At 64.2% G+C, this 55,534-nt stretch carries 57 protein-coding genes and 1 riboswitch (2 of these 58 running past the window's edge); of the genes, 41 read left to right on the top strand and 16 right to left on the bottom strand.

Annotated features, from left to right (window positions below):
* On the bottom strand, positions 1–950 hold the 5' portion of the coding sequence (pcaF, locus tag AKG11_RS09450) for a 3-oxoadipyl-CoA thiolase (RefSeq protein ID WP_050743703.1). 256 nt of this gene lie to the left of the window's left edge; only the first 950 of its 1,206 coding nucleotides appear in the window; the start codon lies at positions 948–950; its stop codon lies beyond the left edge, outside the window.
* A gap of 168 nt (positions 951–1,118) precedes the next feature.
* Positions 1,119–2,027 carry a phenylacetic acid degradation operon negative regulatory protein PaaX gene (gene paaX / locus AKG11_RS09445; protein ID WP_371260048.1) on the bottom strand — a complete coding sequence of 303 codons (909 nt, stop codon included), beginning with the start codon at positions 2,025–2,027 and terminating at the stop codon, positions 1,119–1,121.
* A 208-nt stretch (positions 2,028–2,235) separates the two neighbouring features.
* On the opposite strand from paaX, the gene AKG11_RS09440 reads away from it, so the two are divergent.
* Positions 2,236–4,911 (top strand): bifunctional diguanylate cyclase/phosphodiesterase, encoded by a 2,676-nt coding sequence (locus AKG11_RS09440; protein ID WP_050743702.1) that lies wholly within the window; start codon positions 2,236–2,238, stop codon positions 4,909–4,911.
* On the opposite strand, the gene AKG11_RS09435 is transcribed toward AKG11_RS09440, so the two are convergent.
* The 5 genes from AKG11_RS09435 to AKG11_RS09415 all read right to left on the bottom strand — a co-directional run bounded on the left by AKG11_RS09435 (position 4,889) and on the right by AKG11_RS09415 (position 11,423).
* Positions 4,889–6,031, bottom strand: a complete 1,143-nt coding sequence (locus AKG11_RS09435) for a gluconeogenesis factor YvcK family protein (protein WP_050743701.1) — start codon at positions 6,029–6,031, stop codon at positions 4,889–4,891. The two genes, AKG11_RS09440 and AKG11_RS09435, sit on opposite strands and share 23 nt — an antisense overlap.
* 71 nt (positions 6,032–6,102) lie before the next feature.
* Positions 6,103–7,746, bottom strand: coding sequence for an ABC transporter ATP-binding protein (locus AKG11_RS09430; protein ID WP_050743700.1), 1,644 nt, complete (start codon positions 7,744–7,746; stop codon positions 6,103–6,105).
* Positions 7,721–8,851 (bottom strand): ABC transporter permease, encoded by a 1,131-nt coding sequence (locus AKG11_RS09425; protein ID WP_050743699.1) that lies wholly within the window; start codon positions 8,849–8,851, stop codon positions 7,721–7,723. Before AKG11_RS09425 ends, AKG11_RS09430 begins: the two co-directional genes overlap by 26 nt.
* Positions 8,844–9,767, bottom strand: coding sequence for an oligopeptide ABC transporter permease OppB (gene oppB, locus AKG11_RS09420; RefSeq protein ID WP_023515826.1), 924 nt, complete (start codon positions 9,765–9,767; stop codon positions 8,844–8,846). Before oppB ends, AKG11_RS09425 begins: the two co-directional genes overlap by 8 nt.
* 60 nt (positions 9,768–9,827) lie before the next feature.
* A complete protein-coding gene (locus AKG11_RS09415) occupies positions 9,828–11,423 on the bottom strand; it encodes a peptide ABC transporter substrate-binding protein (protein WP_050743698.1) in 1,596 nt (531 codons plus the stop codon).
* Between the two features lie 279 nt (positions 11,424–11,702).
* Between AKG11_RS09415 and AKG11_RS09410 the strand changes: the two genes are divergently transcribed.
* The 25 genes from AKG11_RS09410 (at position 11,703) to AKG11_RS09290 (ending at position 32,233) form a co-directional block, all read left to right on the top strand.
* Entirely contained in the window at positions 11,703–12,476 is a 774-nt protein-coding gene (locus tag AKG11_RS09410) for an amino acid ABC transporter substrate-binding protein (RefSeq protein WP_050743697.1), read from the top strand.
* Positions 12,477–12,582: 106 nt separating this feature from the next.
* Positions 12,583–13,263 (top strand): amino acid ABC transporter permease, encoded by a 681-nt coding sequence (locus AKG11_RS09405; RefSeq protein WP_023517057.1) that lies wholly within the window; start codon positions 12,583–12,585, stop codon positions 13,261–13,263.
* On the top strand, positions 13,260–14,021 hold the full coding sequence (locus AKG11_RS09400) for an amino acid ABC transporter ATP-binding protein (protein ID WP_023517058.1): 762 nt from the start codon (positions 13,260–13,262) through the stop codon (positions 14,019–14,021). The genes AKG11_RS09405 and AKG11_RS09400 overlap by 4 nt, the downstream gene beginning before the upstream one ends.
* Positions 14,022–14,156: 135 nt before the next feature.
* Complete coding sequence (locus tag AKG11_RS09395; protein WP_023517059.1) at positions 14,157–14,600, top strand: helix-turn-helix domain-containing protein; 444 nt, start codon at positions 14,157–14,159, stop codon at positions 14,598–14,600.
* Positions 14,601–14,720: 120 nt separating this feature from the next.
* A complete protein-coding gene (locus AKG11_RS09390; RefSeq protein WP_156334076.1) occupies positions 14,721–16,418 on the top strand; it encodes a tetratricopeptide repeat protein in 1,698 nt (565 codons plus the stop codon).
* 25 nt (positions 16,419–16,443) lie between these two features.
* Positions 16,444–16,674, top strand: coding sequence for a hypothetical protein (locus tag AKG11_RS09385; protein WP_024271324.1), 231 nt, complete (start codon positions 16,444–16,446; stop codon positions 16,672–16,674).
* 215 nt (positions 16,675–16,889) lie between these two features.
* On the top strand, positions 16,890–17,087 hold the full coding sequence (locus AKG11_RS09380) for a hypothetical protein (RefSeq protein ID WP_050743695.1): 198 nt from the start codon (positions 16,890–16,892) through the stop codon (positions 17,085–17,087).
* Positions 17,084–18,289, top strand: a complete 1,206-nt coding sequence (locus tag AKG11_RS09375) for a YcaO-like family protein (protein WP_023514292.1) — start codon at positions 17,084–17,086, stop codon at positions 18,287–18,289. Before AKG11_RS09380 ends, AKG11_RS09375 begins: the two co-directional genes overlap by 4 nt.
* Positions 18,286–18,999 (top strand): TfuA-like protein, encoded by a 714-nt coding sequence (locus AKG11_RS09370; RefSeq protein ID WP_050743694.1) that lies wholly within the window; start codon positions 18,286–18,288, stop codon positions 18,997–18,999. The genes AKG11_RS09375 and AKG11_RS09370 overlap by 4 nt, the downstream gene beginning before the upstream one ends.
* Before the next feature lie 120 nt (positions 19,000–19,119).
* Positions 19,120–19,344, top strand: a complete 225-nt coding sequence (locus AKG11_RS09365) for a hypothetical protein (RefSeq protein WP_024271321.1) — start codon at positions 19,120–19,122, stop codon at positions 19,342–19,344.
* A 220-nt stretch (positions 19,345–19,564) separates the two neighbouring features.
* Positions 19,565–20,701, top strand: a complete 1,137-nt coding sequence (locus AKG11_RS09360; protein ID WP_050743693.1) for an ABC transporter substrate-binding protein — start codon at positions 19,565–19,567, stop codon at positions 20,699–20,701.
* 61 nt (positions 20,702–20,762) lie between these two features.
* Positions 20,763–21,683 carry a branched-chain amino acid ABC transporter permease gene (locus tag AKG11_RS09355; protein ID WP_023514842.1) on the top strand — a complete coding sequence of 307 codons (921 nt, stop codon included), beginning with the start codon at positions 20,763–20,765 and terminating at the stop codon, positions 21,681–21,683.
* A 6-nt stretch (positions 21,684–21,689) separates the two neighbouring features.
* Positions 21,690–22,661: a branched-chain amino acid ABC transporter permease gene (locus AKG11_RS09350; RefSeq protein WP_050743817.1), complete on the top strand. Its 972-nt coding sequence runs from the start codon at positions 21,690–21,692 to the stop codon at positions 22,659–22,661.
* Positions 22,654–23,403 carry an ABC transporter ATP-binding protein gene (locus AKG11_RS09345; protein ID WP_050743692.1) on the top strand — a complete coding sequence of 250 codons (750 nt, stop codon included), beginning with the start codon at positions 22,654–22,656 and terminating at the stop codon, positions 23,401–23,403. Before AKG11_RS09350 ends, AKG11_RS09345 begins: the two co-directional genes overlap by 8 nt.
* Positions 23,400–24,086, top strand: a complete 687-nt coding sequence (locus tag AKG11_RS09340; protein ID WP_050743691.1) for an ABC transporter ATP-binding protein — start codon at positions 23,400–23,402, stop codon at positions 24,084–24,086. The genes AKG11_RS09345 and AKG11_RS09340 overlap by 4 nt, the downstream gene beginning before the upstream one ends.
* Before the next feature lie 14 nt (positions 24,087–24,100).
* Positions 24,101–24,931, top strand: coding sequence for an alpha/beta hydrolase (locus tag AKG11_RS09335; protein WP_050743690.1), 831 nt, complete (start codon positions 24,101–24,103; stop codon positions 24,929–24,931).
* A gap of 4 nt (positions 24,932–24,935) precedes the next feature.
* A complete protein-coding gene (locus AKG11_RS09330; protein ID WP_050743689.1) occupies positions 24,936–25,373 on the top strand; it encodes a YqaA family protein in 438 nt (145 codons plus the stop codon).
* Positions 25,374–25,426: 53 nt separating this feature from the next.
* Positions 25,427–25,972: a sigma-70 family RNA polymerase sigma factor gene (locus tag AKG11_RS09325; RefSeq protein WP_023514836.1), complete on the top strand. Its 546-nt coding sequence runs from the start codon at positions 25,427–25,429 to the stop codon at positions 25,970–25,972.
* A complete protein-coding gene (locus AKG11_RS09320; RefSeq protein ID WP_023514835.1) occupies positions 25,959–26,732 on the top strand; it encodes an anti-sigma factor family protein in 774 nt (257 codons plus the stop codon). Before AKG11_RS09325 ends, AKG11_RS09320 begins: the two co-directional genes overlap by 14 nt.
* Before the next feature lie 31 nt (positions 26,733–26,763).
* Positions 26,764–27,480, top strand: a complete 717-nt coding sequence (locus AKG11_RS09315) for a Bax inhibitor-1/YccA family protein (RefSeq protein WP_023514834.1) — start codon at positions 26,764–26,766, stop codon at positions 27,478–27,480.
* Between the two features lie 135 nt (positions 27,481–27,615).
* A riboswitch (TPP riboswitch) is annotated at positions 27,616–27,732 on the top strand.
* Between the two features lie 93 nt (positions 27,733–27,825).
* Positions 27,826–29,649, top strand: a complete 1,824-nt coding sequence (gene thiC, locus AKG11_RS09310) for a phosphomethylpyrimidine synthase ThiC (RefSeq protein WP_050743688.1) — start codon at positions 27,826–27,828, stop codon at positions 29,647–29,649.
* Positions 29,650–29,651: 2 nt separating this feature from the next.
* The gene (thiO, locus tag AKG11_RS09305; protein WP_197283967.1) at positions 29,652–30,632 is read left to right on the top strand and encodes a glycine oxidase ThiO; all 981 of its coding nucleotides are present in this window, start codon (positions 29,652–29,654) and stop codon (positions 30,630–30,632) included.
* On the top strand, positions 30,629–30,826 hold the full coding sequence (gene thiS, locus AKG11_RS09300) for a sulfur carrier protein ThiS (RefSeq protein ID WP_023512878.1): 198 nt from the start codon (positions 30,629–30,631) through the stop codon (positions 30,824–30,826). Before thiO ends, thiS begins: the two co-directional genes overlap by 4 nt.
* Before the next feature lies 1 nt (position 30,827).
* Positions 30,828–31,601, top strand: coding sequence for a thiazole synthase (locus AKG11_RS09295; RefSeq protein WP_023512877.1), 774 nt, complete (start codon positions 30,828–30,830; stop codon positions 31,599–31,601).
* On the top strand, positions 31,598–32,233 hold the full coding sequence (locus tag AKG11_RS09290) for a thiamine phosphate synthase (RefSeq protein ID WP_050743686.1): 636 nt from the start codon (positions 31,598–31,600) through the stop codon (positions 32,231–32,233). Before AKG11_RS09295 ends, AKG11_RS09290 begins: the two co-directional genes overlap by 4 nt.
* Positions 32,234–32,235: 2 nt before the next feature.
* Here AKG11_RS09290 and AKG11_RS09285 read toward each other — a convergent pair whose 3' ends face one another.
* Complete coding sequence (locus tag AKG11_RS09285) at positions 32,236–33,081, bottom strand: amidohydrolase family protein (protein WP_050743685.1); 846 nt, start codon at positions 33,079–33,081, stop codon at positions 32,236–32,238.
* A 164-nt stretch (positions 33,082–33,245) separates the two neighbouring features.
* Between AKG11_RS09285 and AKG11_RS09280 the strand changes: the two genes are divergently transcribed.
* The gene (locus tag AKG11_RS09280; protein ID WP_024271318.1) at positions 33,246–33,455 is read left to right on the top strand and encodes a TOBE domain-containing protein; all 210 of its coding nucleotides are present in this window, start codon (positions 33,246–33,248) and stop codon (positions 33,453–33,455) included.
* An 88-nt stretch (positions 33,456–33,543) separates the two neighbouring features.
* Here the strand turns inward: AKG11_RS09280 and tsaA are convergent, their stop codons facing one another.
* Positions 33,544–34,032 (bottom strand): tRNA (N6-threonylcarbamoyladenosine(37)-N6)-methyltransferase TrmO, encoded by a 489-nt coding sequence (gene tsaA / locus AKG11_RS09275; protein WP_050743684.1) that lies wholly within the window; start codon positions 34,030–34,032, stop codon positions 33,544–33,546.
* A gap of 114 nt (positions 34,033–34,146) precedes the next feature.
* Positions 34,147–35,028, bottom strand: a complete 882-nt coding sequence (locus AKG11_RS09270) for a helix-turn-helix domain-containing protein (RefSeq protein ID WP_082342389.1) — start codon at positions 35,026–35,028, stop codon at positions 34,147–34,149.
* A gap of 95 nt (positions 35,029–35,123) precedes the next feature.
* On the opposite strand from AKG11_RS09270, the gene AKG11_RS09265 reads away from it, so the two are divergent.
* The 8 genes from AKG11_RS09265 (at position 35,124) to hpaI (ending at position 42,775) form a co-directional block, all read left to right on the top strand.
* Complete coding sequence (locus AKG11_RS09265) at positions 35,124–36,683, top strand: 4-hydroxyphenylacetate 3-hydroxylase N-terminal domain-containing protein (protein WP_050743683.1); 1,560 nt, start codon at positions 35,124–35,126, stop codon at positions 36,681–36,683.
* Positions 36,684–36,693: 10 nt separating this feature from the next.
* Positions 36,694–37,206: a flavin reductase gene (locus AKG11_RS09260; RefSeq protein WP_023514705.1), complete on the top strand. Its 513-nt coding sequence runs from the start codon at positions 36,694–36,696 to the stop codon at positions 37,204–37,206.
* A gap of 74 nt (positions 37,207–37,280) precedes the next feature.
* Positions 37,281–37,667, top strand: coding sequence for a 5-carboxymethyl-2-hydroxymuconate Delta-isomerase (locus AKG11_RS09255; RefSeq protein WP_023514704.1), 387 nt, complete (start codon positions 37,281–37,283; stop codon positions 37,665–37,667).
* Positions 37,668–37,689: 22 nt separating this feature from the next.
* Positions 37,690–39,207 carry a 5-carboxymethyl-2-hydroxymuconate semialdehyde dehydrogenase gene (gene hpaE / locus AKG11_RS09250; protein WP_050743682.1) on the top strand — a complete coding sequence of 506 codons (1,518 nt, stop codon included), beginning with the start codon at positions 37,690–37,692 and terminating at the stop codon, positions 39,205–39,207.
* A 60-nt stretch (positions 39,208–39,267) separates the two neighbouring features.
* Complete coding sequence (gene hpaD, locus AKG11_RS09245) at positions 39,268–40,248, top strand: 3,4-dihydroxyphenylacetate 2,3-dioxygenase (RefSeq protein WP_023514702.1); 981 nt, start codon at positions 39,268–39,270, stop codon at positions 40,246–40,248.
* A gap of 35 nt (positions 40,249–40,283) precedes the next feature.
* A complete protein-coding gene (locus tag AKG11_RS09240; RefSeq protein WP_050743681.1) occupies positions 40,284–41,159 on the top strand; it encodes a fumarylacetoacetate hydrolase family protein in 876 nt (291 codons plus the stop codon).
* On the top strand, positions 41,156–41,959 hold the full coding sequence (hpaH, locus tag AKG11_RS09235) for a 2-oxo-hept-4-ene-1,7-dioate hydratase (RefSeq protein WP_023514700.1): 804 nt from the start codon (positions 41,156–41,158) through the stop codon (positions 41,957–41,959). Before AKG11_RS09240 ends, hpaH begins: the two co-directional genes overlap by 4 nt.
* A 9-nt stretch (positions 41,960–41,968) precedes the next feature.
* The gene (gene hpaI, locus AKG11_RS09230; protein WP_050743680.1) at positions 41,969–42,775 is read left to right on the top strand and encodes a 4-hydroxy-2-oxoheptanedioate aldolase; all 807 of its coding nucleotides are present in this window, start codon (positions 41,969–41,971) and stop codon (positions 42,773–42,775) included.
* A 12-nt stretch (positions 42,776–42,787) separates the two neighbouring features.
* Here the strand turns inward: hpaI and hpaR are convergent, their stop codons facing one another.
* Entirely contained in the window at positions 42,788–43,267 is a 480-nt protein-coding gene (gene hpaR / locus AKG11_RS09225; protein ID WP_023514698.1) for a homoprotocatechuate degradation operon regulator HpaR, read from the bottom strand.
* Between the two features lie 176 nt (positions 43,268–43,443).
* Here hpaR and AKG11_RS09220 point away from each other — a divergent pair, with 176 nt between their 5' ends.
* Positions 43,444–44,139, top strand: coding sequence for a fumarylacetoacetate hydrolase family protein (locus AKG11_RS09220; RefSeq protein WP_050743679.1), 696 nt, complete (start codon positions 43,444–43,446; stop codon positions 44,137–44,139).
* Positions 44,140–44,326: 187 nt separating this feature from the next.
* On the top strand, positions 44,327–44,764 hold the full coding sequence (locus tag AKG11_RS09215; protein WP_088016417.1) for a pseudoazurin: 438 nt from the start codon (positions 44,327–44,329) through the stop codon (positions 44,762–44,764).
* 70 nt (positions 44,765–44,834) lie between these two features.
* Here AKG11_RS09215 and AKG11_RS09210 read toward each other — a convergent pair whose 3' ends face one another.
* Entirely contained in the window at positions 44,835–45,761 is a 927-nt protein-coding gene (locus tag AKG11_RS09210; RefSeq protein WP_023514695.1) for a cation diffusion facilitator family transporter, read from the bottom strand.
* 229 nt (positions 45,762–45,990) lie between these two features.
* Here AKG11_RS09210 and AKG11_RS09205 point away from each other — a divergent pair, with 229 nt between their 5' ends.
* Entirely contained in the window at positions 45,991–46,584 is a 594-nt protein-coding gene (locus tag AKG11_RS09205; RefSeq protein ID WP_088016426.1) for an ankyrin repeat domain-containing protein, read from the top strand.
* A 57-nt stretch (positions 46,585–46,641) separates the two neighbouring features.
* Complete coding sequence (locus AKG11_RS09200; protein WP_050743677.1) at positions 46,642–47,478, top strand: bifunctional allantoicase/(S)-ureidoglycine aminohydrolase; 837 nt, start codon at positions 46,642–46,644, stop codon at positions 47,476–47,478.
* A 54-nt stretch (positions 47,479–47,532) separates the two neighbouring features.
* Here AKG11_RS09200 and AKG11_RS09195 read toward each other — a convergent pair whose 3' ends face one another.
* The gene (locus AKG11_RS09195) at positions 47,533–48,720 is read right to left on the bottom strand and encodes a cyanate transporter (protein ID WP_050743676.1); all 1,188 of its coding nucleotides are present in this window, start codon (positions 48,718–48,720) and stop codon (positions 47,533–47,535) included.
* Between the two features lie 131 nt (positions 48,721–48,851).
* Here AKG11_RS09195 and AKG11_RS09190 point away from each other — a divergent pair, with 131 nt between their 5' ends.
* Complete coding sequence (locus AKG11_RS09190) at positions 48,852–49,715, top strand: LysR family transcriptional regulator (protein ID WP_050743675.1); 864 nt, start codon at positions 48,852–48,854, stop codon at positions 49,713–49,715.
* A 140-nt stretch (positions 49,716–49,855) separates the two neighbouring features.
* Positions 49,856–52,414, top strand: coding sequence for a malto-oligosyltrehalose synthase (gene treY / locus AKG11_RS09185; RefSeq protein WP_050743674.1), 2,559 nt, complete (start codon positions 49,856–49,858; stop codon positions 52,412–52,414).
* Between the two features lie 138 nt (positions 52,415–52,552).
* Here treY and AKG11_RS09180 read toward each other — a convergent pair whose 3' ends face one another.
* From AKG11_RS09180 to AKG11_RS09170, 3 genes are all read right to left on the bottom strand, one after another.
* Entirely contained in the window at positions 52,553–54,184 is a 1,632-nt protein-coding gene (locus tag AKG11_RS09180) for an FGGY-family carbohydrate kinase (RefSeq protein ID WP_050743673.1), read from the bottom strand.
* A gap of 65 nt (positions 54,185–54,249) precedes the next feature.
* Complete coding sequence (locus AKG11_RS09175) at positions 54,250–54,978, bottom strand: SDR family oxidoreductase (protein WP_050743672.1); 729 nt, start codon at positions 54,976–54,978, stop codon at positions 54,250–54,252.
* Positions 54,979–54,999: 21 nt separating this feature from the next.
* Positions 55,000–55,534: the 3' portion of a sugar ABC transporter permease gene (locus AKG11_RS09170; RefSeq protein WP_023512743.1), read on the bottom strand. The gene runs 710 nt beyond the window's last position; only the last 535 of its 1,245 coding nucleotides appear in the window; its start codon lies off the right edge, out of view; its stop codon occupies positions 55,000–55,002.

Below are 55,534 nucleotides of genomic sequence, written 5' to 3'. Positions count from 1 at the left end.
ATCTGGCCGAGCGTCAGGCCGGCGCGTTCCAGCACCCGGCGCGCCGCCGGCGCGGGGCCGAACCCCATGATGCGCGGCTCAAGCCCCGCCGCCGCCATGGCGACGACGCGCGCCTTCGGCGTCAGGCCCTGCGCCTTGGCGGTCGCCTCATTGGCGATGAGCAAGGCGGCCGCGCCGTCATTGACACCCGAGGCGTTACCCGCGGTGACAGAGAGGTCCGGGCCGTTGACGCCCTTCAGCTTGGCAAGCTGCTCGGCCGTCGTGCCGGGACGGGGATGTTCGTCGGTGTCGACAACCAGCGGATCGCCCTTCTTCTGCGGCACGGAAACGGACACGATCTCATCGGCAAAAAGGCCGGCCTCATGCGCGGCCGCCCAACGGGCCTGGCTCAGCGCAGCAAAAGCATCCTGGTCTTCGCGGCTGACGGCAAAGTCGGCGGCGACATTGTCGGCCGTCTGCGGCATGGAATCGACGCCGAAGGCCTTCTTCATCTTCGGATTGACGAAGCGCCAGCCGATGGTCGTGTCATAGACGGCATTGGCACGCGAAAAGGCGCTGTCGGCCTTCGGCATGACGAAGGGCGCGCGGCTCATGCTCTCGACGCCGCCGGCGATGACGAAATCGCAGTCGCCGGCGCGGATGGCGCGGGCGGCCATGCCGACGGCGTCCATGCCGGAGCCGCAGAGGCGGTTGACGGTGGTGCCGGGAATGGAGACGGGAAGGCCGGAGAGCAGCACGGCCATGCGGCCGACATTGCGGTTGTCCTCGCCGGCCTGGTTGGCGCAGCCGTAGATGAGATCGTCCACCTTCGACCAGTCGACTTGCGGGTTGCGCGCCATCAGCCCGGAGAGCGGCACGGCCGCCAGATCGTCGGCGCGGACCGACGACAGCAGCCCGCCATAACGGCCGATGGGCGTACGAACGGCGTCGCAGATAAAGGCTTCGGACACGCGGCTTCCTCCCTGATATCCAAGGGTCGATCCGTTCCTCCAGAAACATTAACCGACCGATCGGTTATCTATTTAGCACTCGACACATCACAAATCAATGGGATTTTCCCTAAATTCTGTGATGTCTCATCGCAGCAGCAAGCATCATACCACAAACCATGCTTTTCCCTATGAAAAGTCGACCCGGCGTGCCTCGCGCAACAGGGAAAGACGACGCAGCGTTGCCTCGCTCGCTTCCGGCAAGGCACCGGCCGCCGTGACGAAATGGCGGGCGACATGCAGATCCGCCTCGGGGGAGAGGCCGAGGTAAAGGTCGGCAAAGAGCGCCCTGGCCGCCTCTCCCGGCCAGTCCATGGGCAGGGCCGTCTGCGGCAGGCGCGGATCGCGCAGTACGACGAGACGGAACTGGTGCACGAGCACCAGCCGGGCGACGAGGCTTTCCGCTGCGCCGAGCCGCACCCCGCCGGCAAGGAGATCGGCGAGGCGCCCGAAGCGCCGGAGGAAGCCGTCATAGGCCTCGGCATGCAGCGCAAGGTCCCAATGGTCGGCCGCAAAGGCGCCAAGGTCCCCCTCGCCGCTAACCACGTCACCCCGGAACACGACGGCCGGTTGCTTGAGAAGCGGGAGGGCGCGCGCACCCACCGCTAACCGCGGCCCAAGCCGGGCATGGCCTGCCCGCTCAAGGGTCTGCATCGCCTCGTCTGGCGCCGTTCCGGTCAACTGCACAAAATGCCACTCGGCCGCTTCCGGTGGACCGAAGAGCAGGCGGGCAGCGGCGGCAAACTCCGCCCGAGCGGGCGCGGCGAGGCGGTAGAAGCTTCGCCGCCCTTCCCGCTCTCCGGACAATTGCCCGGCCGCGACAAGGCGCGAGACGGCGGTGCGCACCAACGTCTCGCTGATGCCGATGGCAGCACAGGTCTCGATGAGGTTGCCGGTCCACACCACGCCGCCCCGCGGCTCCACGACATCGCCATAGATGGTGACGATGAAGCTGGCGGCCTTCAGCGGGCTCTCCTCGATGATGGTCCTGAGCATCGCGCCAAACATGCTCTCCATCCTGTCCTTGTCCGCCGGCAAACCAGCCCCCTGCCCTCGTTCCATTTCGATAGTGGCCGAGGACTAGCCCAGAATAGGCCGTGGCGGGAAGCCCCGCCCGGAAATCCGCAGATAAAGGCATATTCTCGTCAGCAAATATTAAGTTGCATCTGCCATCGTCCGTCGATCGTCGGAGGCCGGGCAGAACCCTTCCCGAGCAGACAGGGCGCGTGGGGACAGACGAACCGCGATGAACGACCGGAATACGCAGCTCTCCCTTCACGGGCTGGGATGTTACATCCCCGCCATCGTCGTCGCATTTGCCGCGCTGATCGCCATTTTCCTTGCCGATTCCCAGAAGCAGCGGCTGGAAGAGGAGTACCTGCGCTCCTTCACCACGGAACAGCTCGGCGTGCTGCGCTCGCGCCTCGAAGGCAATATCCAGGGTGACATCAATCTCGTACAGGGCCTCGTCGCGGCGCTCTCGACAGAGCCCGACATGTCACCGAGCCGCTTTGCCGACCTTGCCGGTCGCATCTTCCGCAAGGACACGCAGCTGCGCAATCTTGCCATCGCGCCGGACTTCGTCGTCTCGCTCGTCTATCCGGTCAAGGGGAACGAGCGCAGCATCGGCCTTGACTACCGCAAGAACGAGCGCCAGCGCGCCGCGGCCATGCAGGTGAAGGCGCTCGACCGGCTCATCGTCACCGGCCCGGTCGATCTGGTGCAGGGCGGGCGCGGCGTGATCGCGCGCTACCCGATCCATGCCGGGCGGAACAACGCCTTCATCGGCATCGCCTCCGCCGTGATCGACCTCGACAGGCTCCTGGACAACAGCGGCTTCGGAAAAGACCTCAAGGTCGCCGTTTCGCTTTCCAGCCGGCCGCATGTCGGCGGCGAGGCACGAACCTTCTTCAGCACGGCCACCCCCGTCGACGCCGACCCCGTCGTCATGACGATCGACATCGGCCACGAAGCCTGGACCATGTCTGCAGCGCCATTGGGTGGCTGGCGCCAGCCGTCCGCCGATCTCACCCTGTTTCGCACCGGCCTCGCGCTGCTGGCCATCATCATCGTCGCCCCCATGTTCTGGGTCGGTTACCTGATGAAGGACCGCCATCGGCATATCCTGGCGCTTCAGGACCGGGAGGATCAGCTGGAAACCGTCTCGCAACGCCTGCAGCTCGCGCTCGACGCCTCGCGCGTCGGCGTTTGGGAATTCGACACGGAATTGGCGACACTCACCTGGGACGCCCGCATGCGCGCCCTCTACAACGTGCCGCCCGACCAGCCAATCTGCCGCTACGAGGACTGGCGCACCGCGCTTCATCCCGACGATCTGGAAGAAGCCGAACGCGTTTTTTCGGACGCCATCGAGGCCGAGAGGCCCTATCTCACGGAATTCCGCGTCCTGACCGTCGGCGGCGACATCCGCCATATCCGCGCGCACGGCATGACCTATCGCGCCTCGTCAGGCGCAAAGCGTATCGTCGGCGCGAACTGGGATGTGACGGAGGACATCCGCCTCCAGGCCGAACTGCTTGAGGCCAAGCTGACGGCGGAGGCGCAGAACCGCGCCCTGGAAGACGCTCGCCTCGTTCTGGAGCACAATTCACTGCACGATGCCCTCACCCGGCTTCCCAACCGGCGTTTCCTCGACCAGCAGCTCGCGCTGGCCGGTATCGGCGAGGACACCCGTCCCCTCACCCTGTTGCATATCGACCTCGACCGCTTCAAGGACATCAACGACACGCTCGGCCACGCCGCCGGCGACGAGGTGCTGAAACAGGCGGCCGGTGTACTGCGCGCCCATATTCCGGCAGCGGACTTTATCGCCCGCATCGGCGGGGACGAATTCGTGCTCCTGTCGCGCCGTGAGCCTGTAGAGGCCGATTTCGGCACCCTCTCCGCCCGCCTCATCGAGGCGATCAGCGAGCCGATGGCGATCGAAGGCCATGACTGTCGTATCGGTGCGAGCATCGGCATTGCAACGCGCAACGATGCGGAAGAATCCGCCGAGCAGTTGCTCGTCAATGCCGATATCGCGCTCTACGAAGCCAAGCGCCGTGGGCGCAACCGCGTGGAAGCCTTCAACGACGAGCTCCGCCTGCGCACCGTGGAGGTCAAGCGGCTCGGCGACGACATTCTGCGCGGTCTCGAACGCGGAGAATTCCACCCCTACTTCCAACCGCAATTCGATGCCGAAACGCTGGAGATCGTCGGCGTCGAGGCGCTGGCACGCTGGCAGCACCCAACACGCGGCATCATCATGCCCGATGTGTTCCTGCCCGTGGCCGAGACCCTCAATGTTGTCGCCCGGATCGACGAGGCCATCCTCGAACAGGCCCTGTTCCAATCCATGCGCTGGGAGGGACAGGATCTCGGCATCGCCCGCGTCTCCGTCAATGTCTCCTGTCAGCGCCTGCGCGACGACAACCTTCTCGAAAAGCTGCGCGCGATGAACATTCGCCCGGGTTCACTGACCTTCGAACTGCTGGAATCGATATCCTTCGATACGCTCGACGACGGGCTGAAGCAGGCCATCGACGGCATAAAATCCCTCGGCATCGAAATCGAGATCGACGATTTCGGCACCGGCCACGCCTCCATCGTGAGCCTCCTGGAGCTGTCTCCGGCGCGGCTGAAGATCGACCGCCGGCTGGTGCAGCCGCTGCTCGAATCCACGGCACAGCAGAGCCTCGTCCGCTCGATCATCGATATCGGCAAGGTGCGCGATATTGAGACGGTTGCGGAGGGTGTCGAAACATTGGCCCATGCCGAGCTGCTGCGCGGCCTCGGCTGCCATATCCTGCAGGGCTATGCCTTTGCCCGGCCCATGGGCGCGGATGATTTCCTCGCCTTCGCCAAGGCTCGCAGCTGGATGCTGGCGGCGAAGACCGCCCTTACGACGGCAAGAGCGAGCTGAGCGTATCCGCAACCGCCCGGCCGTCATGCTGGCCGCGCTGCCAGGGATCCTCGAACTCACCGATCACCCGCTCGATGCCGAGCCGCATGCCCACCTCTTCCAGCGCGCCATTGCCGAGATAGGCAAAGCGGCCGACGGTCTTTTCGAAGGGCAGCAGCTGGTGGTTTGCCAGGACGTGGGTGAAGGGACGCCCATCCGCCCCCGCCTGCCGCCGCCAGAGCGCGGTGGCAATCTCCAGCATGCGCGCCACATCCAGCCCGCGGGTCTCCCGGCATTGCAGCATGTTGCCGATGAAGATGCGCCGGGCATGCGCATTGCGCGCTATGGCCGGAACGATGCCCTCGACCAGAAAATGCGGCAGGACGCTGGTGAAGAAGCTGCCCGGCCCGAACACGATGGCATCGGCGCTTTCGAGACTTTCCAGCACGGCCTCGTTGGCCGGCACAGCCGCGCCGCCCCGGCCGGACAGCGCAATGTCGCGGATGCCCGTCGCACTCGCCGCATCGTCGAGCGCCGTCACCCTGTGCTGCCCCTCAACCCGGGTGCCATCATTCAAAACGGCGGAGAGGTCAACACCATCAGCGGCCGTGGACGGCCAGACATGGCCGGCAATGTCGCAGAGCTTGCGGAAGACGAAGATGGCGGTGTTGATGTCGCTGTTGTGGGCGAGATGCGCGCCCGTCAAAATGAAGTTGCCGATGCTGCCATTGCGGAAATCGAAATCCGCCCCGATCGCCGCGCGAAAGGTGCGCAGGTAGTTGAGGATAGCGCCGCGCAGGCCCGGCTCCATGCGCTCCAGCAGCGGGTGCACGCCCTCCGCGTAGAGCGCGAATTCCGTGCGGGCATCATCTTGCGTGCCGCTGGTCATGCGCGCATTGCAGACCTTGACGACATCGCCCGCCCGGCCTTCGCCATGCGCCATGGTCATCAGCGCCTGGCGGATGTCACCGACGGCGAGCACGCCGAGGTTCTCGCGGATGATCTTGGAACTGCCGCCGCTGTCCCAGGCCGGCACGATGCGCGTCAGTCGCACCGGCTTGGAAAGCAGCGCCAGATTGGTCGTGCGGCACGCAGTGCCGCCCGAAAAGAGCACGATATGCGGCAAACGGCTTTCAGCCATCCGATCTCCTCTTGGTTTCACGCAATTTCGGGCGCAAAACCGCTGCACACCTTTGCTGGAATTGCTCCAGCTTACGGCCCGATATTATACGCAGCCCCGATGAGGGTCTTTGTATAATCCTCCCGCGGGGCGCTGAAAATGGCGTCCGTGGGACCTTCCTCCACGATCTTGCCGTCCTTCATGACCACCACATAATCGCTCATCGCACGCACCACCGACAGGTCGTGGCTGATGAAGACATAGGAAAGGCCGTAGCGGGACTGGAGATCACGCAAGAGCTCGATTACCTGCCCCTGCACCGAACGATCGAGTGCCGAGGTCGGCTCGTCGAGGATCACCGCCTGAGGTTTGAGGATCATCGCCCGCGCGATCGCGATACGCTGCCGCTGGCCGCCCGAAAACTCGTGCGGATAGCGGTTGCGCGCCGCGGGGTCGAGCCCCACCTCCTTCAGCGCCGCGATTGCCCGCTGGTCGCGGTCGGCTCGCGAAAGCTGCGGCTCGTGCACATAAAGCCCCTCGGTGATGATCTCACCGACCGTCTGGCGCGGCGAAAGCGAACCGTAGGGATCCTGGAAGACGACCTGCATGCTGCGCCGGAGCGGCCGCATGCCGGTCCGGTCGAGGCCGGAAATATCCGTCTTGCCGAAGCGATAGGCGCCCTTGCTGGAGATGAGCCGCAACAGCGCCCGCCCGAGCGTCGATTTTCCCGAACCGGATTCGCCGACCACGCCGATCGTCTGCCCTTCGTGCAGGCTGATGCTGACATTATCGACAGCCCGGAAGGTGTTGGCGCGTTTCTTCAGGAAGCCGCCGTCGATCTTGTAGTCGACGATGACATTGCGTCCCTCGAGGATGATCGGCGCGTCATCCGCCGGGGCCGCCTTGCGGCCATGCGGCTCGGCCTCGATCAGCATACGGGTGTAGTCGGCCTGCGGATTGTCGAAGATGTCGGCCGTCCTGCCCTGTTCGACAATCTCGCCGCGCCGCATGACGACGACGCGTTCGGCAAAATGCCGGACGATGCCGAGGTCGTGCGTGATCAGCACGATCGCCATGTCGAAGCGCTTTTGCAGATCGCGCAGCAGTTTCAGGATCTGTGCCTGGATCGTCACGTCGAGCGCCGTCGTCGGTTCGTCGGCGATCAGGATGTCCGGCTCGTTGGCAAGCGCCATGGCGATCATCACGCGCTGGCGCTGGCCGCCGGACATTTCATGCGGATAGCTGTCGATGCGGCGCTCCGGCTCCGGAATGCCGACCAGCTTCAGGAGCTCCAACACACGCGGCCGGGCTTCCTTCCGCGTGCCGCCGCGGTGATGCACGATCACCTCGGCGATCTGCTTGCCGACGGGATAGAGCGGATCGAGCGAGGTCATCGGCTCCTGGAAGATCATGGTGATTTTTGCACCACGGATCTCGTTGAGCGCCTTCGGCGGCAACCCGACCATCTCCTGCCCGCGATATTTCGCGGAGCCCGCGACCCGGCCGTTGCTCGCGAGCAGTCCCATGATGCCCATCATGGTCTGGCTCTTGCCTGAGCCGCTTTCGCCGACCACCGCCAGGGTCTCGCCGGGGCGGACATCGAGGTTGATGCCCTTCACCGCATTGACGTCCCCGTCCGGCGTCGTGAAGGACACCTTCAGGTCGCGCACGGCAAGGATCGGCTCCATGGTTTTCTGTGTCTCTGCCATGTCAGCGATCCTTCGGGTCGAATGCATCGCGCAGCCCGTCGCCGACGAAATTCAGCGAGAAGAGCGTGACGACGAAGAAGATGGCGGGAAAGATGAGCAGCCAGGGCGCGGACTGGATGTTGTTGGCGCCTTCGGCGATCAGCGAACCCCAGCTCGTCAGCGGCGCCTGAACGCCGAGACCGAGGAAGGAGAGGAAGCTTTCGAGCAGGATCACCTTGGGCACGATGACCGTGACGAAGATGACGACCGGGCCGATCGTGTTGGGGATGACGTGCCGGCGGATGATCTGCCAGTCCGTCAAGCCCAGAGCCTCCGCCGCGCCGATGAATTCCCGTCGCTTCAAAGACAGCGTCTGGCCGCGCACGATGCGGGCCATGTCGAGCCACTCCACCGCGCCGATGACGATGAAGATCAAGACGAAGCTGCGGCCGAAGAAGACGACGAGCACAACAACCAGGAAGACGAAGGGCAGCGAGTACAAAATTTCGACGAAACGCATCATCACGTTGTCGACGCGCCCGCCCATGTAACCCGAGATCGCGCCGTAGACGACGCCGATACCGAGCGAGACGAGGCTGGCGAGAAGGCCGACCGCGATGGAGATCTGCCCGCCGAGCATGACGCGCGCCATCAGGTCGCGCCCGTTTGTGTCGGTGCCGAACAGGAAGTATTCCCGGTCGACTACACCCTTCAGCGTGAGCTTACGCCCCTCGTCCTCGGTCGCCGTGACCTCGGTCTTGTCGAACTCGTTGGCCCGGTCGAAGTAGCGCGTGGCGCGTGGATCGATCGGGTCCTTGGCGGTGATGACCGCCGTGAAGACCTCGCCCTCGACGGAAAAGGACTGCAGCTCGACGCGGGCGCGGGTGGCGACGCCCTTCATCGCCTCTTCCAGTGAATCCTCGCCCGGCCGCGGCTCGAGGCTCGGCGGGATGGTGACATAGGAAGAGAAGACCTGGTCGTAGCTGTGGCTGATGAAGAACGGACCGAAGAAGGCGAAGCACGCGATCAGCACCAGCATCACCGAACCGGCCATGGCCGGGCGGTTGCGGCGGAAGCGCATGACGGCGAGCTGGAAGAGGCTACGCCCCTTCACCTCGCTCCCGGGTACGGGGGAAACGACGGCGTCAGTCATGGCGAACCCTCGGATCGAGCAGGCCATAGAGAATGTCGACCAGCAGATTGAAGACGATGACGAAGATGGCGATCAGGACGACCGTGCCCATGACGAGCGTATAGTCGCGGTTGATCGCCCCGAGCACGAAATAGCGCCCGACGCCGGGGATGGTGAAGATGGTCTCGACCACGGCGGAGCCGGTCAAAAGAGCGGCAGCGCAGGGCGCGAGATAGGACACGATGGGCAGCATGGCGCCGCGCATGGCGTGCACCACGACCACCGATTTTGCCGGCAGGCCATAGGCCCGCGCGGTGCGGATGTGGTCGGTGCGCAAGGCCTCGATCATCGAGCCGCGGGTCAGGCGCGCGAAAACCGCAAGCTGCGGCAGGGCGAGCGCGATCATCGGCAGGATGAGGAAGCGCAGCGAACCGTCGCCCCAGCCACCCGCCGGAAGCCAGGCGAGCACGATGGCAAAGATCAGCGTCAGGACCGGCCCGACGACGAAGTTCGGCACCGTGACGCCGACCGTCGCGACCGACATGACCGCGAAATCCAGCGCACTGTTCTGACGCAAGGCCGCAATCGTACCGACGATGACGCCGCCGATAAGCGCCAGGAGCAGCGCATAGAAACCAAGTTCCATCGAGTAGGGCAGACCCTTGCCGATGAGTTCGGCAACGGTGTTGTCCTTGTAGATGTAGCTCGGTCCGAAATCGCCGCTGACGGCATTGCCCATGTAGGTGAGGTATTGGCGCCAGAGGGGCTGATCGAGCTGGTAGGCTCGCATCAGATTTTCCATCGTGGCAGGCGGTAGAGGGCGTTCGAGGTTGAACGGGCCGCCGGGCGCAAAGCGCATGAGAAAGAACGAGATTGTGACGACGATGAATAGCGTCGGCACGGCGCTTGCTAGGCGCCGCAGAACGAATGCAAACATGACTAGGTCTCCCCAGATACGAAAGTGCGCGGCCTCAGGAGGCCGCGCACTTTCGTCGGATCATTCCGAAACGCTGAGGAAGCGGCTCAGGTGCTGGTTGGCGGCATTGTCCTGCCAACCCTGAACCTTGCTGGAGACGAGCCACAGGTCGGCCTGCGTCAGGAGCGGGGCGATCGGCTGTTCGCGCATCAGCACGGCTTCTGCGTCATGCAGGACCTTGGCGCGCGCCGCCGGGTCACGCTCTTCGTACGACTTCTTCATGAGGTCATCGAACTCGGCATTCGTGAACTTGCCGTAGTTGAAGGTCTTGTTGGTGCTGACGCTGAGGGCCAGGAAGTTTTCCGCATCCGCATAGTCGGCGACCCAGCCGGCACGCGCCACGTTGAACGCGCCGCCTTCCTGGAGATAGGCGTAGTGCGAGGACACGTCGAGGTTCACCAGCGACACATCGGCGCCGAAGGTGTTCTTCCACATGTCGGCAACAGCCGTCGCCACGCGCTCGTGGTTCGGGTTGGTGTTGTAGCGCAGCTCGATCTTCAGCGGCTTGCCGCCTTCGCCGTAACCGGCTTCCTTCATCAGCTTGAGCGCCTCGTCCTCGCGGTCGAGCTGCGAGAGCGCGCCGAAATCGGCATAGGCCGGCTCATAGCCCTGCATGCCCGGGGGCACCATGGAATAGGCCGGAAGCTGCGAGCCGGAATAGATTTCCTTGGCCAGGAAGTCGCGGTCGATGGCCATGGAGAGCGCGCGGCGCACGCGAACGTCGCTATAGGGCTCGGTGCGGGTGTCGAAAGGGTAGTAGTAGGTTGCCAGCGTCGGCGAAACGTGGACCTGCTCGCCATAGCTCTTCTTCAGGCGCTCGATCTGGTCGGCAGAGAAGTTGTAGACGAGGTCCATTTCCTTCGCCTCGAAGCGACGGACCGAGGCGGCCTGATCGTCGATCGGGTAGAAGATCACCTTGTCGAGCTTGACGTTGGCAGCGTCCCAGTAGTTCGCGTTCTTCTCGACGACAAGATTGTCGTTCGGCACATGGCTGACGAGCTTGAAGGCACCGTTGGAAACCATCGTGCCGGGCTTCACGAAATCCGCGCCGTTCTTTTCGACGCTGGCCTTGGAGACCGGCAGCGCCGTCTGGTGCGCGAGCAATTCGAGGAAGAAGGGCGTCGGACGCTCCAGCGTCACTTCCAGCGTCGTGGCATCGACAGCCTTGACGCCAAGCTGGTCGAGGCCAAGCTCGCCCTTGTTGACCTTTTCCGCGTTCTTGATCGGATAGAGGATGTTCGCGTAGCCGGCCGCCGTCTTCGGATCCTCAACGCGGGTGAAGGAGAAGACAAAGTCTTCCGCCGTCACCGGCGAACCGTCCGACCACTTCGCGTTGCCGCGCAGCTTGAACGTGTAGACCGCGCCGTCGTCGGAGACGGTCCAGCTTTCCGCAGCGCCGGGAACGATCTTGCCCGAGGCGTCATAGATGGTCAGGCCTTCGTAAAGGTCCTTGAGGATGAATTCTTCGATGTTGATGGAGGTATGCGCCTGGTCGAGGGTCTGCGGTTCACCCGCATTGCCACGGTGAAGCACCGTTTCTGCCAATACAGGGCTGGCGCCCAGCAGGATTGCACCTGCAAGAAGAGCCGCACGAAAGCCAATCAGTCTGTTTGCCATTTTGTTTTCCTTCCCCGGTTGTTATTTTGGGTGCGACATCAATTGTCCCTGTTTGCGAACTTGGCAAGCCCCTAAAAACACGAAATGCACAAAGGTCGCAGACCTCTCGCAACGCCCGATTTTTCAAGTGAAACGCGCCCTTCTCCGCCGCTACACCGCGAAAAATGAGAAAAATATTTGCATTTGCCGATTTTATTCGCAGTTTTCTGCCCATCGTTTTGCACCGATTTCTGCGATCTATCGCCCATCGAACACTTGAGCCAGAAACGGAGTCCCAAGATGAACTGGTTGAAGACCCTCGCCGCCGCCGCAGCGCTCCAGGCCGCCATCCTCGCCCCGGCCCATGCCGGTGAAAACCTCGCAGCCGTACAGGCCGCCGGCGCGCTGAAGATCGGTACCGAAGGCACCTATGCGCCCTTCACCTACCATGACACCGACGGCAAGCTGGTCGGCTTCGATGTCGAGATCGGCGAGGCCATCGCCAAGAAGCTCGGCGTCAAGGCCGAGTTCCTGGAAGGCAAATGGGACGGCCTGATCGCCGGCCTCGACGCCAACCGCTACGACGCCGTGATCAACCAGGTCGGCATCACCGAGGCACGCAAGCAGAAGTACGACTTCTCCGAGCCCTACATCGCTTCCAAGGCCGTGCTCATCGTGCGCGCCGACGACGACAGCATCAAGGGTTTCGCTGACCTCAAGGGCAAGAAGTCCGCCCAGTCGCTGACCTCCAACTTCGGAAAGCTTGCTCAGGAAGCCGGCGCCGAGCTCGTCGGCACCGACGGTTTCGATCAGTCGATCCAGCTCGTCCTGACCGGCCGCGCCGATGCGACGATCAACGACAGCCTGTCCTTCCTCGACTTCAAGAAGCACAAGCCGGACGCGAATGTGCAGATCGCCGCCGAGCAGGAAAACGCCGACTATTCCGGCGTGATCATCCGCAAGGGCGAGCCGGAGCTTCTGGAAGCGATCAACAAGGCACTCGTCGACATCAAGGCGGACGGCACCTACCAGGCGATCTCGGACAAGTATTTCGGGCAGGACGTCTCGAAGTAATTCCTGGCCGAGAACCGCTTCGCGGCGGCTCCGTCCTCGACTATAGATAAAACCATGACCTGGCCGGGGATAACCCCGGCCAGCCGCATTTCCGGAGGTTTTTCCCGTGCCGCCGTGGCTTCAACTGATGCTGGATTCGCTGGTCCCCCTGCTGTGGGCCGCGCTCGTCTTCACCATTCCGCTCACCCTGCTTTCCTTCGCGCTCGGACTTACCCTCGGCCTCGTCACGGCCATCGCCCGACTGTTCGGGCCGCGTCCGCTCGTCGCCATTGCCCGCTTCTATGTCTGGGTGATCCGCGGCACGCCGCTGCTGGTGCAGCTTTTCGTCATCTTCTACGGCCTGCCGAGCATCGGCATCCTGCTCGATGCCTTTCCGGCCGCCCTCATCGGCTTCACGTTGAATGTCGGGGCCTATACGTCGGAAATCATCCGCGCCGTCATCGCCTCCGTGCCGCGCGGCCAGTGGGAGGCGGCCTATTCAATCGGCATGAGCTGGTCGCAGGCGATGCGCCGCACCATTCTGCCGCAGGCGACGCGCGTCGCCGTGCCGCCGCTCTCCAACACCTTCATATCGCTGGTGAAGGACACGTCGCTTGCGGCCGCCGTCACCGTACCGGAGCTGTTCCAAACGGCCCAGCGCATCGTCGCCACGACCTACGAGCCGCTGATCCTCTATATCGAGGCGGCGCTGATCTATCTGGCGCTCAGCTCTGTTCTTTCGGCCCTGCAGGTCCGGCTGGAACGGCGCTTTGCCCGCTATGGCGGCTTCCTGGAGGCTCGCACATGATCGAACTCAGCCATATCGAAAAACGCTTCGGCGACAACCTCGTGCTGCGCGACATCAGCCTCAGCCTGCCGGAGGGCACGGTCACGGCACTGGTCGGCCCTTCGGGCGGCGGCAAGAGCACGCTGCTACGCTGCATCAACCTGCTGGAGACGCCGACCTCGGGCTCCATCAAGCTCGGCAGCGAAACGATCGACTTCGCGCCCGGCCGCAAGGTCGGCTGGGACGCGGTGCAGAAGCTGCGCCGCCAGACCGGAATGGTCTTCCAGAACTTCCAGCTCTTCCCGCATCAGACGGCGATCGCCAACGTGATGGAAGGCCTCGTCACCGTCCTCAAATGGCCCGCGGAAAAGGCACGCGCCCGCGCCGTGGAACTGCTCGAAAAGGTCGGCATGGCACACAAGGCCGACGCCTGGCCGGCAACGCTGTCGGGCGGCCAGCAGCAGCGTGTCGCCATTGCCCGCGCGCTTGCCCCCTCGCCGCGCGTCCTGCTCTGCGACGAGCCGACCTCCGCGCTCGATCCGGAGCTCGCGGAAGAGGTGGTCGAGGTGCTGAGCCGGCTCGCCCGCGAGGGCACGACCATGGTCATGGCAACGCACGATCTGCGCCTTGCCTCACGCGTTGCCGACACGGTCGTTTTCCTCGATGGCGGCGTCATCGTCGAAGAGGGGCCGCCGCGCGCGATCTTCTCGACGCCCGAGCGCGAGCGCACGAAAAAATTCATCGCCTCCCTCAGTGCGCCGCAAAGTTATGATATCTAAAATACACGTCGCCTCACGTTACGGTAGCAAGGAAATCCGGTTCGCGGCAGTTGCATCGGACAGGCGATTCAAGCAGAGTGACGGGATATGCGTACCTCGCCATGCCCCGGCATGTCCAACAGGGGAGAAAGCCTCATGATCAAGAAAACACCGAATCCGATCGACGTCTTCGTCGGGTCCCGCGTCCGCTTGCGGCGGCTGATGGTGGGCATGAGCCAGGAAGCGCTTGCCGACCGTCTCGGCGTCACCTTCCAGCAGGTACAGAAATACGAAAAGGGCACAAACCGCATCAGCGCCAGCCGCCTGCAGGCCATCGCCGAAGTGTTCCGCGTCCCGCCGAGCTTCTTCTTCCAGGATGAAGACAGCGCCACGCCGGCCGCCGGCGTCGGGCATGAGACGGGCGACGTCTCCACCTTCGTCTCCTCCAAGGAAGGCCTCGACCTCAACCGCGCCTTCCTGAAGATAGATGATGCGGGTGTGCGCAAGTCGATCATCGCACTGGCAACGGCGCTGTCCAAGGCGAGCGCCGCTACAGAGGCCGGCGAACGCGCAGAAAACGCACCGGAACTGCGGATCTGACCCCACATGCCAGCACGGCTGCAGACGCTCGGTCATCTGCGCCTGCTCGACGAGGGCGGCAATGACATCGTCTTTCCCGAAAAGGCGCTCCTGATCCTTTGCTATCTCCAGACGCGCGGCGTGAGCGACATGCCGCGGGCGGATGCGGCGAGCCTCTTCTGGGACGACAGCAACAGCGCCGCCGCCTTCGCCAATCTCCGGCAGACCGTTTCACGAACCCAGAAGCGCCAGCGGGAGCTGGACCGGATCTATCTCACCTTCACCGACACCGCGATCGGGCTCGGGCCGGATGCCGTCGAAAGCGATATCGACGGGGTTCACGATGGCGCATGCCTCCCGGTGCTCGCCGCCACGCTGACCGACGACTTCCTCAAACATGTAAAGCCCGGCAACCGCGCCCTTTCGAGCTGGATCATGCTGCAGCGGGCCGCCCATATGGCCATTCTGCGCGGCGCATTGCTCGATAACAATGGGCAGGGGGGCACCGGCTTGCGACAGGCGCGCGCCGCGGCGGCCCTGCGTCTCCTGGAAAGCAACCCGGACGACGAGGAAGTGCGCGCCATGCTGACGGGCCGGCCGGCCGCGTCCCCAATCCTCATGACCGCGCAGCCGCCTGCCCGCGTACTGACGCTGCAAGACGCGGATATCGGGTTTGCCCGGCCGAATCCGCCGCGCGTCGTGCTGCTGCCACCGGTCACCACGCTGGCCGCCCGGGCAGCCACGCGCTTCAGCGAAGCGTTGATCGAGGACGTGACGATCGGCCTCTGCGCACTGCGCTCCATTTCGATCATTGCACCGCATACCGCCGCGCAGATCTCGCTCCAGGCCGACAGGGCGGCCACCTACGAGCGCCACAAGATCAGCTACATCCTGGAAACACGGCTGCGCGACGAGGGCGACCACCATTCGCTCTTCACCCAGCTCATCTTCTTCGGCAGCGATGAGGTCGTCTGGGCCGAACGATTCCCGCTCTCGGCTGAAGGCCTCGCCCGTTCACGACAGATGATCTCCCACCAGATAGCGGGTTCGATCGCGACGGAAATCGAGCGCAACGAGCTCGTGCGCGGCGACTACGAAATCGATGCGAAGGCCTACCGCAGCTTCCTCACCGCGCAAGGCCAGTCGAAAAATCTCGACCTGCGCGATATCCGTCGTGCACGCAAGAGTTTTCGAGAGGCATTGAAGGAAAACAGCAACTATGCGCCTGCTTTGGGGGGCTTGGCACACAATTACTTCCTCGAATGGGTTCTGACCGCACGCGGCGACCATGAACTGCTCAAGCAAGCAGAACTTCATGCCCAAAAAGCGATCGAGGTCGATGAGCGCCTGCCCTCGGGCTACCGGGAACTCGGCATCGTCAAGCTCTATACACGCCAGTTTGACGAGAGCGCAGCCTATCTTGATCGCGCCGAGGAGCTAAGCCCCAACTATGCCAACGTCATCGCGAGCTACGCGGATACACTTGTACAGGGCTCTCGACCAGATATCGGCTTGCAGAAGATTGAGCATGCAATCGAACTCAATCCATTGCCGCCGGACGAATATTTCTGGATCGCGGCGAGTGCCTCGTATGCGCTCGACAGATATGAAGACGCTCTCGCCTACATAAACCGGATGAACGACAAACAGCCGGCCCATCGTCTATCTGCCGCAAGCTGGGCAATGCTCGGAGACCGCAAGAAGGCCAGGCTGTTCGTGCGGCGAACATACGAAAGCAATCCGGATTTCGATTTCGAATCCTGGACAGCGATTATACCATTTAAGGAGGAATGGCAGCGAAAACATTATTATGACGGGTTAAAGAAAGCCGGATTTTAATTAGGATTCACAAGGGAGAGCAGGCATGGCAAGAATAGTTATTTTGGGGATTAAAGGTGAAGCTGGTCTTTGGTCCGTCGATCTCGACGCAGGCACTGCGACGCAAATCGGGTCGCCCACGGGCGGGACCTTGAAGGCTGCCGATGATCTGCGCAAAGCGGGCGCAACAATCACCTCGGGTGTTGACCTCGCCGCCCTCGTTCCCGACGGCGTCGGCAGTTTGCCGGAACCCTCCAGCGGCATTTACGACAAGTAACCGTTGCACGCTTTGAGGCAGACATCCAAGCCGGTGTTTGCCCAAGAGACAAAAGACCACATGCAGGGCCCGAGCTACAAACGTCGCTCGGGCCCTGCAACCAGGCGCCACAGCCTCGTGTTGTTCGAAGAGGCAGGCCGGCAGCATTCCGCGCTCTGCGCGCAAGCCCGGGAAATCTGCATCCTCAGTTTCAACCAAAATCAGGAGGAGCGAAAATGTCGAATGGCGTGCTTGGGCTTGAAGGAGAAACTGGCCTTTGGACGGCGGATCTCGAAACGGGCGCCATCACATCGGTCTCGTCCGGTTCGGCTGACGATCCCCACATAACCGGCAGGTTCAACACGCGTGGCGTGAGCGTCCCGATGGTGGCCGAAACAGCCGGGCCGTTTTCCGGCGGCTTTTACGGCAAGTGACCCCCAGCAGCCCCTCCGTAACCAGCTATTCGGATCGCCTCTGCAGCCCGGATGAGACCTGGAGCCGGATCGAGGCGCTTTTGCCTCGCTTCGGTGTCACGCGGCTTTCCCGCCTGACAGGCCTCGATTCGATCGGCATTCCTGTCTGGAACGCAGTCAGCCCCAATGCCCGTTCGATCGTCATCAATCAGGGCAAGGGCATCACCGATCTAGACGCGAAAGTTTCAGCCGCCATGGAGGCGCTCGAGCGGGCGATAGCCGGCGACCCGCTCGTTCCGGTCCGACATGCCTCGCGGCATGATTTTGCGAAGGCGGGGCAGGCCTGCCTACCGCTCGATATCTTTGTGGCAAGCGACCAGCCTTTCCTGTCGGAGACGGAAAGCATCGACTGGCTTGCCGGCAGCGACGTCACGACGGGCGAAACGGTCTGGGTTCCACGCGCAGCGGTCTGCCTCGACAGGACTGACCCCACGCCTCGGTTCTGGCAGTCCTCCGATGGCCTTGCCTCGGGCAATGCACCGATCGAGGCGACCCTGCACGGCCTTCTCGAGCGGATAGAGCGCGACGCAGACCGGTTGTGGCGGCTGCTGCCTCGCAGCAAGCGCCTTGCAACCGCGATCGACCCCACTGGCTTTGCCGATCCCATCATCGAGGATCTGCTCGCTCGATTCCGGACTGCAAAGCTGGAACTGCGCGTCTTCGACATCACCACCGACCTCGCAGTGCCAACCTATGCCGCCGTCCTCGGCAATACCGGGCTTCTTGCAAAGAAGACCCCTCTCTTCCACGATGCGACCATCGGCTACGGCACACATCCCGTGGCCACCCGTGCCCTCATCCGGGCCCTGACCGAAGTCGCGCAATCACGCCTCACCTATATCAGCGGGGCACGTGACGATCTTTTTGCCGAAACCTTCACCCGCCCGCTCGCCACCGAAACGCTTGCCCTCTTCGAAGCGTCGCCGGGCGTGGCGAAGTCCTACGACGCTCCCGAAGGTGACGCCGCCACGCTGCTTTCCCACTGCCTGGAGCGGCTCGCCACAGGCGGCATAACCCCCATTCTGGCGGTCCCGCTCACCGACGCATCCCTTCCCATCGCCGTCGTAAAGGTCGTCGTGCCGTCGCTCGAAAACCCTGAAGGCAAGCGTCGCCACGCTGTCGGCCACCGCGCCCTGTCGCGCATGTTGTTTGGAATGTCATGAAGATCCTGTTCGCAGGCCCGAGCCTGCCCGATGCTGCCGCACTGTGCGTGAAAAATATCGATGTCCGGCCGCCGGCTGCCCATGGAGACGTGCTCGCCGCCACGCGCGAAGGCGCGAAGGCGATCGGCATCGTCGACGGGAACTTCGAACATGTCGCCCCCATCTGGCACAAGGAAATCCTCCATGCTCTGGATCAGGGTATCGCCGTCTTCGGCGCGGCCAGCATGGGGGCGCTGCGGGCGGCGGAATGCGACGCCTTCGGCATGGTCGGCATCGGCCGTATCTACCAGGACTATGCCAGCGGCCGGCGCATGGACGATGCCGACGTCGCCCTGCTGCATGGCCCCGCCGAACTCGGTTACCCCGCCCTTTCACTCCCACTCGTCAATGTCGAGGCGACGCTCGACCGGTTGGAGAGGGAAAAAACCGTTGAAAAGCATGACATATTGACGCTGCGTATTGCCGCGGCGGCGCTCTTCTACAAGGAGCGGACCTGGTCTGCGATCGTCGACCGAGCCAAAACGGCATTGGATCGCACGGCGCTTCTGCAACTTCTCCTCGCAACAACGGTCGATCAGAAGCGTACAGATGCACTTACCCTTCTGCACATCCTCGACACTTTCAACGAAAAAACCGCGAAAAAACAAGGAAATTGGACGTTTAGAGCAACATCGCTCTGGCGCTCGGTGGCCGATCAACCCGGAGCGTAAAAAAACACGCAGTTTCCCATTCCGCGTGTGTCACGCTTAAGTCACGCGCACAACCTCCGAGTCACGCCTATACTTCGTCCCAGGGGCTGAAAGTGAGCATTGCTCCCGGGGGCATAGGACATGAAAATCGAAACCATCGAGACCGAAGACAGGGGCACGGAATTGATGGCGCTGGCGCGGCTTGTCGCGTTTGCGCTCGAATCCGCCAAGTCGCTGGACGCAGAGGTTGTCGAGTTCTGCCTGGACAAGGCGCTGCGCGCCGTGCTGGACCAGATCGACGAACCTTCGCGTATGGCACTCACGTCAAACGACATCATACTGATGAACCGGTCAGCGCTCTGCTGACCGGAGGAACGGGCCGGCTAGCCGGCCGGGGGATAGCCGCCGTCCTCCTCCGCGGCGCTGATCGTGCGGACGGCCCGAACCTGCGGGCCGCCGCCGATCTTCTTAAAATTCTCCAATTGCGAAACGAAAACACACGGTTGCGCTGATCGCGGAACTCTGAAAGGTTCTCTTCTCGAAAAAACGCCCCGAAACCGGGGCCGACGGACAGAGGGAGAACAGCATGCAGAGAATTCTGGCAGGCGGCGTGGCCGCACTCGCGCTCATGACGGCGGGCATCGCCCAGGCGGAACCGGTGAAGATCGGCGTCATCACCACGCTGTCCGGCGGTGGCGCAGGCCTCGGCATCGACATGCGCGACGCCTTCCAGTTGGCGATCAAGCAATCCGGCAACAGCGAGATCGAGCTCGTCGTGGAAGACGATGCGCAGAAGCCGGAACTCGCCGTCCAGATCGCCGAGAAGATGATCCAGAGCGACAAGGTCGACCTGATGACCGGCATCATCTGGTCGAACCTCGCCATGGCCGTGGTGCCGAACACGGTGGCACAGGACGTCATTTATCTCTCGCCCAATGCCGGCCCGTCGGCGCTCGCCGGCGCGAACTGCCACCCCAACTATTTTAACGTCGCCTACCAGAACGACAATTTCCATGAGGCGATGGGCGAATACGATAACAAGGACTACAAGAAGACCTTCATCCTCGCCCCGAACTATCCGGCCGGCAAGGATGCGCTGACCGGCTTCAAGCGCTATTACAAGGGCGAGCTCGCCGGCGAGGTCTATACCCAGGTCGGCCAGACGGACTATGCCGCCGAGATCGCGGAAATTCGCGCTTCCGGCGCCGATTCGGTCTACTTCTTCCTGCCCGGCGGCATGGGCATCGCCTTCATGAAGCAATATGCCCAGTCGGGCGTCACCATTCCCGTCACCGGGCCCGGCTTCTCCTTCAGCCAGGACGTGCTGCCGGCGATCGGCGATGCCGCACTCGGCGTGAAGAACTCTGGCACCTGGGCGAAAGACCTCGACAACCCCGCCAACAAAGCCTTCGTCGAGGCGTTCCAGAAGGAATACAACCGCCTGCCCTCGATCTATGCCGCGCAGAGCTGGGACACCGCCAACCTCATCCTCTCGGCCATCGGAAAGGCAAGCGTGAAGGACAAGGACGCCTTCCGCGCCGCGCTGAAGGCTGCGGACTTCGCTTCCGTGCGCGGAAAGTTCAAGTTCAACACGAACAACCATCCGATCCAGGACATCTATGTCACCGAGGTCGTGAAGGAAGGCGACGTCCTGACCAACAAGATCATTGCCACCGCCTTCACCGATCACGGCGACGCCTACGCCGACAAGTGCTCGATGTAATCCGCGACCGGACATCCGCCCCCGGGCGGATGTCCCCGCATGACCTTCCGGACCGGCCACCTTGTCCCTCGCCCTCCTCATCGAGCAGTTTCTGAACGGGCTCCAGCTCGGTGTCATGCTGTTCCTTATCGCCGCCGGCCTGACGCTGATCTTCGGCGTGATGGGGCTGATCAACCTTGCTCACGGCTCGCTGTACATGGTCGGCGCCTTCGCCTGCGCCGCGGTCGCGGCCGCGACGGGTTCCTTCTGGCTCGGCCTTGTCGCCAGCCTTGCCGCCGCCGCGGCCGCGGGGGCCTTGATGGAGGTTGTCATCATCCGCCGGCTCTATGCCCGCGACCATCTCGATCAGGTACTCGCCACCTTCGCGCTGATCCTCATCTTTTCCGAGGGCACGCGCTGGCTCTTCGGCTCGTTTCCGCTCTATCTCGACATCCCGCCTCTCTTGCAGGGTGCCGTGGCACTGCCGGGCGGCGGACAATATCCACTCTACCGCCTCGCCATCATCGGCGTGGGCGTCGGTGTCGCCATCGGTCTCTACCTCCTGATCGGTCGCACGCGTCTCGGCATGCGCATCCGCGCCGGCGAATCCGACCGCGAGATGATCGCCGCGCTCGGCATCGACATCCGCTCGCTCTATACGATCGTCTTCGCCTTCGGTGCAGCGCTTGCCGGCCTTGCCGGCGCACTGGTCGGCGCGCTGCAGTCAGTACAGGTCGGCATGGGCGAACCGGCGCTGATTCTCGCCTTCGTCGTCATCGTCATCGGCGGCATCGGCTCGATCAAGGGTGCGCTGATCGGCGCGGTCCTCGTCGGCCTCGTTGATACGATGGGCCGTTTCCTGCTGCCCAAGGCGCTCGCCCTGATGATGCCGGCGACGGAGGCCGGTCCCGTCGGCGCCGCACTCGCCTCCATGCTCATCTACATCGTCATGGCGCTGATCCTCGCCTTCCGGCCGAGCGGCCTCTTTTCTGCGAGGACCTGAGGCGTGATTTCCCGCGAAACGACGATCAACATCCTCCTCGCCCTTCTGCTCCCGGCCGCCGCGCTGACAGCGCTGCTCCTGGGCGAAGCCTTCTACATCACGCTTGCCACCCGCATAGCGATCCTGGCGCTGGCAGCAGTCGGGCTCAACATCGCCCTCGGGCTCGGCGGCCTTGTCTCCTTCGGCCATGCCGCCTTCTTCGGCCTTGGCGGCTACGTTACAGGCGTGCTGGCCACCCATGCCTTCAACATGGAGCCCATCGCCTTCGGTCTGCCGGGCACGACCTCCATGCCCATCATCTGGTTTGTTGCGATCCTCCTTTGCGGCCTCGTGGCACTGCCGATCGGCCTCATCAGCCTGCGCACGTCGGGCGTCTATTTCATCATGATCACGCTCGCCTTCGCGCAGATGATCTACTATTTCGCGATCTCCTGGCCGGCCTATGGCGGCGAAGACGGCCTGTCGCTCTCCATGCGCAACGGTTTTCCCGGCTTCAACACGGCAAAACCCTTCCCCTATTTCGTCGTGGTCTTCGTGCTCTTGCTTGCAGGGCTTTTTCTCTTCCACCGCCTGCAGGCCTCCCGCTTCGGCGCGGCGCTGGAGGCCGCCCGACAGAACCCGGCAAGACTTGCCGCGACGGGCATCTCGCCCTTTACGATCCGCCTCGTCGCCTTCGTGCTCTCGGCCATGATCACCGGCCTTGCCGGCACGCTGTTTGCCGATCTCAACCGCTTCGTCAGCCCCTCCATGCTCTCCTGGCACATGTCGGGAGAACTGATCGTGCTGATCATCCTCGGCGGCAAAAGCCGCCTGTTCGGGCCGCTGGCCGGGGCGACGCTCTATGTCCTTTTCGAACATGTGCTGGGCGGCCTCACGGAGCGCTGGCAGCTCTTCCTCGGCCTCGTTCTGCTCGCCGTCGTCTTCTTCGCACGCGGCGGATTGATCGGCCTCCTGGCCGGGAGGCCTCGCCATGGTTGAACCGGTCCTCGAAATCAGGAACCTCGAAAAGTCCTTCGGCGCATTGAAAGCGACGAATGGCGCGAGCCTCGAGCTTCGCCCGGGAGAAATCCACGCGCTGATCGGCCCGAACGGGGCGGGCAAGAGCACGCTGATCAACCAGATCTCCGGTGCGCTCGCACCCGATGCCGGCAGCATCCGCTTCCTCGGTGCGGATGTCACTGCCCTCGATACGGCGCGGCGCGCCCGCATGGGCCTTGCCCGCACCTTCCAAATCTCCTCGCTCGCGCAGGAGTTTTCCGCGCTTCGCAACGTCATGCTTGCGGTGCAGGCGCGGCAGGGAACGAGCCTGCGCTTCTTCCGCTCCGTGGCAAGCGACATCTCTCTCATCGAACCGGCAATGCGGATGCTGTCGCGCGTCGGACTGGCGGACCGAGCAGGCGTGCCCGCTGCGGCGCTGTCCCACGGCGAACGCCGGCAGCTCGAAATCGCCGTGGCACTGGCCATGGAACCCAAGGCCTTCCTGCTCGACGAGCCGATGGCCGGCGTGGGGCCGGAAGGCTCGAAAGCACTGACCGGCTTCCTCGACGGGTTGCGCCGGGAAGCACCGATCCTGCTGGTGGAACATGACATGGATGCCGTCTTCGCGCTCGCCGACCGTGTGTCCGTGCTGGTCTACGGCCGCATCATCGCGACGGGCAGCGTCAGCGAGATCCGCAACGACCCCGAGGTGCGCCGGGCCTATCTTGGGGAGCCCGCATGAGCCTGTTGGTCCTTGAGGAGATCGAGACCTGCTACGGCGCCTCGCAGGCGCTGTTCGGCGTGTCGCTGTCCGTCCGAGAGGGCGAGGTCGTCGCACTGATGGGCCGCAACGGCATGGGCAAGACGACGACCATCCGCTCGATCCTCGGCCTGACGCCCGCTCGCGCCGGCCGCATCGCCTTCGACGGCAAGACCGTCACCGCACTCCTGCCGCACCGCATCGCCCGCCTCGGCATCGGCCTGGTGCCGGAGGGGCGACGCTGCTTCGCCAACCTGACGGTCGAGGAAAACCTCCTCGCCTCCGCCCGGCGCGGTGCCTGGACACTGGCGAAGGTCATCGATCTCTTTCCCAGGCTCGGCGAGCGGCTTGGGCAATATGCCGACACCCTGTCCGGCGGCGAGCAGCAGATGCTGGCGATCGGCCGCGCCCTGATGACCAATCCGAAACTCCTTATCCTCGACGAGGCGACCGAGGGGCTGGCACCGGTGATCCGGCAGGATATCTGGGCGGCGATCCGACAGCTGAAGGCCGGGGGCCAGTCGATCCTCGTCGTCGACAAGACGCTCTCCGAGCTCCTGCCGCTCACCGACAGCTGCTGCGTGCTGGAGAAGGGCCGGACCGTGTTCTCCGGCCCGCCAACGACCTTTACCCGCGACCTGCAGGACCGCTATCTCGGCGTTTAAGAACGGAGGACGGCATGTTCGGCTACAGGATCACCGACTGGGACGACGCCTACGAGAATGGCGGCAACATTCCGGGCGGAATGCGCTGGCCTACCGCCTGGGTGGAGCCGGCGCAAAGGATGCGCGAAACGCTCCTCAACCTCGGCCGGGCAAGGCTCGATCTCGCCTATGGCGCGGGCGAGCGCAACCGCCTCGACCTTTTCCTGCCCGAGCGCGCGCCGCGGGGCCTCGTCGTCTACGTGCATGGCGGCTTCTGGCTGCGGCTCGACCGGAATTTCTGGTCGCACCTTGCCGCAGGCCCCCTCGCCCACGGCTATGCCGTCGCCATGCCCTCCTACACGCTCTGCCCGGACATCCGCATCCGCGGCATCGTGCGGGAGATCGCAGCGGCGATCGAAACGGCCGCTGGACTGGTGGCAGGCGACCTCCATCTGATCGGCCATTCGGCGGGCGGCCAGCTCGTCAGCCGCATGGTGTCGGAAGCCTCGCCGCTTTCCGTCGGAACGCTCGCTCGCATCCGCCACGTCCTCTCCCTCTCCGGCCTGCACGACCTACGCCCGCTCATGCCTGCCGCCATGAACGAACGACTACAGATCGACGAAGCGGAGGCTATCGCCGAGAGCCCGGCCCTGCTGCGCCCCGTCGAAGGCACGCGACTCACCTGCTGGGTCGGCGCCATGGAGCGCGCGGAATTCCTGCGCCAGAACGCCCTGCTTGCCAATGTCTGGACCGGCCTCGGCGCCACGACGGCGACGGTCGTCGAGCCGAACCGGCATCATTTCGACGTCGTCGACGGCCTTGCCGATCCCGAGCATCCCCTCACTCGAACCCTGCTGTCACCCTGATCCGATGAGCACGCTTGCCGCCTATGGCGGGCTTTTCCTCGCCGCGCTCGTCGCCGCCACCATCCTGCCGGCCCAGTCGGAAGCGGTGCTCGGCGGCTTGCTGGCCACCGGCACCTATTCCCCTGCGTTGCTGATCCTCATCGCCGGCATCGGCAACGTGCTGGGTTCCGTCGTCAACTGGCTGCTCGGCCGTGGCGTCGAGCGGTTTCGCGGCGCGCGGTGGTTTCCCGTCAGCGACAAAAGCCTTGACCGAGCCGGCCGATGGTATCGCAAATACGGCTGGTGGAGCCTGCTGCTGAGCTGGATGCCGATCATCGGCGATCCGCTGACGGTGGCGGCCGGCATCATGCGTGAACCGTTCCTGCGCTTCCTTGCTGTCGTTTCGATTGCCAAGTTCGGCCGCTATATCGTGCTTGCCGCTCTCGTGCTCCACTGGCTCTGAAATTTTTCTGGAGGGGATGGAATGGGCGTCGCCCGGCTTTCGTATATTGGGGTATGAACGGAAAGACACCCGGCTTCAACGTGATCGGACAGCTCGCAGCGCTGAGGCGCTATGCGCTCTCGCTCGTCCGCAATCCGGACGAGGCCGAGGACCTGGTGCACGATGCGCTGGTCAAGGCCTATGAGCGGCAGTCCACCTTCCGCACCGGCGCCAGCGTACGCAACTGGCTGATGTCGATCCTGCACAATGCGCATATCGACCGCCTGCGCCAGCGCCGCTCGCAGGAGCGCCGCCACGACGCCGCCGCGGAGCTGGCAGAGGTCTCCATCCCGGCAAACCAGGACCATTCGGTGCGCCTGACGCAGCTGCGCAACGCGTTCTTCGCCCTGCCGGAAGAACAGCGCGAAGCGTTGCACCTCGTCGCGATCGAGGAACTTTCCTACCAGGAAGCAGCCGAAACGCTCGGCATCCCGGTCGGCACGTTGATGTCGCGTGTCGCCCGCGCGCGCCAGCGGCTGCGCGCCTTTGAACAGAGCGGCAGCGCCGCTCCCGTCACGCATCTCAGAATCGTCGGAGGCACTGGCGATGACAAGCAATGACCCCATTCTCGAATCCGATCTCAACGCCTATGTCGACGAGCAGCTCGCCGTCGGCCGGCGCATCGAGGTCGAGGCCTATCTTTCGGAACGGCCGGAGGTCGCGGCGCAGATCATGAAGGATCTGCGCGTGCGCGACGAGCTGCGCCTGGCACTTGCCGACCACCGCACGGTGACCCGGCAGGAAACGCGCGAGGCCGCCCGGCTCCTGGAACGCGCGCTGTCGCGTCGCCGCATCTTCTCCGTCTTCCGCCGTGCTGCAGCCATCGCCCTCTTCGTGGCCGCCGGCTGGACGGCCCATGCCGTGCTCGGCCCCTTCGGCGCCACCGAGGTCGTGGCCTCCACGCCCCCGCCTGCCTTCGTGGAGGAGGCGGTGCGCGCGCACAAGACGACGCTCCTGCGCGATACCATGGCATCCCAGCCGGAAACCGAGACCTTCGATCCGGCCGAGATCCGCTCTGCAACCGCGATCGTGCTGCCGGACCTGCCGAAGGGTTGGGGCGTGATCGACACGCAGGTCTTCCCCTCGGCCTATGGTCCGAGCGTCGAACTGGTGCTGGAACCACGCAAGGGCGAGCGCCTGTCGCTCTTTGCGGTGCGCCCCGGCTCGTTCGGCGTGCAGCACGTCCTGCTCTTCCACGCCGACAATGCCCGTGCCGCCTACTGGCAGATCGGCGATGTCGCCTATGCGCTGGTTTCGGAAAGCCGCAAGGCCGACGACCTGGCGGAAACCGCGCGCGATCTTTCGCGTACGCTCTACTGATCAACCGCGTCCAAACCGAAGGAGTTATTCGATGGATCCCGTACAACAGCGATTTGGCTACGGCGCGCAGGCGCAGTCGGCCGCCCTCTTCGACGAGGGCCTGCGCCAGCACATGCTGCGCGTCTACAACTACATGGGCGCCGGCCTTGTGATCACCGGCCTCATCGCCTTCATCGTCGGCTCGACGCCGGCCCTCTACGTGCCGATCTTCTCCTCACCGCTGAAGTGGGTGGTGATGCTGGCGCCGCTCGCCTTCGTCTTCTTTTTCTCGTTCAAGATCCAGACGATGTCGGCCAGCACCGCGCAGATGACCTTCTGGGCTTTCTGCGCCGTCATGGGCCTGTCGCTCGCCTCGGTGTTCCTCGTCTTCACCGGCACGAGCATCGCCCGCACCTTCTTCATCGCCGCCTCGATGTTCGGCGCGACGAGCCTCTATGGCTACGTGACGAAGCGTGACCTCGCGAAGTTCGGCTCGTTCCTGATCATGGGCCTTATCGGCGTCGTGATCGCCTCGGTCGTCAACATCTTCCTCGGTTCGAGCGCGCTGCAGTTCGCAATTTCAGTGATCGGCATCGTCGTCTTCGTCGGCCTCACCGCCTGGGACACGCAGAACATCAAGCAGCAGTATGCTGAAAACATCGACCAGGAATCGCAGCAGAAGATGGCCGTGTTCGGTGCGCTTTCGCTGTACCTGAACTTCGTCAACATCTTCCAGCTTCTGCTGAATTTCACTGGCGAGCGCGAGTAGTTTTCGCAAATGATTCAAGAGGAAACGGCGGGGCAAAACCCCGCCGTTTTTTTGCTTCTCGCACCGCAATATACGTAAGTAATTTCTTACGAATTTTACCCGGTTGACAAATCAGCCGGCAGCGTCTTTGCTTAGAGCATTCACCAGGGGGGTCCCGACAAGGGGCTGAGATACTGCTGGCATTCGCAGCGCAGTGACCCGTTGAACCTGATCCAGTTCATACTGGCGTAGGGACGGTGCAAGCGCTGTGGAACCCGAAATCCGCAACCCGGATTCCGCCTACGCGTCTTTCCATCATTCCGGCTCTAGGACTGGGTCTCCAATCGCAAACTTGGAGCCTCACGAATGAATATTGCCGCCCAGAAGCTCACTCCCACCGTCACGACAGGCGCCCTGCCCGCCTCGCGAAAGATCCACATCGCCGGCGAGCAGCACCCGCAGATCCGCGTGCCGATGCGCGAGATCGCCCTGCACCCGACCTCGGGCGAACCGCCAGTCATCGTCTACGACGCCTCCGGCCCCTATACCGACCCCACCCATGTCGTCTCGATCGAAAGCGGCCTGCCGCGGCTTCGCGAGGCCTGGGTCGCCGCACGCGGGGATACCGAGGACTATGACGGCCGCCACATCCGTCCGGAGGACAACGGCTTTGCCACCGGGGAGCGGCTGACACCCGAATTTCCCGTGCGCAACCGGCCTCGCCGGGCGACAAACGGCAAGGCGGTGACACAGCTCGCCTATGCCCGCGCCGGCATCATCACGCCGGAAATGGAATTCATCGCCATCCGCGAAAACCTCGGCCGCAAGGCCGCAAACCAAGCGCTTGTTCGCGACGGCGAGAGTTTCGGCGCCCACATCCCCGACTTCGTCACGCCGGAATTCGTCCGCCAGGAAGTCGCAAGCGGCCGGGCGATCATTCCCGCCAACATCAACCACCCGGAAGCCGAGCCGATGATCATCGGCCGGAATTTTCTGGTGAAGATCAACGCCAATATCGGCAATTCCGCCGTCACCTCCTCCATGGCGGAAGAGGTCGAGAAGATGGTCTGGGCGATCCGCTGGGGCGGCGATACGGTCATGGACCTCTCAACCGGCCGAAACATCCACAACATCCGCGAATGGATCATCCGCAATTCACCGGTCCCGATCGGCACCGTGCCGCTCTACCAGGCGCTGGAAAAGGTCAACGGCATTGCCGAGGACCTCACCTGGGAGGTTTTCCGCGACACACTGATCGAGCAGGCCGAACAGGGCGTCGATTATTTCACCATCCATGCCGGCGTGCGGCTCGCCTATATTCCGCTCACCGTCAACCGCGTCACCGGCATCGTCTCGCGTGGCGGCTCGATCATGGCCAAGTGGTGTCTTCATCACCACCGGGAAAGCTTCCTCTATGAGCACTTCGAGGAAATCTGCGACATCTGCCGCACCTATGACGTCTCCTTCTCGCTCGGCGACGGCCTGCGCCCCGGCTCGATCGCTGACGCCAACGACGCCGCGCAGTTCGCCGAACTCGAAACGCTCGGCGAGCTGACGCAGATCGCCTGGGCAAAGGACTGCCAGGTCATGATCGAAGGCCCCGGCCATGTGCCGATGCACAAGATCAAGGAGAACATGGACAAGCAGTTGAAGGTCTGCGGCGAGGCGCCCTTCTACACGCTCGGGCCGCTGACGACCGACATCGCCCCCGGCTACGACCACATCACCTCGGGCATCGGTGCGGCGATGATCGGCTGGTTCGGCACCGCCATGCTCTGCTACGTCACGCCGAAGGAACATCTCGGCCTGCCGGACCGCGACGACGTGAAGGTCGGCGTCATCACCTACAAGATCGCCGCCCACGCCGCCGATCTCGCCAAGGGCCATCCGGCGGCGAAGATCCGCGACGACGCGCTGTCGCGCGCCCGTTTCGAGTTCCGTTGGGAGGACCAGTTCAACCTTTCGCTCGACCCGGAAACCGCCCGCGCCTTCCACGACGAGACGCTGCCGAAGGAGGCGCACAAGGTGGCGCATTTCTGCTCCATGTGCGGCCCGAAATTCTGCTCCATGCGCATCTCGCACGATATCCGTGCCGAGGCGCAGAAGGAGGGGCTGGAGGCCATGGCCGCGAAATATCGCGACGGCGGCGACCTCTACATGCCGCTTGCCGAAGCCCCCGCCGGAGAATGACCATGCGCGTCCTCGTCAAGGGGGCCGGCGTTGCCGGCCTCACCGTCGCCTGGCAGCTCTATCGCCACGGCTTCGACGTCACCATCACCGAACGCGCCGAAAAGGTCGGCCTTGGTGCCTCCGGCTTCGCCGGCGGCATGCTGGCCCCCTGGTGCGAGCGGGAAAGCGCGGAAGAGCCCGTTCTGGCGCTCGGCCGCTCGGCCGCAGACTGGTGGGAAGCGGCCGTGCCCGGCCATGTCAAGCGCCGGGGAACGCTGGTCGTTGCCGCCGGCCGCGATGCCGCGGAGCTCGACCGCTTCGCCCGCCGCACGAGCGGCTGGGAATGGCTCGACGGCGCAGCCATTGCCGAGCTGGAACCGGATCTCGCCGGCCGCTTCCCCAAGGCCCTGTTCTTTCGGCAGGAAGCCCATCTCGACCCGCAGCGGGCGCTTTCGGCGCTCACCGCCGGGCTCGAGGAGGCACGCATGCGCTTCCTGTTCTGCGCCAACCCGGATGCCGATCGCTACGACCGCGTGATCGACTGCACCGGTGCAGCCCGGATCGGCCAGCTGCCGGGCCTTCGGGGCGTGCGCGGCGAAATGCTCTATGTGGAAACCCCGGAAATCAACCTCTCCCGCCCCGTCCGCCTGCTGCATCCGCGCCACCCGATCTACATCGTGCCACGCGGAAGGAACCGCTTCATGGTGGGCGCGACCATGATCGAGAGCGCCGACGACGGCGGCATCACCGCCCGCTCGCTCATGGAACTGCTGAACGCCGCCTACACGCTGCACCCGACTTTCGGTGAGGCACGGCTTGCGGACACCGGCGCAGGCATCCGCCCGGCCTTTCCCGACAACCTGCCACGCGTGAGCGAACACGACGGCACGCTCCATGTGAACGGCCTTTATCGCCACGGCTTCCTGCTGGCTCCCGCAATGGCGGCGGAGGTCGCGCGGCGGCTTCTTGCAGAACAGGCCCCATCGGAAAGGAGGGCATCATGACCCTCATCATCAACGGCGAGGAACAGGAGATCGCGGCAACCACGCTCGCGGATCTTCTCTCCGCCCTCGACTACGAGGGCGAGTGGCTGGCGACGGCCGTCAACGGCGAGCTGGTGCACCGCGAGGATCGCGCCGGCTTCACGCTCGGCACACGCGACCGCATCGAAATCCTCTCGCCCATGCAGGGAGGCTGACATGCTGAAACTCTACGACATCGAGGTTCAATCCCGCCTGCTGCTCGGAACCGCGCGCTATCCCTCCCCCGCAATCCTCGCCGAGGCCGTGCGGCGCGCGAAAGCGGAGATCGTTACCGTGTCGCTGCGGCGGGAAACTGCCGGCGGCAAGGCGGGCGGCGCATTCTTCGAGCTGATCCATGCGCTCGGTGTGCATGTCCTGCCCAACACCGCCGGCTGCCACAGCGTGCAGGAGGCCGTGCTGACGGCGAAGATGGCGCGCGAGGTCTTCCGCACGGACTGGATCAAGCTCGAAGTAATCGGCCATCACGACACGCTGCAGCCCGATGTCTTCGGCCTCGTGGAAGCCGCACGCATCCTGACGGGCGAAGGTTTTCAAGTCTTCCCCTATACGACGGACGACCTCGTCGTCGCAGAAAAGCTGATCGAGGCCGGCTGCCGCGTGCTGATGCCCTGGTGCGCGCCGATTGGCTCGGCCATGGGGCCGGTCAACCCGATGGCGCTGCGCACTTTCCGGGCGCATTTCCCTGATGTGCCACTGATTGTCGATGCCGGCATCGGCCGCCCCTCGCACGCCGCCGGCGTCATGGAATTCGGCTATGACGCCGTGCTGCTCAACACCGCCGTCGCCGGCGCCGGCGATCCGGCGGCGATGGCCGAAGCCTTCGCGCTCGCCATCGATGCCGGCCGCCTTGCCCACGCCGCCGTACCGCTGGAGCCGCGCGACATGGCCGTCCCCTCCACCCCCGTCATCGGAAAGGCGGTCTTCTCATGACACTCGATCCCTTCTACCTCATCGTCGACAGTGCCGACTGGATCGGCCGGCTGGTGCCCATCGGCGTGAAACTCGTGCAGCTGCGCATGAAGAACATCCCGGACCATCAGCTACGCGACGAAATCCGCCGGGCGAAAGCCACCTGCGCGAAGCATGGTTGCCAGCTCATCGTCAACGATTATTGGCAGATCGCCATCGAGGAGGGCTGCGACTACGTGCATCTCGGTCAGGAGGATCTGGCGAGCGCCGATGCCAGCGCCATTCGTGCGGCCGGCATGAAGCTCGGCCTTTCCACCCATGACGAAGCAGAGCTCGACATCGCCCTCGCGGCAAGGCCTGACTACATCGCGCTCGGCCCGGTCTGGCCGACGATCCTCAAGAAGATGAAATGGGCGCCGCAGGGCGTCGAGCGGCTCAGCGACTGGAAGGCGCGCATCGCGCCCGTTCCCCTCGTCGCGATCGGCGGCCTCAACCCGGATCGCCTGGAAGCCGTCTTCGAAAACGGCGCTGACAGCGCCGCGGTGGTGACCGACATCACGTTGAACGCAGATCCGGAGGCGCGCACACGCGAATGGATCGCGCGCACGGCGCGCTGGCGTGAACGGAGCTTGCAGAAGGGCGGCACCGCCTGACGTCAGGCTCCCGGCGCAATTTTCCAGAGCCGCCGGGCATTTTCCGAGAGCACGCGGCACTTGTCTTCCAGACTGACGCCGGACAGCAGCGCCTGCGTCGCGCCGATCCAGGTGGAAAGCCCACCGCCTAGCGTGCAGACCGGCCAGTCACTGCCCCAAACCATGCGCTGGAAGCCGAAGCTTTCCGCCACGTGGGTGAAATAGGGTTTCAGGTCCTCCAGGGTCCAGTCTTCCCCACCATAGGCGGGGATGCCGGACAGCTTTACCGTGACATTCGGCCGGCGCGCGATCTCTGCGACCGGCCCCTTCCAGGTATCGAAGCCGCCACTCTTGATGTCGGGTACGCCGCAATGGTCGAGCACGAAGGAAACATCGGGGGCAAGGTCGGCGAGCGCAATCGCCTTCTCGATCTGGTGCGGCAGAACGCAAAGGTCGAAACTGAGGCCGGTGCCCGCCAGCCGTCCTATGTTTTCGCGGAAGAGAGTGCCTTCGGAGATATCATCCGGCACGACATGCAGCACGCGACGGAAACCGCGAACGAAGGGATTGGCAAGGACCGTCTCGAGATAGGTCGGGAAATCCGGCGATTCCGGCCGGCAAGCGGCGATGGCACCGACGAGAAGGCTGCCCGCCTCCCCCGCAAGCCCTTCAACCATGGCCGTCTCGCGCGCGATATCACCCTCCGCGACGTCCACTTCCATATGCAGCGCCGCGACGATACCGAGGCGGCACGCCTCCCGCGCATAAATCTCCTGCGTGAAATCGGCATCGAGCGACGGCGCGCCGGCAAGCCAAGGATAGGACAGCCGGTCCCGGTAGATGAGATGCAGGTGCGTATCGACGATCATGCCGGCCTCCTCCAAGCAGGGCGAACACTGCCATAGAAGAATTCTCTATTCAAATACGAATTTATACACCTATAGCAGCCCATTTCATCCAGCAAAAAAGCACCGCGAGGACTACCAATCCGGCCCGGCTCTCCTACCTCCCTTCCAGCAACAGGAGGAACCGCATGAAGGTCAGCGCGCGCAACCGCCTCAAGGGCAAGATCGTCGAAGTCGTCCTCGGCGCGACAACGGCCCATGTCCGCATCGATGTCGGCGGCTCGATCATCACCGCCGCCATCACCAATGATGCGGTGAACGAACTCGGCCTTGCTGCCGGCCATGAGGCCTATGCGCTGATCAAGGCATCGGACGTGATGGTGGCGATCGACGACTAAAGTGTTTCGGCATGGTTCCGGGCGCAAAACCGCATCGCGCCTTATGAGAATTCCGTTAATCGCCGATCTTCGTGCACATAGACACGGGCTAGGTCGCGAAATCGCCCTTCTGGGGCGGCGCAATCGGTTTGAACAGGTTTCGATCCGGCTTCAGGTCGATCAGCGGCGTGCCATCGAGGCAGTCGAGACCGCGCACGAAGAGCCGGCTGCCTTCGATCTTCTCCAGCAAGACGATCGACGTGCCGATCGGATTGGGCCGGACAGGCGAGCGCAGCGAGAAGGTGCCATGCACTTCGCCGTTCGAAGCGGGGCTCTGCAACACGAGGTCGCGGCGCGACTGGTGAAGCCAGTAGAGCACCTCCAGCCGTTCAAAACGCTCTGCCCCCTTCAGTGCCTGCACCCAGGGCTCGAAGACCTCGATGGTGCAGACCGGACCATCTGGGCGCCCCTGACGCGGCGTTTCCATGCGCGAGGTCCAGGGCGTCGAAATCCGGCCGATGAAAACAATCTGCGCATCCGCTGTCTCCGGCGGAGTGATGGCCACTTCATTCTCGCGGATTTCATTCAGCCGGACCATGCAACGCTCCATCGCTATATTTATAAGGATACGACGATAACCGGCTGGCGCCGCGAGGGAAAGAGGCCAGCAGGCTCAAAGACGGCGACAGATTGACACCGGACACAAGCAGCCTCAGCCGGCACCGGACGCCTCGGCATTTCGCAAACGCCAGTCTGTCGGGGAAAGCCCGGCCCGCTTGCGGAAAAAACGCGAGAAATAGGCGGGGTCCTCGAAGCCGATCTCCCGGCCAATGTCCTCCACCGGGCGAATGGTGAAACGCAGCAGACGCTTGGCCTCCAGCAAGCGCCGCTCCAGCACCATATCCTTCACCGTCTGGCCAAAGACCGTACGCGCCGCCTTGTCGAGTAGGTGCGGCGTCGTCGCCAGCCGTTCGACATAGTGCCCGACAGGCCAATCCTCCCGGTAGTGCCGGTCGATGGCACGGCGCAGCTCCAGCCCCAGCGCAACCGCAGGCGAGGCCGCCGCAAAGCCGCCCGGGCCGCCAAGTCGCGCCATCAGCGAGAGGACGACCGCGATCAGCCCGGCGAGCACCCGTTCGCTCGCTCCCGCGCCGCCGCGATATTCCTCCATCACCATGGCGAGCAGCGTATCGATCCGCATCCAGCCGGGGGCATCCGCCGCACCGGAAAGCAGCACCGGCGCATCGAGCGCCAGATCCACCTGCGGCGCCATCGCCCTCAGCTGGTCGTCCGAGATAGAGACAACGATGGCATCCGACCGGTCGTCGACATCGAAGCCGTGCACGACGTTGCTCGGCACGAAGCTGATCGCCGGAGCGGAAAAACTCCAAGTCCGATCCTCGATCCTGTAGCGGCCCTCGCCCTTGAACCAGTAGGTGACCTGCCCCATCAGCGGATGTTTGTGCGGCGCGACTCGGCCGAAATGCAGGCTTTTCCGCTCCATCACCGTCTCGACATGCAGGAACCCGACGTCGAGCACACGGCTCGGTTCACCATAAACGAAGAAGGCGGGAACATCTTTGCGAGCGATCATGCCGGAAAAAGTACCAGCGAATTGCCGTGTTTGTCCATGGCACTCCAGACGCTCCCGACTTAGCGTTTGTCAGGATTTTCAAGGAGGAGATCACCATGCGCGCGGAAGACCATCGCAGCGACAAGACCCGGCCGTTCACCGGCGCCGAATATCTCGCAAGCCTGCGCGACGGGCGCGAGGTCTATATCAATGGCGAGCGCATCGCCGATGTCACCAGACACCCGGCCATGCGCAACTCAGCCCGCTCCATCGCCCGCATGTACGATGCGCTGCACGATCCGGCACGCAAAGAGCGCCTGACATCGCCGACCGACACCGGTTCCGGCGGCTATACGCACAAATATTTCCGCGTCGCCCATTCTTCAGCCGATCTCGTCGCCCAGCAGGGCGCCATCGCCGACTGGGCGCGCATGTCCTACGGCTGGATGGGTCGCACGGCCGACTACAAGGCGGCACTGATGAACACGCTCGGCGCCAATGCCGACTGGTACGGTCCGTTCAAGGACAATGCACTTTCCTGGCACAGCCGAGCGCAGGAAAGCGTGCTCTTCATGAACCACGCCATCGTCAACCCGCCGATCGACCGCCACAAACCGGCCGATGCGGTGAAGGACGTCTTCGTGCACATCACGAAGGAAACGGATGCCGGCATCTATGTCTCGGGCGCCAAGGTCGTCGCCACCTCCTCAGCGCTGACCCACTACAATTTCCTCGCCCAGAGTTCGGCGACCGTCACCGAGGACCCGTCGCTGTCGGTCATGTTCATCCTGCCGATGAATGCGCCCGGCGTGAAGATGTTCTGCCGCACCTCCTACGAACAGACAGCGGCAACCGCGGCCCACCCCTTCGACTACCCGCTCTCCTCGCGTTTCGACGAGAACGATGCGATCCTGGTGCTCGACAATGTCTTCGTGCCCTGGGAGGACGTGCTGGTGCTGCGCGACGCGGCCAAGATCCTGTCCTTCCACCCGGCCTCGGGCTTCATGCACGGCTACTGCTTCCAGGGTTGCACGCGGCTTGCGGTGAAGATGGACTTTCTCGCCGGCCTGCTCGCGAAGGCCCTGCGCGCCACCGGCGGCGATGCGTTCCGCGGCAACCGGGCGATGCTCGGCGAGGTGATCGCCATCCGCCACCAGTTCTGGTCCTTCTCCAACGCCATGGCCTACAACCCGATTCCCTGGGCGAACGGCGCGGTGCTGCCGAACCTCGAGGCGGCGCTCTGCTACCGCACCTTCATGTCGGAGGCCTATCCGAAGGTCATCGACATCGTTCGCCGCACGGTGGCCTCCGGCCTCATCTACCTGCCCTCCTCGGCAAAAGACTTCTCGAACCCGGAGATCGACCGCTATCTCGCGCAATATGTGCGCGGCTCGAACGACATGGGCCATGTCGAGCGCATCAAGATCATGAAGCTGTTGTGGGATGCGACCGGCACGGAATTCGGCGGCCGCCACGCGCTCTACGAGCTGAACTATGCCGGCGCGCCGGAAGAAGTGCGCCTGCAGGTGCTGAAGGGCGCCGAGCGCGGCGGGCGGCTGAAGGAGATGGAGGCGCTGGTCGACCAGTGCATGGCCGACTACGACGAAAGTGGCTGGACCGGCGACACCTGGCTGCCGCCGCTTGGCGGCGATGCAGTCCGCGACGCGGCCGAATGAGGAGCGCGCCATGGACACCGGCATTTCCAGAACCGAGTTCCGCAATGCGATGGCCCGGGTCTGCGCCCCGGTCAACGTGATCACCACCAAGGGGGGCGCCGGGCGCGGCGGCTTCACCGCCACCGCCATGTGCTCGGTGACCGACGAACCGCCAACGCTGCTCGTCTGCATGAACAGCCGCTCGGCACAAAGCGGCCTCTTCATCGAGAACCGCCGCTTCTGCGTCAACGTGCTGACGCAGGAGCACAAAACACTCGCCGCCTCCTTCGCCGGGCGCGAGGCCGATATGGAGGCGCGCTATGCCGATGCGGCCTGGACCGATCTCCCCTCCGGTAACCAGGCACTCACCGACGCGATCGTTTCCTTCGACTGCCGGCTGACGGAGGCCCGGCTGGTGGGCACACACAACATCCTGATCGGCGAGGTCGTGGACATCCGTAGCCGGCGCGACGGGCATGCACTGCTCTATTTCGACCGCAACTACGTGCATGTGCCGACCCAGACCGGCAGCTTCGGCGGCTAAAGGCGGCGGTAGCCTCTTGACAAGCGACTCTCTATTTAACATGTTAAATAAAATTGCCGTACGCGGGAGGAACCATGCCGCATCTGACAGTGGAGTATTCGGCCAATCTGGAAGGCCGCGCGGATCCTGACGCCCTCTGCGCGGCGCTGCTCCAGACAGTGCTGGAAACCGGGCTTTTCGAGATCGGCGCGGTGCGCGTGCGGGCGTTCAGGGCCGAGCACTATGCCATTGCCGACCTTCTGCCGGAAAACGCCTTCGTCGACCTCAACCTGCGCATCGGCAAGGGCCGCAGCGCGGAAGAAAAGAAGCGCACGGGCGAAGCGCTGTTTGCCACCGCAAGCAGGCTCCTCGCCCCGCTCCTCGAGACGCCGCACTTCGCGCTTTCGCTGGAAATCCGCGAGATCGATGCGGAACTGAGCTGGAAGAAGAACGCCATCCATCCGCGCCTGCGCGCCAAATAACGGACATTCCCAGGAAGATCTCATGTCGAAATACCAGGAAAACATGGCGAAGGCGGCGGCCTATCTCGCCCGCTTCAAGGAAAAGGGCGTTCTGAACCGCATCGCCGGTGAGGATCTGCCGGCCGAAGGCGGCGCGACCTTCGAGACCATCTCCCCCGTCGACCTGGCGCCGCTCGCGGTGGTGGCAAAGGGCACCGCCGCAGACATCGACCGTGCGGCAAAGGCCGCCAGGGCCGCCTTCGCAGACTGGGCCGCCATGTCGGGCGGAACGCGTAAAAAACTGCTGCACAAGATTGCCGACGCCATCGTGGCACGGGCGGAGGAAATCGCCTTCGTCGAATGCATGGACACCGGGCAGTCGCTGCGCTTCATGGCCAAGGCCGCGCTACGCGGCGCAGAGAACTTCCGCTTCTTCGCCGACCGCGCTCCTGAGGCCCGCGACGGCAAGACGCTGCGCACTGAGGGCCAGATCAACATGACGACCCGCGTGCCGATCGGCCCCGTCGGCATTGTCACACCGTGGAACACGCCCTTCATGCTGTCCACCTGGAAGATCGCCCCGGCGCTCGCTGCCGGCTGCACCATCGTGCACAAGCCGGCCGAATTCTCGCCGCTGACGGCGCGCCTGCTGGTGGAGATCGCCGAGGATGCGGGCCTGCCAAAGGGGGTGTGGAACCTCGTCAACGGTTTTGGCGAAGATGCCGGCAAGGCGCTGACCGAACATCCCCTGATCAAGGCCATCGGCTTCGTCGGCGAAAGTCGCACCGGATCGATGATCATGAAACAGGGCGCCGACACGCTGAAGCGCGTACATTTCGAGCTTGGCGGCAAGAACCCGGTCATCGTCTTCGCCGATGCCGATCTCGAACGCGCGGCAGACGCCGTCGTCTTCATGATCTATTCGCTGAATGGTGAGCGCTGCACCTCCTCCTCCCGCGTGCTGGTGGAGGAGAGCATCTACGAGCGCTTCACCGCCCTTGTTGCGGAGAAGGCGAAACGCATCAAGGTCGGCCATCCGCTCGATCCGGAAACCGTCGTCGGCCCGCTCATCCATCCCGTGCACGAGAAGAAGGTTCTCGAATACATCGCGATCGGCCGGTCCGAGGGCGCGACGGTCACCGCTGGCGGAGAAAAATTCGACGGACCGGGTGGCGGCTGCTATGTTGCGCCGACGCTCTTCACCGGCGCGAACAACGGTATGCGCATCGCCCAGGAGGAGATTTTCGGGCCGGTGCTGACCGCCATTCCCTTCAAGGACGAAGCCGAGGCCCTCACCCTCGCCAACGACGTCCAGTACGGCCTCACCAGCTATCTCTGGACATCGGATGTCACGCGCGCGTTCCGCTTCACCGATCATCTCGATGCCGGCATGATCTGGGTAAATTCGGAGAATGTGCGCCACCTGCCGACGCCTTTTGGCGGCGTCAAGAATTCCGGCATCGGCCGCGATGGCGGCGACTGGTCCTTCGACTTCTATATGGAGACGAAGAACATCGCCTTTGCCACCGGCGCCCACGCCATCCCGAAGCTTGCCGGCTGATCGCCGGAAAACCAGATTGCACCCGCTCTCGCCCGTCGAGGCGGGCTTGAGGAGGAACCCATGCCCGTACCCCAGCCAAACCTCTACCCGCCCTTCAACATCGTGCGCCTCAGCCATGTCGAGTTCGGCGTTACCGACCTTGCAAAGTCCCGCGCCTTCTATGTCGATACGCTCGGCCTGCAGGTGACGGACGAGACCGCAGACACGATCTATCTGCGCGCCATGGAAGAGCGCGGCCACCATTGCATCGTGCTGAAGAAATCCGGAAAATCGGAAGCCCGCGACCTCGGCTTCAAGGTCTTCGACGAGGAGGACCTCGAAAAGGCGGTGCACTTCTTCAAGGGCAAGGGCCTGCCGGTGGAATGGGTCGAGCGCCCTTACCAGGGCCGCACCTTCCGCACGCGCGATCCGCACGGCATCCCCCTGGAATTCTACACCAAGATGGACCGCCTGCCGCCGATCCACCAGAAATATGCGCTCTATCGCGGCGTCAAGCCGCTGCGCATCGACCACTTCAACTGCTTCTCGCCCGATGTCGACGCCTCCGTCGCCTTCTACAACGAACTCGGCTTCCGCGTGACGGAATATACGGAAGACGAAGAGACCGGGAAGCTCTGGGCCGCCTGGACCCATCGTAAGGGCGGCGTGCACGACATCGCCTTCACCAACGGCCGCGGACCCCGCCTGCACCACACCGCCTTCTGGGTGCCGACGCCGCTCAACATCATCGACCTGCTCGACCTGATGGCGACGACCGGCTGGGTTTCCAACATCGAGCGCGGCCCCGGCCGCCATGGCATTTCCAATGCCTTCTTCCTGTACATCCTCGACCCCGACGGGCACCGCATCGAGATCTACTGCTCGGACTACCAGACCGTCGACCCCGATCTCGAACCGATCAAGTGGGATCTGAAGGACCCGCAGCGCCAGACCCTCTGGGGCGCTCCGGCGCCGAAATCCTGGTTCGAACACGGCAGCCTCTTCGCCGGCACAGAGGTCATGGAACCGCAGCTCAAGGCCCAGCCCATCATTGCACCGTGAGGCGCAAACCGGCCGCAGAGATGAAGGAAGACAGGATGAACCACCCGAGATTTGCCAGCTTCAGCATCGGCCCGCGCAAAGGCTACGGCCTGATCGTCGCGGACGGCGTGATCGACCTTTCCACGCGGTTTGCCGACCGTTTTCCGACCCTGAAGGAGGTGGTGGAAGCCGGTGCCTTCGGTGAACTGCTAACCGCGGCCGCCGGGCAAAAGCCGGATCATCCGCTGGATGCGATCAGCTACGAGATCCCGATCCCTGCGCCGGAGAAGATCATCTGCGTCGGCGTGAATTTTCCTGATCGCAACGAGGAGTACAAGGACGGCCAGGCTGCGCCGGCAAATCCGTCGCTGTTCATCCGCTTCCCGCGCTCTTTCACCGGCCACGACCGGCCGTTGATCCGCCCGCCGGAAAGCCCGCAGCTCGACTATGAGGGCGAGATCGTCATCGTCATCGGCAAGGGCGGGCGGCGGATTTCGGAGACCGACGCGCTCGGCCACATCGCGGCACTCTCGCTCTGCAACGAGGGTACCATCCGCGACTGGGTGCGCCATGCCAAGTTCAACGTCACCCAGGGCAAGAACTTCGACCGGACCGGCTCGATCGGCCCCTGGCTGGTGCCCTATGCGGATGAACGCCAGCTCGCCGACATCAAGCTCGAAACACGCGTCAACGGCGAGGTGCGCCAGAGCGACCGCACCAGCCGCATGATCTTTTCCTTCCGCAAGATCATCGCCTACATCTCCACCTTCACCACGCTGGTGCCGGGTGACGTCATCGTGACAGGCACCCCGACCGGCGCCGGTGCACGCTTCGATCCGCCGATCTGGCTGAAGCCGGGCGATGTGGTCGAAGTGGAGGCAGAGGGTATCGGCACGCTCCGCAACACCATCGCCGACGAGGCCACCCCATGATGACGCCCGAGGAGATCCACGCCGCCGCGGCAAGCCTCGACGAGGCCGAGCGCACCCGCATCCAGACCGGCCTTCTCTCGCTGAAGCACCCCGCGATCACCATGGGCGATGCCTATGCAGTCCAGGGCGCCTGGGTGAAGAAGAAGATCGCCGACGGCCGCCGGGTCGTCGGCTGGAAGATCGGCCTCACCTCCAAGGCCATGCAATACGCGCTGAACATCGACATTCCCGATTCCGGCGTGCTGTTCGACGACATGGTCTTCGAGGACGGCGCGACCGTGCCGGCCGGCCGCTTCATCCAGCCGCGCGTCGAGGCGGAGATTGCCTTCGTCATGAAGGCGCCGCTGAAGGGACCGGGCGTCACCGTCTTCGACGTGCTGAACGCCACGGACTATGTAACCCCGGCGCTGGAAATCCTCGATACACGCATCCTGCGCGTCGATCCCGAGACGAAGAAGGCCCGCACCATCTTCGACACGATCTCCGACAATGCCGCCAATGCCGGCATCGTCACGGGCGGGCGCGCCGTGCGTCCTGATCAGATCGACATGCGCTGGATGGGCGCCATCGTCAGCCGCAATGCGGAAGTGGAGGAAACCGGCCTCGGCGCCGGCGTGCTCAACCAGCCCGCCCGTGGCGTCGCCTGGCTCGCCAACCGGCTGGCGCAATATGGTGACGGCATCGAGGCCGGGCAGATCGTGCTCGCCGGCTCGTTCATCCGCCCGGTGGAAGCCCGCCACGGCGATACGATATCAGGCGATTTCGGCCCCTACGGCACCGTCAGCCTGTTCTTCGCATAGGAGTTTTCGATGCCCGCCCCGAAAAACCGCTTCAAGCAGGCGCTCCAGGAAGGCCGGGCGCAGATCGGCCTCTGGCAGGCGCTCGCCAATCCCTACACGGTCGAAATCTGCGCCGAAGCCGGCTACGACTGGCTGCTGCTCGATGCCGAACACGCGCCGAACGACGTGCCCCTGCTCGTCTCGCAGCTCCAGGCGATGAAGGGGACCCCAAGCCACGCCGTCATCCGTCCAGCGATCGGCGAGACCTGGATCGTCAAGCAACTGCTCGACATCGGCGCGCAAACGCTGCTGATCCCGATGGTCGACAGCAAGGCGATGGCAAAGACGATGGTGAAGGCCGTGCGCTACCCGCCGCATGGCGTACGGGGCGTCGGTGCGGCACTCGCCAGAGCCTCCGCCTTCAACCGCACAACGGACTATCTGCAGACGGCAAACGCGGAGATCTGCCTGCTGCTGCAGGTCGAAAGCCGCGCCGGGCTGGAGGCGCTCGATGACATCGCCGGAACCGAGGGGGTTGACGGCGTCTTCATCGGCCCGGCCGACCTTGCCGCCGACATGGGTTTCCTCGGCAAGCCGGGTGCGCCCGAAGTGCAGGCGGAGGTGGAAAAGGCACTGAAGAAGATCCAGGGGCACGGCAAGGCAGCCGGCATCCTGATCGGCGACCTCGGGCTCGCCAAGCGCTATCTGGAGCTCGGCGCCACCTTCGTCGCCATCGGCAACGACGTGACGCTGCTCGCCAATGCCACGACCAAGCTCCTTGCCGATTTCAGAGCTGCCGAGCCGGCAAAAGCTCCGGCCGGCGCCAAGGTCTACTGAGCCGATAAAACGCTATTCTTCGCCGCCTGCCTTGCCGTCGAGCTTGAGGGCGGCGAGCTCCTCCAGCATGTCGAGCAGCGCTTCGACACGCTCGGCACCGAAACGGGCATCGATATCCGCATAGACACGGCGGGAATCCGGCATGACCTCGTCGATGACCGCCTGGCCGGCCGGCGCGAGCCGCAGCAGAACGCGGCGGCCGTCTTCCTTGTCCTTGTGTCGGGTGATCAGACCGCGCTCCTCAAGCGAGCGCAGCATGCGCGTCAGGCTCGGCGCTAGGATGAAGGCCTTCTCGGCCACTTCCGTCGCATCGAGCGTGCCGGCCTGCGAGAGCACCCGGATGACCCGCCACTGCTGCTCGGTCACGTCGTGATCGGCAAGGATCGGCCGGAAATGGCTCATCACCGCTTCGCGGGCCTTCAGGAGGCCGATGGCGAGCGACCGCCGCCGCTCACGCGGCAGGGAATCCTTCGTTTCGTCGGGATTGGTCATGTCGAGAGGGCACCGTTCGTCTTCCTGCCTCTATCCGCGATTTTTCCGGCCTGCGCAATGCGCGGGGAACAGTATAGAACAAGATCAACGGATCGATTGCAGCTGTCCGGCATGCTAGCGTCGCCGGTGAAGCCAGCCCAGCGAAAGTGCAACAGCCCATGACGCCTGAAACATCCATGCCAGAGACAAACTATATCTTCCCGCCGTCGCCGGTTCCGGCCCTGCCGATCCGGGGCAGCACCGCGCTCTTTCCCATCCATCGCATCTATTGTGTCGGGCGCAATTTCGCGGACCATGCGATCGAGATGGGTCATGCCCCCGACAAGGAGCCGCCCTTCTTCTTCCAGAAGAACCCCGACACCGTGGTGTTGCCCGGCACCCCCTTTCCCTATCCTGCTGCCAGCCGCGATGTCCACCACGAGGTCGAGCTGGTCGTCGCCCTCCAGAGCGGCGGCACGGACATTCCCGTCGAGCGCGCGCTCGACTGCGTCTACGGCTATGCCGTCGGCCTCGACATGACGCGCCGCGACCTGCAGGCGGAGGCCAAGAAACACGGCCGGCCCTGGGAAATCGCAAAGGCCTTCGAGCAATCCGCGCCGTGCGGCCCGGTTCACACGGCCGCCGAGATCGGCCATCCCGGAGAAGGCACGATCCGGCTTACGATCAACGGCACGATCCGCCAGGACGGCAACCTCAATCAGATGATCTGGAAAGTGCCGGAGATGATCGCCTATCTCTCGCGCCTCTTCACCTTGAAGCCCGGCGACCTGATCTTCGCGGGCACGCCGGCCGGCGTCGGCGCGGTGGCAAAGGGCGACACGATGATCGCGCATATCGACGGGTTGGACGAGGTGCGCTTCACCGTCGCCTGATCAACGGACCGCAAGCCGGAGGATGGCGCGGCTCCCTGGTTCAGGGAGCCCTCTGGGCCTGCGACAGGACGCCACGCACCATCGCCGCGTTGTTTGATTAAAGTCAAAGAGCGAGACCTCCGGCGGGTCTACTTCCTTGCTCATGAACGAAAGACGTTCGTCAGCAAGGAGAATTCCAGTGCGTACCATGGCAAAGAGCATCGTCGGCGCGGCAGCAGTCATTCTGGCGCTTGCGCTTCCGGCAGCAGCGGCAGATTTCGAAGTGCATATGCTGAACAAGGGCGCCGAGGGCGCCATGGTGTTCGAGCCCGCCTTCGTGAAGGTCGCACCCGGCGATACCATCACCTTCATCCCCACCGACAAGGGCCACAATGTCGAGACGATCAAGGGCATGATTCCCGAGGGCGCCGAAGCCTTCAAGAGCAAGATCAACGAGAACTTCAAGGTCACCTTCGACAAGGCCGGCGCCTATGGCGTCAAATGCACGCCGCATGTCGGCATGGGCATGGTGGGCGTGGTGGTCGTCGGCGACGCGCCGGCCAATCTCGATGCGGTCAAGACGGGCAAGCTGCCGAAAAAGGCCCGCGAGCGCATGGACGCCGCCATCGCGGCAGCAGGCCTGTAACGGCTCTCCCTTCGGGGCGGGGGGCGGAACCCGGGGCGGAGCGATCCGCACCGGGTTTTCTTTTCACCCGTCAATCGGCCCATTCCGGATCGGTGGTGAAGGCGATGGTCAACCAGCGATCCGGCCCCTCGTCGCCGATCGCCGCGCCGACCTCGTCGCGGATATCATCCCATTCCTGCAGCTTCTTGGCCGGAAAATCCTCCGGAACGATGAAAAAGAGCTCGATCTGTCGGCCGCGGCCGACCCTTGCGACATAGGCCCGATGGGACAGAAAGCCATACCGCTCGACGATGGTCTTCGCGACCGTATCGACGTGGCTCTTCAGGTCGGACGGGGTCACCAGCAGGATATCGGCCAAAGCCTGGCGGATCGTGCCGGCCGGAATGGGGATGATGACGAGGCAGACGAGCGCCAGCGCCAAGGGGTCGATATAGGGCGATAGCCACTCATAGGCCGAGCCCTGGATGAGAAAACCGAAGACGAAGGCGATGAGCAGCGCGCCGGTCAGTCCCGCCGACATCATCCAGGCCTTGGCGTCGAGGGCGACGAAATCGGACTGGATCGTGCGGTTGGCCCGACTGGCGATGATCGCCATAGCGGTGGTGACGGCAAGCGTGACGACGGCATAGAGGATCGCCTGGTCGAAGTCGAGCGGCCGGCCACCGTCCAGAAGGCTGCTGACGGCATTGATTAGTGCGTAGATCGCCGCGCCCGTCAGCAGGATGCCGTTGAGGCCGAGCACCATGGGTTCGAGGTGCCAGAAGCCCATGGTGAAATGCTTGACCAGCCGGCCCTTGCCGGCCCCACCGGCCGCCGAGGCAGCGATCAGGTTCGAGACGAGCAGGGCGATCACCGTCATGACAGCATCCGTCAACGCATAGACACCATCGAAAATGATGGCGAAGGAGCCTGAGAGAATGCCGAAAAGGATGCCGACGCCGGCCAGGAGGATGGTGACCAGGATGGAAATGCGCAGAAGCCCCTGTTCCGTCTTCATGGCCGGTCCTTTCCATTGTTCGAGGGTGCCTGCGGCTTATAGCCGGCACCCCGGACAAATTCCATCTTCTGCATGATCCGGATTTACACATTTAATTTTCTAATGCCCCCGGCCCCTGCTAGTTTGCCGCCATGAACCAACGGGAACGCGCATGCTGAAACTTGCCCTGCTGTCGGCCTGGCTCTTCCTTGCGGCCCTCTGCCCTCCCCTTCTTGCCGCTGAAAACACCATGGATACGCAACTGCACAAGGCCGCCGCGGCAGACGACATCGCCGCCATCAAGACACTGCTCGCCAAGGGTGCGGACATCGACGCGCGCGACACCAGCGGTGCGACGGCACTGCTCGTCGCCACGCATGGCAACAAGGTGAACGCCGCACGCGCGCTGATCGAGGCCGGCGCCGACGTCAACGCCAAGGACGACATCAGCGACAGCCCCTATCTCTATGCCGGGGCACGCGGCCATCTCGAAATTCTCAAGCTGACGCTCGCCCACGGCGCTGATCTCAAGAGCATCAACCGCTATGGCGGCACCGCCATCATTCCGGCTGCCGAACGCGGCCATGTCGAGACCGTCGAGACGCTGATCAAGGCCGGCACCGACGTCGACCACGTCAACCGTCTCGGCTGGACGGCGCTCCTAGAAGCAATCATCCTCGGCGATGGCGGCCCACGCCACGTCAAGATCGTCGCATTGCTGATCGCCGCCGGCGCCAAGATCGAGCTTGCCGACAATGACGGCGTCAGCCCGCTGCAGCACGCCCGCGGCCGCGGCTATGACGAGATCGCCGCGCTGCTGGAAAAGGCCGGCGCGAAGAAATAAAGGGCGGCCAACGCCCGCTGAGACCACCGGAAACACTCAACCAAAGGGCCTGAGACGATGCAACGAAGCTATTACTCCTCCCTCGGCGGCCACCCCCCGCAGAGCGACCTCCTGACCGGCCGCGCCGTCTTCACCGAGGCCTATGCTGTGATCCCCAAGGGGGTGATGCAGGACATCGTCACCAGCTTCCTGCCCTTCTGGAACGACACGCGCTGCTGGGTCATCGCTCGCCCGCTTTCCGGCTTTGCCGAGACCTTCTCACAATATGTCATGGAAGTGGCGCCGGGTGGCGGCAGCGACCGACCGGAACAGGATCCCGAGGCCGAGGGCGTGCTCTTCGTCGTCGATGGCGAGGTGGAACTGACGCTGCCGACCGGCAAGCACACGCTGCAGCCAGGCGGTTACGCCTTCCTGCCGCCAGCCCTGAAATGGTCGCTGCACAACCGCTCGGGCGCCCATGCCCGCTTCCACTGGATCCGCAAGGCCTATGAGGCCGTCGATGGCCTTGCTCATCCCGAGCCGCTGATCCTCAACGAAAGGGACATCACCCCGAACGCGATGCCCGGCACAAACGGGGGATGGGCGACAACGCGCTTCGTCGATCCGAACGACCTGCGCCACGACATGCATGTGACGATCGTCACGCTGATGCCCGGCGCCGTCATTCCTTTTGCGGAAACCCATGTCATGGAGCACGGCCTCTATGTGCTGCAGGGCAAGGCCGTCTACCGCCTCAACCAGGACTGGGTGGAAGTGGAAGCCGGTGACTTCATGTGGCTGCGCGCCTTCTGCCCGCAGGCCTGCTATGCCGGCGGCCCCGAGCCATTCCGCTACCTGCTCTACAAGGACGTCAACCGCCACATGAACCTGCGCCCGTTCGGCAGCCGCCGTTAAGTCCGACGCCCCGCGACGAAAAACCCGCGCTGCATCCGGCGCGGGTTTTCTCGTTCACGGCATGAACGGCATCGCCGCCGGATAGTGCCGAGGATCGAAGCGCAGATAGAGCAGTGCCGTTACAAGCACACAGCCGAGATGCAGCCCCCAGCCCGCCGCAAAGCCACCCGTCCAGTCATGCAGCAACGCCATCGCATAGGGGCCGAGCGCGGCGATGAGAAAGCCCCCGCCCTGCATCAGCGCGGCAAGCGCACCGGCCTGTTCGGGCCGCGGCAGGTGGTCGAGCGCCGTGACGATGGCAAGCGCGAAGCTGCCACCAAGGCCCGCGCCACACAGCCCGGCCCACATGGCCGGCGCCATGACGGGAAGACAGGCAAGGCCGAAGAAGCCGACAGCCTGGAAAAAGATCGTCAGCCAAAGCCAGCGGCGACGGTCGACATTGCGGCGCGCCAGGATGGGAAGGCCAAGCGCCGCGACGGCCTGGCAGACCGCCATGACCGCGACGAGATTGCTGCTGTCGGCGCTCGTCCAGCCCTGTGCCTGGTAATAGGGTGCAAGCCAGGCGATCAGCGAGGAATAGCCGGCATTGATCAGCCCGAAGGCGCCCATCAGCACCCAGGTCCGCGGCCGGCACAGGAGCCGACGCGTCAGCGTCCCATCGGGCCGGCTCGCTTTCACGTCGGACAGGATGCGCCAGGATGCGGCGAGCGCGACGGCAACCGGCAACGCCAGCCAGGCAAGCGCCGCCCGCCAGCTATAGCCGGCATGCACGAGCACCGGCATCATCCGCGCCCCGAAAGCGCCGCCAGCCATGATCATCGCCGAATAGAGCCCTGTCACGACAGGCACGCTCGTCGGAAAGCGTGCCTTGATGATGCCGGGAAAGGCAGCCTGGATGAAAGCGACGCCGACGCCACAGAGCGCCGCCGTCACGATCAGCGACGGGCCATCCCCTGCAACGAGGCGCAGCGCCGAGCCAGCGAAAAGCACGGTCAGCGCAATCAGCAAGCCACGCCGGGCACCCAGCCGCACCAGAAGACCCGGTGCGGCAAAGGCGCCGAGGCCCATCAGAAGCATGGGGAGAAGCGTCAGCATAGCGATGCCGCCAAGACCGAGGCCGGTATCCGCACCGATCTCCGCAAGGATCGGGGCCGGAGCCGCCAGGAAGGGCCTGAGATTGAGGCCGATCAGGACCACCAGTGCAAGCATTGCCCAATCGCGGCCGGAGCGCGTATCCGTCATGGTTCGACTTTCGTGCTGAAAAGACAGGCCGAGGCACAGGCACCAACCCTCGCCTATCGCTATCACTGGCTTGAATCATGCGCAAATTAGATGTTTAGATAGCTGCCATTCCGATTTTCGATGGAGACCCCGTGCTCGATCCGCGCCTGCTCCGGGCTTTCGTGGCAATTGCCGATGCCGGCAGCTTCACTGCCGCGGCCGACCGTCTGCACATGACTCAATCGACGATGAGCCAGCAGATCGCCCGTCTCGAGGAGGCGATCGGCCGGGAGCTGGTTGATCGCGCCGCGCGACCGGTGCGCCTGACGGTGACCGGCGAGCGCCTGCTCGGCCACGCCCGGCGCATCCTCGCGCTGCAGACCGAGGTGCTGGCACTGGTCGCCGAGACCTCCGGCACCACTTCGGTGCGTATCGGCATGCCCGACGACATCGCAACGCCCGAAATGGCCCACGCCTTCGCGGCCTTCGCCAAGCGCCACAAGGAGGCGCGTCTCGACGTCACCACGGGACTGCGTGCGGACCTCACGCGGCGCTATCGTTCCGGTGAACTCGATATCGTCGTGCTCAAGGAGGACACGCCGAGCGCCGACAGCTGGGCGAGTTTCGAAGAGCCGATCGCCTGGTTCGCCGCGCTGGACGCACCAGCGGACTTGCCCGATCCCGTGCCGCTCGTCACCTTCCCGCCCGGCGGGCTCTATCGCGATGCCATGTTCGACAGGCTGGAGCGAGAGCGGCAGCGCTGGTATGTCGCCTTCACCTCTGCCAGCCTGCGCAACGTGCTGATGGCTATCGAGGCCGGCCTCGGCCTCTCGCTGCTGCCCGTCGATGCGGCGAAGGGTTGGCGGGTAAAACGCTTTGCCGATTTCCCGCCTGAGCCACCGGTCGTCGCCTCGCTTTATTCCTGGGAGCGGAACGGCATCGTCGGTGAACTCGCAAGCGAGGTTCTCGACATCCTCAAGCGGCATTTTGCCCGTGAAAGGAACTCCATCGCCTAGCAGAAAGCGCTCGCTGCCCGGCCTGTTTTTTATCTGCTGCGGAGAACGGATCGGGTATTCGGCACGCTCTGAAAATTGCGTTGGAACAATTCGGGGGTATCTGCGTTTTCTGAGCGAGAAAACGCACATTTCAGGACCCCATGACCCGCCCTTCCTCCACCTACCGCCTGCAGTTCCGAAACGGCATGGACTTCGCGAGGGCACGTCAGTTGGTGCCCTATCTCCAGCATCTCGGCATCAGTCATCTGCACGCTTCGCCGGTGATGACGGTGGTGAAGGGATCGCCCCATGGCCGCGATGTCATCGATCCCAATGCTGTCGATCCTGCCCTCGGCGGCCTCGATGGCCTTCGCCAGCTTGCCGGCGATCTGAAGGCGAAAGGCCTAGGCCTCATCCTAGACATCGCACCGAACCACGTGGCCGCAAGCCTTGAAAACCCCTGGTGGCACAGCGTCCTCACCTGGGGAAAGGAAAGTCCGTTTTCCGGGCATTTCGATATCGACTGGTCGGAAAAACTGACCCTGCCCATACTCGACAGGGATTTCGCGGCGGAAGCCGCGAGCGGCAGGATCCGCCTCGCGCTGGATCCGGAGCGAGGCGTCCTGTCGCTGTGCTACCGCGGCGACTTCTATCCCCTGCATCCCGAGACAGGCCCGCAAGCTCTCGCAGCACGCGGCGACGACCTCTTGCTGATCGCCGCCCCGACAGCAGCCTTCGAGGGTGCCGCTGCCAGCACGCGTGCCGTCATCGACGAGAAGGAGGTCGTGGCGCGCATACTTGCCGAAATCTCGCACGATCCGGGGCGAATCACGGCCATCCACGAGGCGCAGCCCTGGCGGCTGGTGGAACGAAAGACGGCGCGCCGACAGGCCGGCTACCGACGACTGTCCCGATCCGCAGACCTTGTCGGACTGCGCCTCGACGACACCAGGGTCTTTGACGACAGCCACCGGCTGATCATCGACCTCGTGCGCGAAGGCACGGTGGACGGGCTGGCGATCCTTCACATCGACGGGTTCAGCGATCCGCGTGCCTATCTGGAACGGCTGCGCGCCGCCGTCGGTTCGGCCTATCTGATCGTCGACAAGCGCCTTGCAGGAAGCGAGCGGCTGGCGGCGGAATGGCCGGTTCACGGCACGACCGGCGGCGAAATCATCACCGCACTCACCGGCATGATGGCCTGCCGTCCCGGCGAGGCATCCGGCCCCGGCAACGATGGCCTGCGAACGGAAACGGTCCGGGAGGCCTGCAAGCGGCAGATCCTCACGAGGGACCTGGAGAGCGAGACGGCACAGCTGACCCTCCTTGCAAAGGCTCTCGCCGACCGATCCCATGCCGACCTCTCCCGCAGCTCGCTTGCCGAGGCGATCCGCGCCTTGATCATCGCCCTCCCCGTCGCACGGACATACGCAACCGCCACGCATATCAGCGAACGCGACCGCGAGATCATCGCAACGGCCCGACAGCAGGCCCAGGAGGGAAACCGACCGGAGGTCCGCGAGGCGATCGACTTCATCTGGGAACTGCTGGCCGACGACCGGATCGCGGTTACTCTTGCAGGCTGCACCGAGTTTCGCGCGCGTTTCCAACAATTGAGCGGCTGCGTTGCGGCAAGAGTGCCTGACGACGCGCTTCTCTCAACGGACACCGGCAGCACTGCGCGCGGCGGATTGCCGGACGGCCCCGCGGCGTTTCACGCATCCATGCGGGCCCGCGCAGAAGCCATGCCGCACGGCCTGTCCGCTGTCGCCCCGTTCGGCGCTGCCTGTGGCGGAGACACCAGAGCCCGGCTCCACGCCCTCGCAGAGGCGCCGGACCTCTGGCACACAGCGACGGGGCGCTGGTCTGCCCTCGGCGCCGCCGTGATCCGCGACCCGGCCGGCGGGACCGCACCGGAGCCGGATACGGAACGGCTGCTTTACAATGCAATCGCAGCCATCTGGCCGGTCGCGGGGCTTGAGGACAGCGCGGCCATCCGGTCCCTTGCCGCCGATCTGAAGGTTTTCGTGCAAAGCCAGAGGCATGTCAGCCCGCAAGGCCGGCTGCCGGGCACCCATCCAGAGCGGGCGCTTGCCGGTCTCATCGAAGGCCTGTTCGGTAATGACGCTTTCCTGCGCGATCTAGACGCGACATTGCCGCCCTTTATCGATGCCGGGCTGATGAACGCCCTTGCACAGACGCTGATCAAACTGACCATGCCGGGCGTTCCGGATATAAGGCAGGGCAGCGAGCGCGGCGACTTCTCCTTGCGGAAGGCTGGGCACCGCGTGTTCATGCTGCCATCCGGCATCCTGTCGGAAAAGCCGCCCGCGACAAGGACTGCCTTCGCCTCCTACAAGCAATGGCTGGTGGCAACCGTGCTCGCCACACGAATGAAACATCCCGAAGGTCCGTTCGCCGGCCCTTACCTTCCACTCGACCTTTCGGATGGCGGCGCGCAAGCTCTCGCCTTCCTGCGTGGCGCCCCACAGGCGTTTGCCATTACCGTGGCGCCGCGCCACACTTTCGGCAAGACGCATCCCGGCAGCCTGCACCTGACGGAGGACGCGATGCGCGGCATTTCCATCACCATTCCCGACCGCTTCTACGGGCGCACCGTGCAATCCGTACTCGATGGCCGAAAATTGGTTCTGGGTGGCGACCTGCCACTCACCGAAGCCCTTGCTGGGGAGCCTGTCGCTCTCTTCGTCAGCGCCTAAAGCACTCTCGCCAAGGCGGCCAGGGGCGAACAGAGACTTGGAGTCCGTCAGCTTTATACTGAGTATGAAGGACCCTAGGATTCTTTGTTTTCGCTTGTCCTTTCGGGAAAACCGGGTTCCACTTTTCCCTGACAAACCCTAGCGGATCTCCCGCGCCAGCGTCTGAAGCTGCGTGAAGGCATCGTAACGCTTCGTGTGCAGAGCCGCGATATCGGCACCGGCCGGCTGGTAGGTGCGGTCGGTCGCCGAAAGGGCTGCCATTGCCGCTCGCACATCCGGGAAGGCGCCCGCGGCGACGCTTCCGAGAATGGCGGCACCGAGCAGCACCGGCTCCTCCGCCCGTGTCGCAAGCAAGGCCTTGCCGGTTGTATCGGACAGGAGCTGGCGAACGAGATCGAGCTGGCCCGCACCACCGCTGATCACGATCCTGTCAATGGGCGCACCGGCCGCCGCCTGCGCGTCGATGATCTGGCGCAAGCCATAGCCAATGCCGCAAAGCCCGGCGATGTAGAGCGAGACGAGATTGGCAAGGTCACGCTCCATGCCGAGGCCGACGATCGCCGCGCGGGCGTGCGGATCGGCGAAGGGCGCGCGATTGCCGAGAAATTCGGGCACGACATGTACGCCATCCGCCAGCTCTGCCGCGGCCGAAAGCGTCGGCACGTTCTCTGCAGCAAGCCCCGCCAGGAAGGCCGGCAAGGAAAGGCCCTGTGCCTTCGCCAGCGCAGCGGCTTCGCCCGCCGCCGGGTGGAAGGAGAGAAGCTGCTCGATGGCAGCGCCGGCCGCCGATTGCCCACCCTCGTTCAACCACATGCCCGGCACCATGGCAGAATAATATGGCCCCCAGACACCCGGCACGAAGACCGGCTCTCGGGTCGAGGTCATGGTGCAGGAGGACGTGCCGAAGACATAGCCGAGATTGTTTTCCGGCGGGCCCTCGACCCCAACCGTGCCGATGCCGCCCGCATGGGCATCGATCATGCCGGCACCGACCGGCGTACCCGCGGCAAGACCGAGCTCTGCCGCCGCCTTTGCCGTCAGACCGCTGCCAAGCGGCGTGCCCGGCTCGACGACGCGTTGGCCGATACGGACAAAATCCTCATCTGCGAGCAGACCGAGGCCGATGTCATGGAAATAGCTCGGATCCCACCGCTTTTCATGCGCAAGATAGGTCCATTTGCAGGTCACAGTGCAGGTAGAACGCGCGAGGTCGTCCGTCGCGCGCCAGGTCAGGAAGTCTGCAAGGTCGAAAAACTGCCAGGCAGCATCGAAGACCTGCGGACGATTTTCCTTGAGCCACAACAGCTTCGGCGTTTCCATCTCCGGTGAGATGATGCCGCCGACATAGCGCAACACCTCGTGACCCTTGGCGTTGATGCGCTCGACCTGTTCGACCGCCCTGTGGTCCATCCAGACGATGATGTCGCGCTGCGGGTCCTCCGAAGGGCCGACGGGTAGCGGCTTGCCCCCATCTCCGAGCACGACCAGCGAACACGTCGCGTCGAAGCCGAGGCTGATGATCTGCTCGGGCGCAACGCCGGCCTTGGCGACGGCTTCACGCACCGAAGCACAGACGGCGGCCCAGATCTCCGTGCTCGACTGCTCGACCATCGCGCCCGGCTCGCGGAACAGCGAAATGTCGCGTTTTCCCGAGGCCAGCATGCGCCCGGTCATGTCGAAGAGGCCGGCTCGGGCGCTTCCGGTGCCGACATCGACGCCGACAAGGTAGCGTTCGCCGCCCGCGGGACGTGCGGAGGAAGGAGTGTTCATGGGTCTACCGCCTGCAATCGGAAATTCTTCGGGCAGGCGGCCACAAGCCGCCTGCGGGTTTTGCTTCAGAGATCGACGCTGTTCGGCAGGATCACCAGGTCACGGATCGTGACATTGCGCGGCCGGGTCAGCATGAAGAGCACGGCATCGGCCACCTCCTTCGGCTGCATCAGGCTGCCATTGGCGAGCGCTTCGTCCATCTTCTCCTTCGGCCAGTCGTCGAGCAGCGCCGTCACGACCGGTCCCGGTAGCACCGCGCCGACACGCACGCCATGTTGTGCCACCTGCCGGCGCGTCGAATGCACGAAGGCCTGTACCGCGAATTTCGAGGCCGTGTAGATCGGCTCCCAGACGACGGGCACGACACCTGCAATCGACGAGGTGAAGAGGATATCACCGGTCTTCTTCCCGATCATGTAGGGCAGAACTGCGTGGACCGAGCGGAAGGCCGCGTTGATGTTGAGGTTCAGCATGCGGTCCCAGGCGTCGGGGTCACCCTCTACCACCGGCCCGCCGATATAGGCACCGGCATTGGCGTGGAAGATGTCGAGCCCGCCGGCAATCTCCAGGATACGAGGCATCATGCCCGAAACGTCGGCGGGATCCAGGAGATCGACGACGAGCGGCAGGGCATTGGGGCCGAGCTCCTTGCAGAGCTGTTCCAGCTTGTCCTTCGCGCGGTCGACGAGCACCACCTTCGCGCCTTCGGCAAGGAGGGTCCTGGCGCATTCCAGGCCGATGCCGGAGGCGGCACCGGTGATGGCGGCAATCTTGCCCTTCATGAGGTCAGCCATATCGAAAACTCCATTCCAAAATTATGCACGGCCGTGGCTGACGCGTGAGCGTCGGGCGAGCGAATCGACGATGACGGCGATGGCGAGAACGCCCCCGGTGATCATGTAGCGCAGCGATGACGAGAGATTGAGCAGCGTCAGGCCATTCGAGATCGCCTGGATGACGATGATGCCGAGCAGGGCCGAATAGGCGCTGCCGCGACCACCGAAGAGGCTGGTACCGCCGATAACCGCCGCGGCGATCGCGTTGAGGTTGACGTCGCCCGTGCCGGCCTGCTGGCTGGAGGAGGCAAGCCGCGAAGCCGAGAGGATGCCGCCGAGCGCGGCCAGCGTCGAGCAGAGCATGAAGGCGCTCATATAGATGCGGCGCACGTTGATGCCCGAGCGGCGCGCCGCCTCCTTGTTGCCGCCGACGGCGAACATCGAGCGGCCCCATTTGGTGCGCGTCAGCGCATAGTTGAGGACAACGGCGAGCGCGATGAAGAGCGCGAACATCCACGGGATGCCGCGGCCGAGATTGAGATAGAAGACGGCGATCTCCAGCGCTGCCGTCAGC

This window comes from Shinella sp. SUS2 (assembly GCF_001262505.1).
In the GTDB taxonomy this organism is placed as follows: domain Bacteria; phylum Pseudomonadota; class Alphaproteobacteria; order Rhizobiales; family Rhizobiaceae; genus Shinella.
Note: the sequence above shows the minus strand (reverse complement) of the source record. Positions and strands in the feature narration are given on the sequence as shown.

What these genes read in the sequence shown, in the direction of transcription:
- AKG11_RS09440 (WP_050743702.1), top strand. Translation starts at nt 2,236, where the DNA reads ATGAACGACCGGAATACGCAGCTCTCCCTTCACGGGCTGGGATGTTAC.
- AKG11_RS09435 (WP_050743701.1), bottom strand. Translation starts at nt 6,031, where the DNA reads ATGGCTGAAAGCCGTTTGCCGCATATCGTGCTCTTTTCGGGCGGCACT.
- AKG11_RS09430 (WP_050743700.1), bottom strand. Translation starts at nt 7,746, where the DNA reads ATGCATTCGACCCGAAGGATCGCTGACATGGCAGAGACACAGAAAACC.
- AKG11_RS09425 (WP_050743699.1), bottom strand. Translation starts at nt 8,851, where the DNA reads ATGACTGACGCCGTCGTTTCCCCCGTACCCGGGAGCGAGGTGAAGGGG.
- oppB (WP_023515826.1), bottom strand. Translation starts at nt 9,767, where the DNA reads ATGTTTGCATTCGTTCTGCGGCGCCTAGCAAGCGCCGTGCCGACGCTA.
- AKG11_RS09415 (WP_050743698.1), bottom strand. Translation starts at nt 11,423, where the DNA reads ATGGCAAACAGACTGATTGGCTTTCGTGCGGCTCTTCTTGCAGGTGCA.
- AKG11_RS09410 (WP_050743697.1), top strand. Translation starts at nt 11,703, where the DNA reads ATGAACTGGTTGAAGACCCTCGCCGCCGCCGCAGCGCTCCAGGCCGCC.
- AKG11_RS09400 (WP_023517058.1), top strand. Translation starts at nt 13,260, where the DNA reads ATGATCGAACTCAGCCATATCGAAAAACGCTTCGGCGACAACCTCGTG.
- AKG11_RS09395 (WP_023517059.1), top strand. Translation starts at nt 14,157, where the DNA reads ATGATCAAGAAAACACCGAATCCGATCGACGTCTTCGTCGGGTCCCGC.
- AKG11_RS09385 (WP_024271324.1), top strand. Translation starts at nt 16,444, where the DNA reads ATGGCAAGAATAGTTATTTTGGGGATTAAAGGTGAAGCTGGTCTTTGG.
- AKG11_RS09380 (WP_050743695.1), top strand. Translation starts at nt 16,890, where the DNA reads ATGTCGAATGGCGTGCTTGGGCTTGAAGGAGAAACTGGCCTTTGGACG.
- AKG11_RS09370 (WP_050743694.1), top strand. Translation starts at nt 18,286, where the DNA reads ATGAAGATCCTGTTCGCAGGCCCGAGCCTGCCCGATGCTGCCGCACTG.
- AKG11_RS09365 (WP_024271321.1), top strand. Translation starts at nt 19,120, where the DNA reads ATGAAAATCGAAACCATCGAGACCGAAGACAGGGGCACGGAATTGATG.
- AKG11_RS09360 (WP_050743693.1), top strand. Translation starts at nt 19,565, where the DNA reads ATGCAGAGAATTCTGGCAGGCGGCGTGGCCGCACTCGCGCTCATGACG.
- AKG11_RS09345 (WP_050743692.1), top strand. Translation starts at nt 22,654, where the DNA reads ATGGTTGAACCGGTCCTCGAAATCAGGAACCTCGAAAAGTCCTTCGGC.
- AKG11_RS09340 (WP_050743691.1), top strand. Translation starts at nt 23,400, where the DNA reads ATGAGCCTGTTGGTCCTTGAGGAGATCGAGACCTGCTACGGCGCCTCG.
- AKG11_RS09335 (WP_050743690.1), top strand. Translation starts at nt 24,101, where the DNA reads ATGTTCGGCTACAGGATCACCGACTGGGACGACGCCTACGAGAATGGC.
- AKG11_RS09330 (WP_050743689.1), top strand. Translation starts at nt 24,936, where the DNA reads ATGAGCACGCTTGCCGCCTATGGCGGGCTTTTCCTCGCCGCGCTCGTC.
- AKG11_RS09325 (WP_023514836.1), top strand. Translation starts at nt 25,427, where the DNA reads ATGAACGGAAAGACACCCGGCTTCAACGTGATCGGACAGCTCGCAGCG.
- AKG11_RS09320 (WP_023514835.1), top strand. Translation starts at nt 25,959, where the DNA reads ATGACAAGCAATGACCCCATTCTCGAATCCGATCTCAACGCCTATGTC.
- AKG11_RS09315 (WP_023514834.1), top strand. Translation starts at nt 26,764, where the DNA reads ATGGATCCCGTACAACAGCGATTTGGCTACGGCGCGCAGGCGCAGTCG.
- thiC (WP_050743688.1), top strand. Translation starts at nt 27,826, where the DNA reads ATGAATATTGCCGCCCAGAAGCTCACTCCCACCGTCACGACAGGCGCC.
- thiO (WP_197283967.1), top strand. Translation starts at nt 29,652, where the DNA reads ATGCGCGTCCTCGTCAAGGGGGCCGGCGTTGCCGGCCTCACCGTCGCC.
- thiS (WP_023512878.1), top strand. Translation starts at nt 30,629, where the DNA reads ATGACCCTCATCATCAACGGCGAGGAACAGGAGATCGCGGCAACCACG.
- AKG11_RS09295 (WP_023512877.1), top strand. Translation starts at nt 30,828, where the DNA reads ATGCTGAAACTCTACGACATCGAGGTTCAATCCCGCCTGCTGCTCGGA.
- AKG11_RS09290 (WP_050743686.1), top strand. Translation starts at nt 31,598, where the DNA reads ATGACACTCGATCCCTTCTACCTCATCGTCGACAGTGCCGACTGGATC.
- AKG11_RS09285 (WP_050743685.1), bottom strand. Translation starts at nt 33,081, where the DNA reads ATGATCGTCGATACGCACCTGCATCTCATCTACCGGGACCGGCTGTCC.
- AKG11_RS09280 (WP_024271318.1), top strand. Translation starts at nt 33,246, where the DNA reads ATGAAGGTCAGCGCGCGCAACCGCCTCAAGGGCAAGATCGTCGAAGTC.
- tsaA (WP_050743684.1), bottom strand. Translation starts at nt 34,032, where the DNA reads ATGGTCCGGCTGAATGAAATCCGCGAGAATGAAGTGGCCATCACTCCG.
- AKG11_RS09270 (WP_082342389.1), bottom strand. Translation starts at nt 35,028, where the DNA reads ATGATCGCTCGCAAAGATGTTCCCGCCTTCTTCGTTTATGGTGAACCG.
- AKG11_RS09265 (WP_050743683.1), top strand. Translation starts at nt 35,124, where the DNA reads ATGCGCGCGGAAGACCATCGCAGCGACAAGACCCGGCCGTTCACCGGC.
- AKG11_RS09260 (WP_023514705.1), top strand. Translation starts at nt 36,694, where the DNA reads ATGGACACCGGCATTTCCAGAACCGAGTTCCGCAATGCGATGGCCCGG.
- AKG11_RS09255 (WP_023514704.1), top strand. Translation starts at nt 37,281, where the DNA reads ATGCCGCATCTGACAGTGGAGTATTCGGCCAATCTGGAAGGCCGCGCG.
- hpaE (WP_050743682.1), top strand. Translation starts at nt 37,690, where the DNA reads ATGTCGAAATACCAGGAAAACATGGCGAAGGCGGCGGCCTATCTCGCC.
- hpaD (WP_023514702.1), top strand. Translation starts at nt 39,268, where the DNA reads ATGCCCGTACCCCAGCCAAACCTCTACCCGCCCTTCAACATCGTGCGC.
- AKG11_RS09240 (WP_050743681.1), top strand. Translation starts at nt 40,284, where the DNA reads ATGAACCACCCGAGATTTGCCAGCTTCAGCATCGGCCCGCGCAAAGGC.
- hpaH (WP_023514700.1), top strand. Translation starts at nt 41,156, where the DNA reads ATGATGACGCCCGAGGAGATCCACGCCGCCGCGGCAAGCCTCGACGAG.
- hpaI (WP_050743680.1), top strand. Translation starts at nt 41,969, where the DNA reads ATGCCCGCCCCGAAAAACCGCTTCAAGCAGGCGCTCCAGGAAGGCCGG.
- hpaR (WP_023514698.1), bottom strand. Translation starts at nt 43,267, where the DNA reads ATGACCAATCCCGACGAAACGAAGGATTCCCTGCCGCGTGAGCGGCGG.
- AKG11_RS09220 (WP_050743679.1), top strand. Translation starts at nt 43,444, where the DNA reads ATGCCAGAGACAAACTATATCTTCCCGCCGTCGCCGGTTCCGGCCCTG.
- AKG11_RS09215 (WP_088016417.1), top strand. Translation starts at nt 44,327, where the DNA reads ATGGCAAAGAGCATCGTCGGCGCGGCAGCAGTCATTCTGGCGCTTGCG.
- AKG11_RS09210 (WP_023514695.1), bottom strand. Translation starts at nt 45,761, where the DNA reads ATGAAGACGGAACAGGGGCTTCTGCGCATTTCCATCCTGGTCACCATC.
- AKG11_RS09205 (WP_088016426.1), top strand. Translation starts at nt 45,991, where the DNA reads ATGGATACGCAACTGCACAAGGCCGCCGCGGCAGACGACATCGCCGCC.
- AKG11_RS09200 (WP_050743677.1), top strand. Translation starts at nt 46,642, where the DNA reads ATGCAACGAAGCTATTACTCCTCCCTCGGCGGCCACCCCCCGCAGAGC.
- AKG11_RS09195 (WP_050743676.1), bottom strand. Translation starts at nt 48,720, where the DNA reads ATGACGGATACGCGCTCCGGCCGCGATTGGGCAATGCTTGCACTGGTG.
- treY (WP_050743674.1), top strand. Translation starts at nt 49,856, where the DNA reads ATGACCCGCCCTTCCTCCACCTACCGCCTGCAGTTCCGAAACGGCATG.
- AKG11_RS09180 (WP_050743673.1), bottom strand. Translation starts at nt 54,184, where the DNA reads ATGAACACTCCTTCCTCCGCACGTCCCGCGGGCGGCGAACGCTACCTT.
- AKG11_RS09175 (WP_050743672.1), bottom strand. Translation starts at nt 54,978, where the DNA reads ATGGCTGACCTCATGAAGGGCAAGATTGCCGCCATCACCGGTGCCGCC.